56 protein-coding genes, 4 tRNA genes, 3 rRNA genes and 1 pseudogene (1 of these 64 running past the window's edge) are annotated in these 56,658 nt (G+C 59.9%); 59 read left to right on the top strand and 5 right to left on the bottom strand.

Translation table 11 applies throughout. The features are described from left to right. Positions 1-123 precede the first annotated feature (123 nt). The 53 genes from ACMFWR_RS18460 (at position 124) to dsbD (ending at position 46,409) form a co-directional block, all read left to right on the top strand. Positions 124-1,377 carry an SGNH/GDSL hydrolase family protein gene (locus ACMFWR_RS18460; protein ID WP_413193017.1) on the top strand — a complete coding sequence of 418 codons (1,254 nt, stop codon included), beginning with the start codon at positions 124-126 and terminating at the stop codon, positions 1,375-1,377. A gap of 601 nt (positions 1,378-1,978) precedes the next feature. Continuing rightward, positions 1,979-3,509: ribosomal RNA gene (locus ACMFWR_RS18455) — 16S ribosomal RNA — on the top strand. A gap of 265 nt (positions 3,510-3,774) precedes the next feature. Next, positions 3,775-6,653, top strand: a 23S ribosomal RNA gene (locus ACMFWR_RS18450). A 166-nt stretch (positions 6,654-6,819) separates the two neighbouring features. After that, positions 6,820-6,932: ribosomal RNA gene (gene rrf, locus ACMFWR_RS18445) — 5S ribosomal RNA — on the top strand. The 16S, 23S and 5S rRNA genes sit together here, the layout of an rRNA operon. A 581-nt stretch (positions 6,933-7,513) precedes the next feature. Then, positions 7,514-7,599: transfer RNA gene (locus ACMFWR_RS18440), tRNA-Tyr, on the top strand. Positions 7,600-7,636: 37 nt separating this feature from the next. Continuing rightward, positions 7,637-7,710, top strand: a tRNA-Gly gene (locus ACMFWR_RS18435). 20 nt (positions 7,711-7,730) lie between these two features. Further along, positions 7,731-7,805: transfer RNA gene (locus ACMFWR_RS18430), tRNA-Thr, on the top strand. Between the two features lie 62 nt (positions 7,806-7,867). Further along, positions 7,868-9,058: an elongation factor Tu gene (gene tuf, locus ACMFWR_RS18425; protein WP_413193004.1), complete on the top strand. Its 1,191-nt coding sequence runs from the start codon at positions 7,868-7,870 to the stop codon at positions 9,056-9,058. A 63-nt stretch (positions 9,059-9,121) separates the two neighbouring features. Next, positions 9,122-9,197, top strand: a tRNA-Trp gene (locus ACMFWR_RS18420). A gap of 42 nt (positions 9,198-9,239) precedes the next feature. Next, the gene (gene secE, locus ACMFWR_RS18415) at positions 9,240-9,620 is read left to right on the top strand and encodes a preprotein translocase subunit SecE (protein WP_413193016.1); all 381 of its coding nucleotides are present in this window, start codon (positions 9,240-9,242) and stop codon (positions 9,618-9,620) included. A gap of 1 nt (position 9,621) precedes the next feature. After that, positions 9,622-10,179: a transcription termination/antitermination protein NusG gene (nusG, locus tag ACMFWR_RS18410; protein ID WP_413193015.1), complete on the top strand. Its 558-nt coding sequence runs from the start codon at positions 9,622-9,624 to the stop codon at positions 10,177-10,179. Positions 10,180-10,352: 173 nt separating this feature from the next. Beyond that, positions 10,353-10,784 carry a 50S ribosomal protein L11 gene (gene rplK / locus ACMFWR_RS18405; RefSeq protein ID WP_413193014.1) on the top strand — a complete coding sequence of 144 codons (432 nt, stop codon included), beginning with the start codon at positions 10,353-10,355 and terminating at the stop codon, positions 10,782-10,784. Beyond that, positions 10,785-11,480: a 50S ribosomal protein L1 gene (gene rplA, locus ACMFWR_RS18400; RefSeq protein WP_413193013.1), complete on the top strand. Its 696-nt coding sequence runs from the start codon at positions 10,785-10,787 to the stop codon at positions 11,478-11,480. Positions 11,481-11,774: 294 nt separating this feature from the next. Then, positions 11,775-12,320, top strand: coding sequence for a 50S ribosomal protein L10 (gene rplJ, locus ACMFWR_RS18395; RefSeq protein ID WP_413193012.1), 546 nt, complete (start codon positions 11,775-11,777; stop codon positions 12,318-12,320). A 48-nt stretch (positions 12,321-12,368) separates the two neighbouring features. Then, positions 12,369-12,749: a 50S ribosomal protein L7/L12 gene (rplL, locus tag ACMFWR_RS18390; protein ID WP_413193011.1), complete on the top strand. Its 381-nt coding sequence runs from the start codon at positions 12,369-12,371 to the stop codon at positions 12,747-12,749. A 368-nt stretch (positions 12,750-13,117) separates the two neighbouring features. Continuing rightward, positions 13,118-17,224, top strand: coding sequence for a DNA-directed RNA polymerase subunit beta (gene rpoB / locus ACMFWR_RS18385; protein ID WP_413193010.1), 4,107 nt, complete (start codon positions 13,118-13,120; stop codon positions 17,222-17,224). Positions 17,225-17,243: 19 nt separating this feature from the next. Next, positions 17,244-21,482, top strand: a complete 4,239-nt coding sequence (rpoC, locus tag ACMFWR_RS18380) for a DNA-directed RNA polymerase subunit beta' (protein WP_413193009.1) — start codon at positions 17,244-17,246, stop codon at positions 21,480-21,482. 356 nt (positions 21,483-21,838) lie between these two features. Further along, the gene (recQ, locus tag ACMFWR_RS18375; RefSeq protein ID WP_413193008.1) at positions 21,839-23,686 is read left to right on the top strand and encodes a DNA helicase RecQ; all 1,848 of its coding nucleotides are present in this window, start codon (positions 21,839-21,841) and stop codon (positions 23,684-23,686) included. A gap of 388 nt (positions 23,687-24,074) precedes the next feature. Next, on the top strand, positions 24,075-24,455 hold the full coding sequence (gene rpsL, locus ACMFWR_RS18370) for a 30S ribosomal protein S12 (RefSeq protein ID WP_413193007.1): 381 nt from the start codon (positions 24,075-24,077) through the stop codon (positions 24,453-24,455). A gap of 207 nt (positions 24,456-24,662) precedes the next feature. Continuing rightward, a complete protein-coding gene (rpsG, locus tag ACMFWR_RS18365) occupies positions 24,663-25,133 on the top strand; it encodes a 30S ribosomal protein S7 (RefSeq protein WP_413193006.1) in 471 nt (156 codons plus the stop codon). Positions 25,134-25,244: 111 nt separating this feature from the next. Then, on the top strand, positions 25,245-27,347 hold the full coding sequence (fusA, locus tag ACMFWR_RS18360; RefSeq protein WP_413193005.1) for an elongation factor G: 2,103 nt from the start codon (positions 25,245-25,247) through the stop codon (positions 27,345-27,347). A 66-nt stretch (positions 27,348-27,413) separates the two neighbouring features. Beyond that, complete coding sequence (gene tuf / locus ACMFWR_RS18355) at positions 27,414-28,604, top strand: elongation factor Tu (RefSeq protein ID WP_413193004.1); 1,191 nt, start codon at positions 27,414-27,416, stop codon at positions 28,602-28,604. A 209-nt stretch (positions 28,605-28,813) separates the two neighbouring features. After that, positions 28,814-29,125 (top strand): 30S ribosomal protein S10, encoded by a 312-nt coding sequence (gene rpsJ / locus ACMFWR_RS18350; RefSeq protein WP_413193003.1) that lies wholly within the window; start codon positions 28,814-28,816, stop codon positions 29,123-29,125. Between the two features lie 188 nt (positions 29,126-29,313). Continuing rightward, the gene (gene rplC, locus ACMFWR_RS18345; protein ID WP_413193002.1) at positions 29,314-29,970 is read left to right on the top strand and encodes a 50S ribosomal protein L3; all 657 of its coding nucleotides are present in this window, start codon (positions 29,314-29,316) and stop codon (positions 29,968-29,970) included. 2 nt (positions 29,971-29,972) lie between these two features. Further along, complete coding sequence (gene rplD / locus ACMFWR_RS18340) at positions 29,973-30,593, top strand: 50S ribosomal protein L4 (protein WP_413193001.1); 621 nt, start codon at positions 29,973-29,975, stop codon at positions 30,591-30,593. Beyond that, positions 30,590-30,904, top strand: coding sequence for a 50S ribosomal protein L23 (rplW, locus tag ACMFWR_RS18335; protein ID WP_413193000.1), 315 nt, complete (start codon positions 30,590-30,592; stop codon positions 30,902-30,904). The genes rplD and rplW overlap by 4 nt, the downstream gene beginning before the upstream one ends. 2 nt (positions 30,905-30,906) lie before the next feature. Then, a complete protein-coding gene (gene rplB / locus ACMFWR_RS18330) occupies positions 30,907-31,734 on the top strand; it encodes a 50S ribosomal protein L2 (protein WP_413192999.1) in 828 nt (275 codons plus the stop codon). A 10-nt stretch (positions 31,735-31,744) separates the two neighbouring features. Next, positions 31,745-32,020: a 30S ribosomal protein S19 gene (gene rpsS / locus ACMFWR_RS18325; RefSeq protein ID WP_121090715.1), complete on the top strand. Its 276-nt coding sequence runs from the start codon at positions 31,745-31,747 to the stop codon at positions 32,018-32,020. 11 nt (positions 32,021-32,031) lie between these two features. Further along, positions 32,032-32,361, top strand: coding sequence for a 50S ribosomal protein L22 (gene rplV / locus ACMFWR_RS18320; RefSeq protein WP_413192998.1), 330 nt, complete (start codon positions 32,032-32,034; stop codon positions 32,359-32,361). Positions 32,362-32,372: 11 nt separating this feature from the next. Then, positions 32,373-33,170: a 30S ribosomal protein S3 gene (gene rpsC, locus ACMFWR_RS18315; RefSeq protein ID WP_413192997.1), complete on the top strand. Its 798-nt coding sequence runs from the start codon at positions 32,373-32,375 to the stop codon at positions 33,168-33,170. 2 nt (positions 33,171-33,172) lie between these two features. Continuing rightward, positions 33,173-33,589: a 50S ribosomal protein L16 gene (rplP, locus tag ACMFWR_RS18310; RefSeq protein WP_413192996.1), complete on the top strand. Its 417-nt coding sequence runs from the start codon at positions 33,173-33,175 to the stop codon at positions 33,587-33,589. Between the two features lie 13 nt (positions 33,590-33,602). Further along, positions 33,603-33,797, top strand: a complete 195-nt coding sequence (rpmC, locus tag ACMFWR_RS18305) for a 50S ribosomal protein L29 (RefSeq protein WP_413192995.1) — start codon at positions 33,603-33,605, stop codon at positions 33,795-33,797. Continuing rightward, positions 33,794-34,066: a 30S ribosomal protein S17 gene (gene rpsQ / locus ACMFWR_RS18300; RefSeq protein WP_413192994.1), complete on the top strand. Its 273-nt coding sequence runs from the start codon at positions 33,794-33,796 to the stop codon at positions 34,064-34,066. The genes rpmC and rpsQ overlap by 4 nt, the downstream gene beginning before the upstream one ends. A 319-nt stretch (positions 34,067-34,385) precedes the next feature. Continuing rightward, positions 34,386-34,754, top strand: a complete 369-nt coding sequence (gene rplN / locus ACMFWR_RS18295; RefSeq protein ID WP_413192993.1) for a 50S ribosomal protein L14 — start codon at positions 34,386-34,388, stop codon at positions 34,752-34,754. Between the two features lie 9 nt (positions 34,755-34,763). Continuing rightward, positions 34,764-35,069, top strand: a complete 306-nt coding sequence (gene rplX / locus ACMFWR_RS18290) for a 50S ribosomal protein L24 (RefSeq protein ID WP_413192992.1) — start codon at positions 34,764-34,766, stop codon at positions 35,067-35,069. A 16-nt stretch (positions 35,070-35,085) separates the two neighbouring features. Beyond that, entirely contained in the window at positions 35,086-35,625 is a 540-nt protein-coding gene (gene rplE, locus ACMFWR_RS18285) for a 50S ribosomal protein L5 (protein ID WP_413192991.1), read from the top strand. Between the two features lie 7 nt (positions 35,626-35,632). Further along, positions 35,633-35,938 carry a 30S ribosomal protein S14 gene (rpsN, locus tag ACMFWR_RS18280; protein ID WP_413192990.1) on the top strand — a complete coding sequence of 102 codons (306 nt, stop codon included), beginning with the start codon at positions 35,633-35,635 and terminating at the stop codon, positions 35,936-35,938. A 14-nt stretch (positions 35,939-35,952) separates the two neighbouring features. Beyond that, the gene (gene rpsH, locus ACMFWR_RS18275) at positions 35,953-36,348 is read left to right on the top strand and encodes a 30S ribosomal protein S8 (protein WP_413192989.1); all 396 of its coding nucleotides are present in this window, start codon (positions 35,953-35,955) and stop codon (positions 36,346-36,348) included. Positions 36,349-36,368: 20 nt separating this feature from the next. Continuing rightward, a complete protein-coding gene (gene rplF, locus ACMFWR_RS18270) occupies positions 36,369-36,902 on the top strand; it encodes a 50S ribosomal protein L6 (RefSeq protein ID WP_413192988.1) in 534 nt (177 codons plus the stop codon). 11 nt (positions 36,903-36,913) lie between these two features. Next, the gene (gene rplR, locus ACMFWR_RS18265; RefSeq protein WP_413192987.1) at positions 36,914-37,279 is read left to right on the top strand and encodes a 50S ribosomal protein L18; all 366 of its coding nucleotides are present in this window, start codon (positions 36,914-36,916) and stop codon (positions 37,277-37,279) included. Between the two features lie 10 nt (positions 37,280-37,289). Further along, positions 37,290-37,808: a 30S ribosomal protein S5 gene (gene rpsE, locus ACMFWR_RS18260; protein WP_175106494.1), complete on the top strand. Its 519-nt coding sequence runs from the start codon at positions 37,290-37,292 to the stop codon at positions 37,806-37,808. 12 nt (positions 37,809-37,820) lie between these two features. After that, a complete protein-coding gene (rpmD, locus tag ACMFWR_RS18255) occupies positions 37,821-38,003 on the top strand; it encodes a 50S ribosomal protein L30 (protein WP_413192986.1) in 183 nt (60 codons plus the stop codon). Between the two features lie 17 nt (positions 38,004-38,020). Beyond that, positions 38,021-38,455: a 50S ribosomal protein L15 gene (rplO, locus tag ACMFWR_RS18250; RefSeq protein WP_413192985.1), complete on the top strand. Its 435-nt coding sequence runs from the start codon at positions 38,021-38,023 to the stop codon at positions 38,453-38,455. Between the two features lie 47 nt (positions 38,456-38,502). Then, entirely contained in the window at positions 38,503-39,843 is a 1,341-nt protein-coding gene (gene secY / locus ACMFWR_RS18245) for a preprotein translocase subunit SecY (protein ID WP_413192984.1), read from the top strand. 26 nt (positions 39,844-39,869) lie between these two features. Beyond that, positions 39,870-40,088, top strand: coding sequence for a translation initiation factor IF-1 (gene infA / locus ACMFWR_RS18240; RefSeq protein WP_003264140.1), 219 nt, complete (start codon positions 39,870-39,872; stop codon positions 40,086-40,088). A 20-nt stretch (positions 40,089-40,108) separates the two neighbouring features. Then, complete coding sequence (gene rpmJ, locus ACMFWR_RS18235; RefSeq protein ID WP_004199844.1) at positions 40,109-40,225, top strand: 50S ribosomal protein L36; 117 nt, start codon at positions 40,109-40,111, stop codon at positions 40,223-40,225. 39 nt (positions 40,226-40,264) lie between these two features. After that, positions 40,265-40,630 (top strand): 30S ribosomal protein S13, encoded by a 366-nt coding sequence (gene rpsM, locus ACMFWR_RS18230; protein WP_413192983.1) that lies wholly within the window; start codon positions 40,265-40,267, stop codon positions 40,628-40,630. Positions 40,631-40,655: 25 nt separating this feature from the next. Further along, entirely contained in the window at positions 40,656-41,060 is a 405-nt protein-coding gene (gene rpsK / locus ACMFWR_RS18225; RefSeq protein ID WP_121090741.1) for a 30S ribosomal protein S11, read from the top strand. A 278-nt stretch (positions 41,061-41,338) separates the two neighbouring features. Beyond that, positions 41,339-41,962: a 30S ribosomal protein S4 gene (rpsD, locus tag ACMFWR_RS18220; RefSeq protein WP_413192982.1), complete on the top strand. Its 624-nt coding sequence runs from the start codon at positions 41,339-41,341 to the stop codon at positions 41,960-41,962. 197 nt (positions 41,963-42,159) lie between these two features. Beyond that, complete coding sequence (locus ACMFWR_RS18215; RefSeq protein ID WP_413192981.1) at positions 42,160-43,137, top strand: DNA-directed RNA polymerase subunit alpha; 978 nt, start codon at positions 42,160-42,162, stop codon at positions 43,135-43,137. A 132-nt stretch (positions 43,138-43,269) separates the two neighbouring features. Continuing rightward, the gene (gene rplQ, locus ACMFWR_RS18210) at positions 43,270-43,665 is read left to right on the top strand and encodes a 50S ribosomal protein L17 (protein ID WP_413192980.1); all 396 of its coding nucleotides are present in this window, start codon (positions 43,270-43,272) and stop codon (positions 43,663-43,665) included. Between the two features lie 352 nt (positions 43,666-44,017). Continuing rightward, complete coding sequence (gene cutA / locus ACMFWR_RS18205) at positions 44,018-44,350, top strand: divalent-cation tolerance protein CutA (RefSeq protein ID WP_413192979.1); 333 nt, start codon at positions 44,018-44,020, stop codon at positions 44,348-44,350. Next, positions 44,343-46,409, top strand: coding sequence for a protein-disulfide reductase DsbD (dsbD, locus tag ACMFWR_RS18200; RefSeq protein ID WP_413192978.1), 2,067 nt, complete (start codon positions 44,343-44,345; stop codon positions 46,407-46,409). Before cutA ends, dsbD begins: the two co-directional genes overlap by 8 nt. Positions 46,410-47,301: 892 nt before the next feature. Here dsbD and yihA read toward each other — a convergent pair. Further along, positions 47,302-47,985, bottom strand: coding sequence for a ribosome biogenesis GTP-binding protein YihA/YsxC (gene yihA, locus ACMFWR_RS18195; protein WP_413192977.1), 684 nt, complete (start codon positions 47,983-47,985; stop codon positions 47,302-47,304). A gap of 169 nt (positions 47,986-48,154) precedes the next feature. Between yihA and ACMFWR_RS18190 the strand changes: the two genes are divergently transcribed. The 5 genes from ACMFWR_RS18190 (at position 48,155) to msrQ (ending at position 54,435) form a co-directional block, all read left to right on the top strand. Then, entirely contained in the window at positions 48,155-48,820 is a 666-nt protein-coding gene (locus ACMFWR_RS18190) for a c-type cytochrome (RefSeq protein WP_413192976.1), read from the top strand. A 227-nt stretch (positions 48,821-49,047) separates the two neighbouring features. Continuing rightward, positions 49,048-51,210, top strand: coding sequence for a cytochrome c biogenesis protein ResB (locus ACMFWR_RS18185; RefSeq protein WP_413192975.1), 2,163 nt, complete (start codon positions 49,048-49,050; stop codon positions 51,208-51,210). 5 nt (positions 51,211-51,215) lie between these two features. Continuing rightward, the gene (gene ccsB, locus ACMFWR_RS18180; protein ID WP_413192974.1) at positions 51,216-52,460 is read left to right on the top strand and encodes a c-type cytochrome biogenesis protein CcsB; all 1,245 of its coding nucleotides are present in this window, start codon (positions 51,216-51,218) and stop codon (positions 52,458-52,460) included. Positions 52,461-52,685: 225 nt separating this feature from the next. Beyond that, on the top strand, positions 52,686-53,663 hold the full coding sequence (gene msrP, locus ACMFWR_RS18175; protein ID WP_413192973.1) for a protein-methionine-sulfoxide reductase catalytic subunit MsrP: 978 nt from the start codon (positions 52,686-52,688) through the stop codon (positions 53,661-53,663). Positions 53,664-53,700: 37 nt separating this feature from the next. Next, positions 53,701-54,435 carry a protein-methionine-sulfoxide reductase heme-binding subunit MsrQ gene (msrQ, locus tag ACMFWR_RS18170; RefSeq protein WP_413192972.1) on the top strand — a complete coding sequence of 245 codons (735 nt, stop codon included), beginning with the start codon at positions 53,701-53,703 and terminating at the stop codon, positions 54,433-54,435. 60 nt (positions 54,436-54,495) lie between these two features. Here msrQ and lysA read toward each other — a convergent pair whose 3' ends face one another. The 3 genes and pseudogenes from lysA to ACMFWR_RS18155 all read right to left on the bottom strand — a co-directional run. Beyond that, entirely contained in the window at positions 54,496-55,755 is a 1,260-nt protein-coding gene (gene lysA, locus ACMFWR_RS18165) for a diaminopimelate decarboxylase (RefSeq protein WP_413192971.1), read from the bottom strand. Positions 55,756-55,764: 9 nt separating this feature from the next. Further along, on the bottom strand, positions 55,765-55,962 hold the full coding sequence (locus ACMFWR_RS18160) for a hypothetical protein (protein WP_413194969.1): 198 nt from the start codon (positions 55,960-55,962) through the stop codon (positions 55,765-55,767). 24 nt (positions 55,963-55,986) lie between these two features. Beyond that, positions 55,987-56,055: pseudogene (locus ACMFWR_RS18155) on the bottom strand (hypothetical protein); the annotation flags it as partial. A 36-nt stretch (positions 56,056-56,091) separates the two neighbouring features. Between ACMFWR_RS18155 and cyaY the strand changes: the two are divergent. Beyond that, complete coding sequence (gene cyaY, locus ACMFWR_RS18150; protein ID WP_413192970.1) at positions 56,092-56,412, top strand: iron donor protein CyaY; 321 nt, start codon at positions 56,092-56,094, stop codon at positions 56,410-56,412. Between the two features lie 32 nt (positions 56,413-56,444). Here cyaY and ACMFWR_RS18145 read toward each other — a convergent pair whose 3' ends face one another. Next, a protein-coding gene (locus tag ACMFWR_RS18145; protein ID WP_413192969.1) for a penicillin-binding protein 1A crosses the window boundary here: on the bottom strand, positions 56,445-56,658 show its 3' end. 2,747 nt of this gene lie beyond the right edge of the window; the window shows 214 of its 2,961 coding nt (coding positions 2,748-2,961); its start codon lies beyond the right edge, outside the window; it ends in the stop codon at positions 56,445-56,447.

The following is a 56,658-nucleotide window of genomic DNA, read 5'->3' as shown; positions in this document are numbered from 1 at the left end:
GGCGAAACTGCAGTCGAAGGAAAGCTTCTTCTGGCGCTACGCCTCTGGCTCTTGTCACCCATTCCCCTCTTCACTCCCAGTTCACATACAACGATGGTCAAGGTTGTCGCGCGAAAAGTTTTGATGGCAGGTTTCATTGCTCTGCTGCCGCTTCTGGCCTCCGCGAACGCTGCGGCGGCTGAGCCCGGGCCGCTTCCCGCCGGGTGGGTGGCGGCGTGGAGTGCGGCCGCGCAAGCCGTGCCGCCTGCGCAGGATGCGCCCTCGTTCAATCGCGCGCCGGATACTGCCGGACGTACCGTTCGACAGGTGATCTATCCGACGTTGTCGGGTGCGTCAGCGCGGATCAGGCTTTCGAATGTCTTCGGAAATGCGCCCGTCACCCTTCGAAGTCTCACGCTCGGCCTGGCGGGACGTGAAAGCGAAGTCGTTCCCGGAACGCTCAAGCCGCTGACCTTTGGCGGCAAAACGGAGGTGACGATCCCCGCCGGTTCAGCAGTCTGGAGCGACGCCGTGGCTGTCCCGGTTCAGGCGGGCCGTCCCTTGGCCCTGAGTTTTGTTGCGCCGACGAACGCGATCGCGACCACGTGGCACAAGCTCGCGAGCCAGGTCAGCTATGTGTCCGGGCCTGGCGACTTTTCGTCTGATACCCAAGGCGCTGCGTTCCGCGGGCATATCACCTCGTACGTCTGGCTTGACGGCCTGGCAGTCGATGCACCGGGCGCTTCCGCTGTAGTGGCCATCGGCGACTCAATCACCGATGGCATGCGATCCACGTTGAACGCCAATCGCCGATGGCCCGACCGCTTTGCTGCGCTCGTGTCGTCGTCGCCGGCGGGCGCGCGGACTGCGGTCGTGAATGTCGGGATCAGTGGGAACCGCCTGCTCAACGACTCGCCCTGCTACGGCAAAGCGCTCAAGACCCGCTTTTCGGCCGACGCGCTCGACCAACCCGGCGTGCGGGACGTGATCATGCTGATTGGCGTCAATGACATCAATTTCGGGTGGATGCCGCCGCACAGCGGTCTCGATTGCGACGTGCCGCATGTGCGCGTGCAAGCCGCTGACCTGATCGCGGGCTATCAGCAAATGATCACGTCGGCCCATCAGCGTCATCTGCGCATTTTCGGCGCGACGGTCACGCCGGCGAGCTTGCCGGCTGATCGCGAGGCGATCCGCACGGAAGTGAATACGTGGATCCGCACCAGTCATGCGTTCGACGGGGTGATCGACTTCGATGCGGCCCTGCGCGATCCCGGCACGCCGACGCGCTTGCTGCCGAGATATGACAGCGGGGACCACGTCCACCCGAGCGACGCCGGTTATCAGCGCATGGCCGAAGCGGCGTTCGAGGTCTGGTCGGCGCCGCGCGCCCGGTGACGGGCGAGACTCGCTGGCCGTTTTTTGCAATTCGACAGGTCGTCGATTCGGTAGATTATTCAGCTGATTAATGACGTCGAAGCGAGGTCAAAACGGCGTCAAAAAATATATTGCGTCATTTGCTTGTCATTCTCGAATGAAGGGAATAAGATTCGCCTCCTCGTTGCACAACGCAGGTTTCGCAGAGCAGGACGCGGAGTTGGGCAGTGCGACGGGAAGCGTTATCTGGCAAGGGTTTCAAGCCGATAACGTAGTCAACGAAGTGAAGCGAAAGCAAAAAAACTTGTTGACGAAACGAAGTGAGGTGTACATAATCTCGCTTCTCTGCTGCAAACGCAGCGACGCAGAAAACGCAGTGAAGTGAGCGGATTTTGCGAACGATCTTTAAAAATCTACAGCCGATAAGTGTGGGCGCTTGATAAGCGATGCACCGTCGGATCAGCGGGTGAGTTTTAGGACTCATGATGTCTGATTGACGGCATAGCAAAGGTATTTATCAAGTCTCACACTCTGTAAAAGGTAAGTTTTGATTCATCGAAACTTGTCAGCACATTGAGTGAGCGACCGGTTCTTAATTGAACCGAAAACAGTAACAGGTATTGAACTGAAGAGTTTGATCCTGGCTCAGATTGAACGCTGGCGGCATGCCTTACACATGCAAGTCGAACGGCAGCACGGGGGCAACCCTGGTGGCGAGTGGCGAACGGGTGAGTAATACATCGGAACGTGTCCTGTAGTGGGGGATAGCCCGGCGAAAGCCGGATTAATACCGCATACGATCTACGGATGAAAGCGGGGGATCTTCGGACCTCGCGCTATAGGGGCGGCCGATGGCGGATTAGCTAGTTGGTGGGGTAAAGGCCTACCAAGGCGACGATCCGTAGCTGGTCTGAGAGGACGATCAGCCACACTGGGACTGAGACACGGCCCAGACTCCTACGGGAGGCAGCAGTGGGGAATTTTGGACAATGGGCGAAAGCCTGATCCAGCAATGCCGCGTGTGTGAAGAAGGCCTTCGGGTTGTAAAGCACTTTTGTCCGGAAAGAAAACGTTCTAGCTAATATCTGGGGCGGATGACGGTACCGGAAGAATAAGCACCGGCTAACTACGTGCCAGCAGCCGCGGTAATACGTAGGGTGCGAGCGTTAATCGGAATTACTGGGCGTAAAGCGTGCGCAGGCGGTTTGTTAAGACGGATGTGAAATCCCCGGGCTCAACCTGGGAACTGCATTCGTGACTGGCAAGCTAGAGTATGGCAGAGGGGGGTGGAATTCCACGTGTAGCAGTGAAATGCGTAGAGATGTGGAGGAACACCGATGGCGAAGGCAGCCCCCTGGGCCAATACTGACGCTCATGCACGAAAGCGTGGGGAGCAAACAGGATTAGATACCCTGGTAGTCCACGCCCTAAACGATGTCAACTAGTTGTTGGGGATTCATTTCCTTAGTAACGTAGCTAACGCGTGAAGTTGACCGCCTGGGGAGTACGGTCGCAAGATTAAAACTCAAAGGAATTGACGGGGACCCGCACAAGCGGTGGATGATGTGGATTAATTCGATGCAACGCGAAAAACCTTACCTACCCTTGACATGTACGGAACCCTGCTGAGAGGTGGGGGTGCTCGAAAGAGAGCCGTAACACAGGTGCTGCATGGCTGTCGTCAGCTCGTGTCGTGAGATGTTGGGTTAAGTCCCGCAACGAGCGCAACCCTTGTCCTTAGTTGCTACGCAAGAGCACTCTAGGGAGACTGCCGGTGACAAACCGGAGGAAGGTGGGGATGACGTCAAGTCCTCATGGCCCTTATGGGTAGGGCTTCACACGTCATACAATGGTCGGAACAGAGGGTTGCCAACCCGCGAGGGGGAGCTAATCCCAGAAAACCGATCGTAGTCCGGATTGCACTCTGCAACTCGAGTGCATGAAGCTGGAATCGCTAGTAATCGCGGATCAGCATGCCGCGGTGAATACGTTCCCGGGTCTTGTACACACCGCCCGTCACACCATGGGAGTGGGTTTTACCAGAAGTGGCTAGTCTAACCGCAAGGAGGACGGTCACCACGGTAGGATTCATGACTGGGGTGAAGTCGTAACAAGGTAGCCGTATCGGAAGGTGCGGCTGGATCACCTCCTTTCCAGAGCTCGCATCAACTGTTGAGCGCTCACACTTATTGGCTGTTTAACACGGAACCGGAATATCGGAGCCGTGATTGCTCTTTAACAATCTAGAAGAAGAATTTGTCTATTGGAAACGCACTTGAGATGGTGTGTGGAAGGTAGATGGGTTGTGATTGTATCAAATGTATTTAAGTGATCTTAAAGTCACTTGGAATACGGCAAACGCGAAAACTCAATTCTTATAACGTGGTCTGCTGTTCATGGCAGACATACGCGTTATAGGGTCAAGCGAACAAGTGCATGTGGTGGATGCCTTGGCGATCACAGGCGATGAAGGACGCGGTAGCCTGCGAAAAGTTGTGGGGAGCTGGCAAACGAGCTTTGATCCACAAATGTCCGAATGGGGAAACCCGGCCCTCTTGGGTCATCCATGACTGAATACATAGGTCATGTGAAGCGAACGCGGTGAACTGAAACATCTAAGTAGCCGCAGGAAAAGAAATCAACCGAGATTCCCAAAGTAGTGGCGAGCGAAATGGGATCAGCCTGTACTCTTTATTTGTATTGTTAGCCAAACGCTCTGGAAAGTGCGGCCATAGTGGGTGATAGCCCCGTAGGCGAAAACAGTATGAAAGAACTAGGTGTACGACAAGTAGGGCGGGACACGTGAAATCCTGTCTGAAGATGGGGGGACCATCCTCCAAGGCTAAATACTCGTGATCGACCGATAGTGAACCAGTACCGTGAGGGAAAGGCGAAAAGAACCCCGGGAGGGGAGTGAAATAGATCCTGAAACCGCATGCATACAAACAGTCGGAGCCTGGAAACGGGTGACGGCGTACCTTTTGTATAATGGGTCAGCGACTTACGTTCTGTAGCGAGCTTAACCGAGTAGGGAAGGCGTAGCGAAAGCGAGTCCGAATAGGGCGCATAGTTGCAGGGCGTAGACCCGAAACCGGATGATCTATCCATGGCCAGGATGAAGGTGCGGTAACACGTACTGGAGGTCCGAACCCACTAATGTTGAAAAATTAGGGGATGAGCTGTGGATAGGGGTGAAAGGCTAAACAAATCCGGAAATAGCTGGTTCTCTCCGAAAACTATTTAGGTAGTGCCTCGTGTATCACCTTCGGGGGTAGAGCACTGTCATGGTTGAAGGGTCCATTGCGGATTACTTCGCCATAGCAAACTCCGAATACCGAAGAGTGCAATCACGGGAGACAGACGTCGGGTGCTAACGTCCGACGTCAAGAGGGAAACAACCCAGACCGCCAGCTAAGGTCCCCAAGATTGGCTAAGTGGGAAACGAAGTGGGAAGGCTAAAACAGTCAGGAGGTTGGCTTAGAAGCAGCCACCCTTTAAAGAAAGCGTAATAGCTCACTGATCGAGTCGTCCTGCGCGGAAGATGTAACGGGGCTAAGCCAGTCACCGAAGCTGCGGATGCGTGCTTGCACGCATGGTAGGAGAGCGTTCCGTAAGCCTGCGAAGGTGCCTTGTAAAGGGTGCTGGAGGTATCGGAAGTGCGAATGCTGACATGAGTAGCGATAAAGGGGGTGAAAGGCCCCCTCGCCGTAAGCCCAAGGTTTCCTACGCAACGTTCATCGGCGTAGGGTGAGTCGGCCCCTAAGGCGAGGCAGAAATGCGTAGCTGATGGGAAGCAGGTTAATATTCCTGCACCGTCGTTAGATGCGATGGGGGGACGGATCGCGGAAGGTTGTCCGGGTGTTGGAAGTCCCGGTCGCTGCATTGGAGAAGGCACTTAGGCAAATCCGGGTGCGCAATTCAAGGGTGTGGCGCGAGCTTCTTCGGAAGCGAAGCAATTGGAAGTGGTTCCAAGAAAAGCCTCTAAGCTTCAGTCTAACGAGACCGTACCGCAAACCGACACAGGTGGGCGAGATGAGTATTCTAAGGCGCTTGAGAGAACTCGGGAGAAGGAACTCGGCAAATTGGTACCGTAACTTCGGGATAAGGTACGCCCTTGTAGCTTGATAGGCTTGCGCCTAAAGGGTGAAAGGGTTGCAATAAACTGGTGGCTGCGACTGTTTAATAAAAACACAGCACTCTGCAAACACGAAAGTGGACGTATAGGGTGTGACGCCTGCCCGGTGCCGGAAGATTAAATGATGGGGTGCAAGCTCTTGATTGAAGTCCCGGTAAACGGCGGCCGTAACTATAACGGTCCTAAGGTAGCGAAATTCCTTGTCGGGTAAGTTCCGACCTGCACGAATGGCGTAACGATGGCCACACTGTCTCCTCCCGAGACTCAGCGAAGTTGAAGTGTTTGTGATGATGCAATCTACCCGCGGCTAGACGGAAAGACCCCATGAACCTTTACTGTAGCTTTGCATTGGACTGTGAACCGATCTGTGTAGGATAGGTGGGAGGCTATGAAACCGGAACGCTAGTTTCGGTGGAGCCGACCTTGAAATACCACCCTGGTTTGTTTGCGGTTCTAACCTTGGCCCGTGATCCGGGTCGGGGACAGTGCATGGTAGGCAGTTTGACTGGGGCGGTCTCCTCCCAAAGCGTAACGGAGGAGTACGAAGGTACGCTAGGTACGGTCGGAAATCGTGCTGATAGTGCAATGGCATAAGCGTGCTTAACTGCGAGACTGACAAGTCGAGCAGGTGCGAAAGCAGGTCATAGTGATCCGGTGGTTCTGTATGGAAGGGCCATCGCTCAACGGATAAAAGGTACTCTGGGGATAACAGGCTGATACCGCCCAAGAGTTCATATCGACGGCGGTGTTTGGCACCTCGATGTCGGCTCATCTCATCCTGGGGCTGTAGCCGGTCCCAAGGGTATGGCTGTTCGCCATTTAAAGAGGTACGTGAGCTGGGTTTAAAACGTCGTGAGACAGTTTGGTCCCTATCTGCCGTGGGCGTTGGATATTTGAAGGGGGCTGCTCCTAGTACGAGAGGACCGGAGTGGACGAACCTCTGGTGTACCGGTTGTCACGCCAGTGGCATCGCCGGGTAGCTATGTTCGGAAGAGATAACCGCTGAAAGCATCTAAGCGGGAAACTCGCCTTAAGATGAGATATCCCTGGAGCTTCGAGCTCCTTGAAGGGTCGTTCAAGACCAGGACGTTGATAGGTCAGGTGTGGAAGCGCAGTAATGCGTTAAGCTAACTGATACTAATTGCCCGTAAGGCTTGATCCTATAACACGTGTGTTTGCCCTCCACGTGTGTGAGTATGAGTCGTCAAGACTCTCGCAAAGCCCGCGCATACGAGCTCCGCTCGAAGCGCGATGCGATACGCTCACAACCCAACAAATTCTTCTTCCCGGATTGGCTTGGTAGCGAAGCTACCAGGCAACAAGTCATGCCTGATGACCACAGCGAGTTGGTACCACCCCTTCCCATCCCGAACAGGACCGTGAAACGACTCCACGCCGATGATAGTGCGGGTTCCCGTGTGAAAGTAGGTAATCGTCAGGCTGTTTAACACCAGAAAGCCCTGCTCTATCGAGCAGGGCTTTTTGCTTTGCGGCGCCAGATTGGCATTCGGTCCGAGCGCGCTTCGGCCGCATTCGCGCCGCAATCCGACGCGTTCGCGCGCGTCTTCCGAGACGGTTGCGCTCCGCGCAACCTCGTCTGTGTCACCGCCCCGCACATTTGCTGCCCCCGTCGAACGTCTCGCACGTCCGTCTCTCTTGCTCCGCCCATGCCGTTACCCCGCGTCGTCGCATGCACGGGCTGCAGCGCTCAACCTCCGCGTCGCTTCCGCCACCGACGAGTCAGTGGCCTGGCGATCGGCAGCGCGCCGTCGCAACGACGCGCGAAAGCATAATCCGTGCGATCGCATGCTCCGTGTTCCCTGAAATTCTAACCTTTCGCTCTCGCGGCAGGCGCATCCCAGTCGCGAGCGCGCGAATTTTGCGCGCCGGCGGGCGCCGCATGCAGCTCAATGTCGGGCAACACCTATAAGTGAGGGACCTGTTTTTGATTGGGCATTGAAGTTGCATCAGTCGGTTGTTGACACGACTAAGTGACTAGCCCATAATCCACAGTTCTCTGAAGGAGGGGTGCCCGAGTGGCTAAAGGGGGCAGACTGTAAATCTGTTGGCTTACGCCTACGTTGGTTCGAATCCAACCTCCTCCACCAGAACAACTAAGCGGCGAAGTCAGAGTAGATACCCGAAGCGGGCGTAGCTCAATGGTAGAGCAGAAGCCTTCCAAGCTTATGACGAGGGTTCGATTCCCTTCGCCCGCTCCAGAATTGCTGTAGAGACACTCGCCCATGTGGCTCAGTGGTAGAGCACTCCCTTGGTAAGGGAGAGGTCGGCAGTTCGATCCTGCCCATGGGCACCACGAGCTTCGTTTTTGTGTTTGCGCGCGGCGCAACCGGTGAATATTCCTGTTAGGAGTCAAGTATGGCTAAAGGTAAATTCGAGCGGACCAAGCCGCACGTGAACGTGGGTACGATTGGTCACGTTGACCACGGCAAGACGACGCTGACGGCAGCGATCACGACGGTTCTGTCGCGCAAGTTCGGTGGCGAAGCCAAGGCCTACGACCAGATCGACGCGGCGCCGGAAGAAAAGGCACGTGGTATCACGATCAACACGGCACACGTCGAGTACGAAACGGAATCGCGCCACTACGCGCACGTTGACTGCCCGGGCCACGCTGACTATGTGAAGAACATGATCACGGGTGCAGCGCAGATGGACGGCGCAATCCTGGTGTGCTCGGCTGCAGACGGCCCGATGCCGCAAACGCGTGAGCACATCCTGCTGGCGCGTCAGGTTGGCGTTCCGTACATCATCGTGTTCCTGAACAAGTGCGACATGGTGGACGACGCTGAGCTGCTCGAGCTCGTCGAAATGGAAGTGCGCGAACTTCTGTCGAAGTACGACTTCCCGGGCGACGACGTGCCTATCGTGAAGGGTTCGGCCAAGCTGGCGCTGGAAGGCGACAAGGGCGAACTGGGCGAAACGGCGATCTTCGCACTGGCTGACGCACTGGACTCGTACATCCCGACGCCGGAACGCGCTGTTGACGGCACGTTCCTGATGCCGATCGAAGACGTGTTCTCGATCTCGGGTCGCGGTACGGTGGTGACGGGCCGTGTTGAACGCGGCATCGTGAAGGTCGGCGAAGAACTCGAAATCGTCGGTATCAAGGACACGGCGAAGACGACGTGCACGGGCGTGGAAATGTTCCGCAAGCTGCTCGACCAAGGTCAGGCAGGCGACAACGTCGGTATTCTGCTGCGCGGCACGAAGCGTGAAGACGTCGAGCGTGGCCAGGTTCTGGCCAAGCCGGGTTCGATCCAGCCGCACACGCACTTCACGGCTGAAGTGTACGTGCTGAGCAAGGACGAAGGCGGCCGCCACACGCCGTTCTTCAACAACTACCGTCCGCAGTTCTACTTCCGTACGACGGACGTGACGGGCTCGATCGAACTGCCGGAAGGCAAGGAAATGGTGATGCCGGGCGACAACGTGTCGATCACGGTGAAGCTGATTCACGCCATCGCCATGGAAGAAGGTCTGCGCTTCGCAATCCGCGAAGGCGGCCGTACGGTCGGCGCCGGTGTGGTTGCCAAGATCATCGCCTAAGCCAGTTAGGCGACTGATCGACAGTCTAAGGGGTCGGTGAAACCCGACCCCAGTTTGGTTTTCAGGGGTATAGCTCAACTGGCAGAGCGTCGGTCTCCAAAACCGAAGGTTGGGGGTTCGATTCCCTCTGCCCCTGCCAAATAACTTCGAGCCGCCTAGAGCGGCTCGTCAGCTTGGTGTTATGGCGAATCCTTCCGTCGACAATGTGAGTTCCACCAGCGACAAGCTCATGCTTGGCGTTGCTGTACTGCTCGTGATCGCTGGCATTGCCGGCTTTTACGCGCTGGGTCAGCAAGACTGGTATGTGCGCGGTGCTGCGCTGTTCGCGGGCCTGATCGCGGCCGTGGTCGTTGCCTATTTTTCGGCAGCGGGCAAGGCGTTTGTCGCGTTTGCGAAGGATTCGTACCGCGAAGTGACGAAGGTCGTCTGGCCGACGCGAAAGGAAGCCGGACAGACCACGCTCGTGGTGTTTGGTTTCGTTCTCGTGATGGCTCTCTGCATCTGGGGAAGCGACAAGACGATCGAATGGGTCGTGTTCTCGCTGATCCTCGGTTGGAAATAATATGACCGACTTCGCGAAGCCGCAGGAAGGAAAGCGCTGGTACGTCGTGCACGCCTATTCCGGTATGGAAAAGAGCGTGCAACGTGCATTGCAGGAGCGTATCGATCGCGCCGATATGCAAGACAAGTTTGGCCGGATTCTTGTTCCGACCGAAGAAGTGGTTGAAATCAAAGGCGGTCACAAGTCGGTGACCGAGCGTCGTTTCTTCCCGGGCTATGTGCTCGTGGAAATGGAAATGACGGACGAAACGTGGCACCTGGTGAAGAACACCGCGAAGGTGACGGGTTTCGTCGGCGGCGCACGCAATCGGCCGAGCCCGATTTCGGAGCGCGAGGTCGAGAAGATCATGTCGCAGATGCAGGAAGGGGTCGAGAAGCCGCGGCCGAAGACCCTTTTCGAAGTCGGCGAACTCGTTCGGGTCAAGGACGGCCCCTTTACCGACTTCAACGGCAGCGTCGAAGAAGTCAACTACGAGAAGTCCCGGGTTCGCGTGTCGGTCACGATTTTCGGCCGCGCCACTCCGGTGGAACTCGAGTTCGGTCAAGTCGAAAAGATCTGAATTCACGCCGCTTCGCAGTGTTGCGAGGCGGCGTTCGCGCTTACGGTCTGCGCAAACCGTAGAGGAGCGTCAGTAGTTGTTGATGCCGTTCAAGGACAAGTCCGGGAACGACTGAAGGCAGCGAAAGCGCGCTAACCACTCATCGAACGCTCTGCGTTCATTCGAGGTTCAATATGGCAAAGAAGATTATCGGCTTTATCAAGCTGCAAATCCCGGCTGGTAAGGCGAATCCGTCGCCGCCGGTCGGTCCGGCACTGGGTCAGCGTGGCCTGAACATCATGGAGTTCTGCAAGGCGTTCAACGCGCAAACGCAGAGCCTGGAACCGGGTCTCCCGATTCCTGTCGTGATCACGGCATTCGCGGACAAGAGCTTCACGTTCGTCCTGAAGACGCCGCCGGCAACCGTGCTGATCAAGAAGGCTGCAGCCGTGGCCAAGGGCTCGTCGAAGCCCCATACCGACAAGGTCGGCAAGATCACGCGCGCTCAAGCAGAAGAAATCGCAAAGACCAAGATGCCTGACCTTACCGCCGCGGATCTCGACGCCGCAGTGCGTACGATCGCTGGCAGCGCCCGTTCGATGGGCATCACCGTGGAGGGCGTGTAAATGGCTAAGATTTCCAAGCGTGCACAGGCTTTTGCGGCGAAGGTCGACGCAAACAAGCTTTACGCAATTGATGAAGCGCTCGCACTCGTGAAGGAATGCGCAACGGCGAAGTTCGACGAGTCGATCGACGTTGCAGTCCAGCTCGGTATCGATGCGAAGAAGTCGGACCAGGTCGTTCGTGGTTCGGTCGTGCTGCCCGCAGGTACGGGTAAGACGGTTCGCGTCGCCGTGTTCGCACAAGGCGACAAGGCTGAGCAAGCCAAGGCAGCTGGCGCAGACGTCGTCGGCATGGAAGACCTGGCTGAGCAAGTCAAGGCCGGCAACCTGAATTTCGACGTCGTGATCGCTTCGCCGGACACGATGCGTATCGTCGGTACGCTGGGTCAGATCCTCGGCCCGCGCGGCCTGATGCCGAACCCGAAGGTCGGCACGGTCACGCCCGACGTCGCGACGGCAGTGAAGAACGCAAAGGCAGGTCAGGTTCAGTACCGCGTCGACAAGGCCGGGATCATCCACGCAACGATCGGCCGTGCTTCGTTCGAGCCGACCGCGCTGCGCACGAACCTTGCTGCGCTGATCGATGCGCTGCAAAAGTCGAAGCCGGCGACGAGCAAGGGTGTCTACCTGCGCAAGATCGCTGTGTCGAGCACGATGGGTATCGGCGTTCGCGTCGAACAAGCATCGCTGAACGCGTAAGACAAGCATTGCGGACCGTCGGAGCGACAACGCCGGCGGTCTGAAAAGTACTTTGGGCGGGTGTGTGAGGCTGTTGGAAACACATCCGGTTGTCAAAGACCGTTGGTGGGCAAGGAGTAGGTAGCCGAGCCCTTAATGCAATCCAACGCAGATGGCGAACCCGAAAAAGTTTTGCAGCATTTGTACCGGATACGGCAGTAAGTGGACGGTGGAAATACTCCTGACAACTCGGACGCCGTTGTAAAACGCGATGCGTAATCAAGAAAGTCACGCATCGAACTGGAGAGTTTAACCGTGCCACTCAATCGAGAAGATAAGCAGGCCGTCGTTGCTGAGGTCCAGGCTGAAGTTGCCAAGGCCCAAAGCATCGTGCTGGCCGAATATCGTGGAATCGCGGTTGGCGATCTGACCAAGCTGCGCGCGAAAGCGCGGGAGCAGAAGGTGTACCTCCGTGTTCTGAAGAACACGCTTGCACGTCGTGCAGTTGAAGGTACCGCGTTCGCTCCGCTGGCTGACCACATGACCGGCCCGCTGATTTACAGCGTGTCGGAAGACGCCATTGCTGCTGCCAAGGTCATCAACGACTTTGCAAAGGGCAATGACAAGCTGGTCATCCGTGCCGGTTCGTACGAAGGTCAGGTGATGGACAAGGCAGGCGTGCAAGCGCTGGCTTCGGTCCCGAGCCGCGAAGAACTGCTGGCCAAGCTGCTTGGCGTCATGCAAGCGCCCGTTTCGGGCTTTGCGCGTGCGCTGGCTGCACTCGCTGCGAAGCGTGCTGAAGGCGCTCCTGCCGACGCACCCGCTGCCGAAGCTGCCGCTGAAGCACCCGCTGCTGAATAAGCTGGCTTAGCCAATTCGTATCCGATTTCAAATTAGGAGTATTTTCAAATGGCAATCGCAAAAGAAGACATCCTCGAAGCCGTAGGCTCGATGTCGGTTCTGGAACTCAACGAACTCGTTAAGGCGTTCGAAGAGAAGTTTGGCGTCTCGGCAGCTGCTCTGGCAGTTGGCGGTGGCGGTGCTGCTGGTGGCGGCGCAGCTGCAGCAGCTGAAGAACAAACCGAATTCAACGTCATCCTGACGGAAATCGGCGCAAACAAGGTTGGCGTGATTAAGGCTGTTCGCGAACTGACGGGTCTCGGCCTGAAGGAAGCGAAGGACCTCGTCGACGGCGCACCGAAGCCCGTTAAGGAAGCAGTGCCCAAGGCTGCTGCTGAAGAAGCGAAGAAGAAGCTGGAAGAAGCTGGCGCCAAGGCCGAGATCAAGTAAATCTCGCGTTTTAGCGCGAAGGCTGATGGTTTTGACCATCAGCCTTTTTGTGCTTTGTGGGCGGCCGTTTTTTGCGGGGCATTTTGACCGCATGAAGCGGCTGTCGCCAAAGTTCAAAGAGGTCAAAGAAGAGCGTTACGTTGCGACGTAGCACTGCTCTTTGTCTTCTGAAGCGACTGCAGAAGGCTAGTTTGGTCGGGTATGGGTGCTGTTTCGGTCCATGCCGTCAGCCAGCGGTTGGTAGCGGCCAACCACCAAGCTTCTTGGTCCGTTCCTCGATGATGCGGGAGCGAGGCTACAGGGTCTCAGTCGGTGAACACTCGGGTCTCGCCCAAGAGGGCGTCGATCTGCCGTGATCCGGAGCTCGTATGCAATATTCCTTCACCGAAAAGAAGCGTCTTCGCAAGAGTTTTGCGAAGCGCCCGATCGTTCACCAAGTACCGTTTCTGCTGGCTACCCAGCTCGAATCATTCAGCACGTTCCTGCAGCAGGATACCAACCCCACCGGACGCAAATCCGAGGGTCTGCAGGCAGCTTTCAGCTCTGTTTTCCCGATCGTTTCGCACAATGGCTTCGCGCGGCTCGAGTTCGTCAGCTATATGCTGTCGCCTCCCGCGTTTGACGTCAAGGAGTGCCAACAACGTGGCCTGACTTTCTGTTCGGCGCTGCGCGCGAAAGTGCGCCTGGTGCTGCTCGACAAGGAATCGCCGAGCAAGCCCGTCGTCAAGGAAGTGAAGGAACAAGAAGTGTACATGGGCGAAATTCCGCTCATGACCTCGACGGGTTCGTTCGTCATCAACGGCACGGAGCGCGTGATCGTCTCGCAGCTCCACCGTTCGCCGGGCGTGTTCTTCGAACACGACAAGGGCAAGACGCACAGCTCGGGCAAGCTGCTGTTCTCGGCACGGATCATTCCGTACCGTGGTTCGTGGCTCGACTTCGAATTCGATCCGAAGGACATTCTGTACTTCCGCGTCGACCGTCGCCGCAAGATGCCGGTGACGATCCTGCTGAAGGCCATCGGCCTGACGCCGGAACAGATCCTTGCGAACTTCTTCGTGTTCGACAATTTCACGCTGATGGATGAAGGCGCACAGGTTGAATTCGTGCCCGAGCGTCTGCGTGGCGAAGTCGCGCGCTTCGATATCAACGATCGTGACGGTAATCTGATCGTCGCGAAGGACAAGCGCATCAACGCGAAGCATATTCGCGACCTCGAAAACGCCAAGACGAAGTTCATCTCGGTGCCTGAGGACTATCTGATTGGCCGTGTGCTCGCGAAGAACGTGATCGATCCGGAAACCGGTGAAGTCATCGCCAACGCGAACGAAGAAATCGGCGAGTCGCTGCTCGAGAAGCTTCGCGACGCGAAGGTCAAGGGTATCCAGACGCTGTACACGAACGACCTGGATCAAGGTCCGTACATCTCGCAAACGCTGCGTATCGACGAAACGACGGACCGTACGGCCGCGCGTATCGCGATCTACCGCATGATGCGTCCGGGCGAGCCGCCGACCGAAGAAGCGGTCGAGGCCCTGTTCAACCGTCTGTTCTACAGCGAAGAAGCGTACGACCTGTCGAAGGTGGGTCGTATGAAGTTCAACCGCCGCGTTGGCCGTGACGAAATCGTCGGCCCGATGACGCTGCAGGATGACGACATTCTCGCTGCGATCAAGATCCTCGTTGAACTGCGCAACGGCAAGGGCGAAGTCGACGACATCGATCACCTTGGCAATCGTCGCGTGCGTTGCGTGGGCGAACTCGCGGAAAACCAGTTCCGCGCCGGTCTCGTTCGCGTCGAGCGTGCAGTGAAGGAACGCCTCGGCCAGGCCGAAAGCGAAAACCTGATGCCGCACGACCTGATCAACTCGAAGCCGATTTCGTCGGCCATTCGCGAGTTCTTCGGTTCGTCGCAGCTGTCGCAGTTCATGGACCAGACCAACCCGCTGTCGGAAATCACCCACAAGCGCCGCGTGTCGGCTCTTGGCCCGGGTGGTCTGACGCGTGAGCGCGCTGGCTTTGAAGTCCGCGACGTGCACCCGACTCACTATGGTCGCGTCTGCCCGATTGAAACGCCGGAAGGCCCGAACATCGGCCTGATCAACTCGCTCGCGCTGTACGCGCACCTGAACGAATACGGCTTCCTCGAAACGCCGTACCGCAAGGTCGTCGACAGCAAGGTGACCGATCAGATCGACTACCTGTCGGCGATTGAAGAAGGCCGTTACGTGATCGCCCAGGCGAACGCGGCGGTCGGCGCTGACGGTACGCTCGAAGACGAACTCGTGTCGGCTCGCGAAGCCGGCGACACGCTGATGGTCACGCCGGACCGCATCCAGTACATGGACGTGGCCCCGTCGCAGATCGTCTCGGTTGCAGCCTCGCTGATCCCGTTCCTCGAGCACGACGATGCGAACCGTGCACTGATGGGCTCGAACATGCAGCGTCAGGCCGTGCCTTGCCTGCGTCCGGAAAAGCCGGTCGTCGGTACGGGTATCGAGCGTACGGTGGCAGTCGACTCGGGTACGACGGTGCAAGCGACGCGTGGCGGTCAGGTCGACTATGTCGACGCAGGCCGTATCGTGATTCGCGTGAACGATGACGAAGCCGTCGCAGGTGAAGTCGGTGTCGACATCTACAACCTGATCAAGTACACGCGTTCGAACCAGAACACGAACATCAACCAGCGCCCGATCGTGAAGGTCGGCGACAAGGTCGCTCGCGGCGACGTGGTGGCCGACGGTGCGTCGACCGACCTCGGCGAACTCGCGCTCGGCCAGAACATGATGGTCGCGTTCATGCCGTGGAACGGCTACAACTTCGAAGATTCGATCCTGATCTCGGAAAAGGTCGTCGCTGACGATCGCTACACCTCGATCCACATCGAAGAACTGAACGTTGTCGCTCGCGACACGAAGCTCGGACCGGAAGAAATCACGCGCGATATCTCGAACCTCGCCGAAGTTCAGCTCGGCCGTCTCGATGAATCGGGCATCGTCTACATCGGCGCTGAAGTCGAAGCGGGCGACGTGCTCGTCGGCAAGGTCACGCCGAAGGGCGAAACCCAGCTGACGCCGGAAGAGAAGCTGCTGCGCGCGATCTTCGGTGAAAAGGCTTCGGACGTGAAGGACACGTCGCTGCGCGTGCCGTCGGGCATGAGCGGTACGGTCATCGACGTTCAGGTCTTCACGCGTGAAGGCATCCAGCGCGACAAGCGTGCGCAACAGATCATCGACGATGAACTCAAGCGCTATCGCCTCGACCTCAACGACCAGCTGCGTATCGTTGAAGGCGACGCATTCCAGCGTCTCGAGCGCATGCTGCTCGACAAGGTCGTCAACGGTGGCCCGAAGAAGCTCGCGAAGGGTGCGAAGCTGACGAAGGAATACCTGGCCGACCTCGAGCACTACCACTGGTTCGACATCCGCCTCGCGGACGACGAATCGGCGGCTCAGCTCGAAGCGATCAAGGAATCGATCGAACAGAAGCGTCACCAGTTCGACCTGGCCTTCGAAGAAAAGCGTAAGAAGCTCACGCAAGGCGACGAACTGCCGCCGGGCGTGCTCAAGATGGTCAAGGTGTACCTTGCGGTCAAGCGTCGTCTGCAGCCTGGCGACAAGATGGCAGGTCGCCACGGTAACAAGGGTGTGGTCTCGAAGATCGTCCCGATCGAAGACATGCCGTACATGGCTGACGGCCGTCCGGCCGACGTCGTGCTGAATCCGCTCGGCGTGCCGTCGCGGATGAACGTGGGTCAGGTGCTTGAAGTTCACCTCGGCTGGGCCGCGAAGGGTCTGGGCTGGCGCATCGGCGAGATGCTCCAGAAGCATGTGAAGGCCGAAGAAATGCGTGCCTTCCTGACGAAGATCTACAACGACTCGGGTCGTGCGGAAGCACTCGACACGTTCTCGGATGACGAAATCCTGGAACTGGCGGAAAACCTGAAGGAAGGCGTGCCGTTCGCGACGCCGGTGTTCGACGGTGCGACCGAAGAAGAAATGTCGCGCGCGCTGGACATCGCGTTCCCGGACGACGTGGCCAAGCACCTCGGCATGACGCCTTCGAAGAACCAGCTGCAACTGTTTGACGGTCGCACGGGTGAAGCATTCGAGCGTTCGGTCACGGTTGGCTTCATGCACTACCTGAAACTGCATCACCTTGTTGACGACAAGATGCATGCGCGTTCGACGGGTCCGTACTCGCTCGTGACGCAGCAGCCTCTCGGCGGTAAGGCGCAGTTCGGCGGCCAGCGTTTCGGTGAAATGGAAGTGTGGGCGCTCGAGGCCTACGGCGCGTCGTACGTGCTGCAGGAAATGTTGACGGTCAAGTCGGATGACGTGACGGGCCGGACCAAGGTTTATGAAAACCTGGTCAAGGGCGATCACGTGATCGACGCCGGCATGCCGGAATCCTTCAACGTGCTCGTGAAGGAAATCCGCTCGCTCGGTATCGACATCGATCTCGACCGCAACTAATCGGACTACGGAGAAAGCAATGAAAGCTCTGCTCGATCTATTCAAGCAAGTCCAACAAGAAGAAGTTTTTGACGCGATCAAGATTGGCCTCGCGTCGCCGGACAAGATCCGCTCGTGGTCGTTCGGTGAAGTGAAGAAGCCGGAAACGATCAACTACCGCACGTTCAAGCCGGAGCGGGATGGTCTGTTCTGCGCGAAGATCTTCGGACCGATCAAGGACTACGAGTGCCTGTGCGGCAAGTACAAGCGCCTCAAGCACCGTGGCGTGATCTGCGAGAAGTGCGGCGTTGAAGTGACGTTGGCCAAGGTGCGCCGTGAGCGCATGGGCCATATCGAACTCGCGTCGCCCGTCGCGCACATCTGGTTCCTGAAGTCGCTGCCGTCGCGTCTGGGCATGGTGCTCGACATGACGCTGCGCGATATCGAACGCGTGCTGTATTTCGAAGCTTATGTGGTCATCGAACCGGGCATGACGCCGCTCAAGCGCGCGCAGATCATGACCGAAGAGGATTACTACAATAAGGTCGAGGAATACGGCGACGAGTTCCGTGCCGAAATGGGCGCGGAAGGCGTGCGCGAACTCCTGCGTTCGATCGATATCGACGCGCAGGCAGAAACGCTGCGTCAGGAACTCAAGACGACCGGTTCGGAAGCGAAGATCAAGAAGTACGCGAAGCGCCTGAAGGTGCTCGAGGCTTTCCAGCGTTCGGGCATCAAGCCTGACTGGATGGTGCTCGAAGTGCTGCCGGTGCTGCCGCCGGAACTGCGTCCGCTCGTGCCGCTCGACGGCGGCCGTTTTGCGACTTCGGACCTGAACGACCTCTATCGTCGCGTGATCAACCGGAACAACCGGTTGAAGCGTCTGCTCGAGCTCAAGGCTCCTGAAATCATCGTGCGCAACGAAAAGCGCATGCTGCAGGAAGCCGTCGACTCGCTGCTCGACAATGGCCGTCGCGGCAAGGCGATGACGGGCGCGAATAAGCGTCCGCTGAAGTCGCTCGCCGACATGATCAAGGGTAAGGGCGGTCGTTTCCGTCAGAACCTGCTGGGCAAGCGCGTCGACTACTCGGGCCGTTCGGTCATCGTGGTGGGCCCGACGCTCAAGCTGCATCAGTGCGGTCTGCCGAAGCTGATGGCGCTCGAGCTGTTCAAGCCGTTCATTTTCCACAAGCTCGAAGTCATGGGCGTCGCGACGACGATCAAGGCTGCGAAGAAGGAAGTGGAAAACCAGACGGCGGTCGTGTGGGACATTCTCGAAGAAGTCATTCGCGAACATCCGGTCATGCTGAACCGCGCGCCGACGCTCCACCGTCTGGGTATCCAGGCGTTCGAGCCGGTGCTGATCGAAGGTAAGGCAATCCAGCTGCACCCGCTCGTTTGCGCGGCGTTCAACGCCGACTTCGACGGTGACCAGATGGCTGTGCACGTGCCGCTGTCGCTCGAAGCGCAGCTCGAAGCACGTACGCTGATGCTTGCGTCGAACAACGTCCTGTTCCCGGCCAACGGCGATCCGTCGATCGTGCCGTCGCAGGATATCGTGCTGGGTCTGTACTACGCGACGCGCGAACGCACGAACGGTAAGGGCGAAGGCCTGACGTTCACGGGCGTGTCGGAAGTCATCCTGGCGCTCGAGAACAAGCAGGTCGAACTGACCTCGCGCGTGAACGTGCGGATCACGGAACAAGTCGCGAACCCGGACACGTCGGAAGGCGCACCGAAGTTCGTGCCGAAGATCTCGCTGTTCGCGACGACCGTTGGCCGCGCGATCCTGTCGGAAATCCTTCCGCCGGGACTGCCGTTCACGGTGCTGAACAAGCCGCTGAAGAAGAAGGAAATTTCGCGCCTGATCAACACGGCTTTCCGCCGTTGCGGCCTGCGCGAAACGGTGATCTTCGCTGACCAGCTCATGCAGTCGGGCTTCCGTCTCGCTACGCGCGCCGGTATCTCGATCTGCGTCGACGACATGCTCGTTCCGCCTGCAAAGGAAACGATCGTCAACGACGCATCGCAGAAGGTGAAGGAATACGAACGTCAGTACATGTCGGGTCTGGTGACCTCGCAAGAGCGCTACAACAACGTGGTTGACATCTGGTCGGCAACGTCGGAAGCGGTCGGCAAGGCGATGATGGAGCAGCTCTCGTCGGAACCGGTCGTTGACCGTGACGGCAATGACACGCGCCAGGAATCGTTCAACTCGATCTACATGATGGCGGACTCGGGCGCGCGCGGTTCGGCAGTCCAGATTCGTCAGCTCGCAGGGATGCGGGGCCTGATGGCCAAGCCGGACGGCTCGATCATCGAGACGCCGATTACGGCGAACTTCCGCGAAGGCCTGAACGTGTTGCAGTACTTCATCTCGACCCACGGTGCACGTAAGGGTCTGGCTGATACGGCACTGAAGACGGCAAACTCGGGTTACCTGACGCGTCGTCTGGTCGACGTGACGCAGGATCTGGTCGTTGTCGAAGACGATTGCGGCACGCAGAACGGCGTGGCGATGAAGGCGCTCGTCGAAGGCGGTGAAGTCGTTGAAGCACTGCGCGACCGTATTCTCGGCCGTGTGACGCTGACCGACGTCGTCAACCCCGAGACGCAGGAAACGCTGTACGAAAGCGGCACGTTGCTCGATGAAGATGCGGTCGAAGAAATCGAACGCCTCGGCATCGACGAAGTCCGCGTTCGCACGCCGCTGACCTGCGGCACGCGTTACGGCCTGTGCGCAGCCTGCTACGGCCGTGACCTCGGCCGCGGTTCGCGCGTGAACGTCGGTGAGGCGGTCGGTGTGATCGCTGCACAGTCGATCGGTGAGCCGGGCACGCAGCTGACGATGCGTACGTTCCACATCGGTGGTGCGGCATCGCGTAACGCTGTGGCATCGAGCGTGGAAGCCAAGTCGAACGGTACCGTGCGTTTCACGGCGACGATGCGTTACGTCACGAATGCGAAGGGCGAGCAGATCGTCATTTCACGTTCGGGCGAAGCCATCATTGCCGACGACCATGGCCGTGAGCGCGAACGTCACAAGGTGCCGTACGGCGCCACGCTGTTGCAGCTCGACGGTGCGCAGATCAAGGCTGGCGCGCAACTGGCGACGTGGGATCCGCTGACCCGTCCGATCATTACGGAATGGGGCGGCACGATCAAGTTCGAGAACGTCGAAGAAGGCGTGACGGTTGCGAAGCAGATCGACGAAGTCACGGGTCTGTCGACGCTGGTCTCGATCGATCCGAAGCGCCGCGGCACGCAAGGCAAGACCGTGCGTCCGCAGGTGAAGCTGATCGATGCTTCGGGTGAAGAAATCAAGATCCCGAACACCGAGCACCCGGTGGCGATCGGCTTCCAGGTCGGCGCTCTGATCACCGTCAAGGATGGTCAGCAAGTGCAGGCTGGTGAAGTGCTCGCACGGATCCCGACTGAAGCGCAGAAGACGCGTGACATTACCGGTGGTCTGCCGCGTGTGGCCGAACTGTTCGAAGCACGTTCGCCGAAGGACGCCGGCATTCTCGCGGAAGTCACGGGTACGACGTCGTTCGGTAAGGACACGAAGGGCAAGCAGCGTCTGGTCATTACCGACCTCGACGGCAACCAGCACGAGTTCCTGATCTCGAAGGACAAGCAGGTTCTGGTGCACGATGGTCAGGTCGTCAACAAGGGCGAAATGATCGTTGACGGTCCGGCGGATCCGCACGACATCCTGCGTCTGCAGGGTATCGAGGCACTGTCGCGCTACATCGTGGACGAAGTGCAGGACGTCTATCGTTTGCAAGGTGTGAAGATCAACGACAAGCACATCGAGGTGATCGTTCGCCAGATGCTGCGTCGTGTGGCGATCACCGACAACGGCGATACGCGCTTCATCCCGGGCGAACAAGTCGAACGTTCGGACATGCTTGACGAAAACGATCGCATGATCGCGGAAGACAAGCGTCCGGCAGCGTACGACAACGTGCTGCTCGGTATCACGAAGGCGTCGCTGTCGACGGATTCGTTCATCTCCGCAGCGTCGTTCCAGGAAACGACGCGGGTGCTGACCGAAGCCGCGATCATGGGCAAGCGCGACGATCTGCGTGGTCTGAAGGAAAACGTGATCGTCGGCCGTCTGATTCCTGCCGGTACGGGTCTCGCGTTCCACAAGGCACGCAAGGTCAAGGAAGGTCTCGATCGCGAACGTCACGATCAGATCGCGGCAGAAGAAGCGGCAACGTTCGACTTCGCCAGCCCCGATACGACGACCGAGCCGACGCCGTCGGCTGAGTAAGTCTCGGCAAGGCGGACCGCATGCGGTCCGCCGCGCAGCAAGACTGAACCATCCCGGCCAGCGAGATTCGCTGCCGGGATTTTTTTTGCCTTCGACATGGACATGGCCAGTCGCTATGCGGTGCCCGTGCCCATGTCGAAGGCGCCGTCCCGCCGTGGTATCGCCGCCTACGCCTGCCGAGGCAGCGGCGTTGTCTGCCACGCATATCGGGCCCGCATCAGCACCGCCGGGCCCGTCGATAGGGACGCATCGATTGTCCGTATTGGCCGTTTTTTATCCGTCCGGTCTATCCGCTTCGCACGCGTGCGCTGCTAGACTCGGGGCTCTTCTGTACCTCTGCCGGTTGCTCGATTCATATGTCCCGCTGTCTCGCGATTCTCAATGAAGTGTTCGGCTATCCGGCGTTCCGCGGTTTGCAGGCGGAAGTCGTCGAACACGTCGCAGACGGGGGCGACTGTCTCGTACTGATGCCGACCGGTGGCGGTAAATCGCTGTGCTATCAGATTCCGGCGCTCGAGCGTAAGCAGCGCGGACTCGGTGCGGCGATCGTCGTGTCGCCGCTGATCGCGTTGATGCAGGACCAGGTCGCGGCGCTGCAGGAAGCCGGCGTGAGCGCCGCGTTCCTGAATTCCACGCTAAGCGGGCAGCAGGCGTACCAGACCGAGCGTGCCTTTGAAAAGGGCGAGATCGATCTGCTCTACGTTGCACCCGAGCGGCTGATGACATCGCGCTTCCTCGAGTTGCTAGACCGCTCGCGTATCGGGCTGTTTGCGATCGACGAAGCGCACTGCGTGTCGCAGTGGGGGCATGACTTCCGGCCCGAATATATCCAGCTGTCCGTACTGCACGAGCGCTATCCGAATGTGCCGCGCATTGCGCTGACGGCGACGGCCGACGAGGCCACGCGTAACGAGATCATCGAGCGCCTGTCGCTCGACGAAGCCCGGGTGTTCCTTGCGAGCTTCGATCGGCCGAACATCCGGTATCGCATTGTCGAAAAGGACAACGCGCGCACGCAGCTGCTCGACTTCATCCGCAGCGAGCACCAGAGCGACGGCGCGAACGACGCGGGCATCATCTATTGCCTGTCGCGCCGCAAGGTCGAGGAAACGGCCGACTGGCTCAATACCCAGGGCATCCGCGCGATGGCGTATCACGCCGGCATGGATGCCGAGATCCGGCAGACACGCCAGGAGCAGTTCAAGCGTGAAGAAGGCGTCGTGATGGTCGCGACCATCGCATTCGGCATGGGCATCGACAAGCCGGATGTCCGCTTTGTGGCGCACCTCGATTTGCCCAAGAGCGTCGAAGGCTACTACCAGGAGACCGGACGTGCCGGTCGCGACGGCGCGCCGGCGAACGCATGGATGGCGTATGGCCTGGGCGACGTCGTTCAGCAGCGCAAGATGATCGACGAGTCGGATGCCGACGAGGCGCACAAGCGCCTGAGCACGTCGAAGCTCGATGCGCTGCTCGGGCTGTGCGAAACCGCGGGGTGCCGGCGCGTGCGGCTGCTCGCGTATTTCGGCGAGACGTCGCAGCCATGCGGCAATTGCGACACCTGCCTGAACCCGCCGGACACCTGGAACGGCACGCGCGAGGCGCAGATGGCGCTGTCGTGCGTCTACCGCTCGACGCGGGCGAGCGGCTTCAGTTTCGGCGCTGGTCATCTGATCGATATCCTGCGCGGCAACAAGACCGAGCGCGTGACGCAGTACGGCCACGACCAGCTGTCGACGTATGGCGTCGGTTCGGCGCTCGGCGAGCCGGAGTGGCGAGCGGTGTTCCGGCAACTCGTCGCGTACGGCCTGCTGGCGGTCGACCACATGGGCCATGGCGCGCTCGTGCTGACCGGTGCGAGTCGCGCAGTACTCAAAGGTGAGGAAGAGGTCACGCTACGGCGCTACGTCAAGCCCACCCGCGGCCGAACGGTCGGGGCGAAGGGCGGTGAGCGTGCCGACCCGACGACGGGCATGTCCGCACATCAGCGCGCGCGCTGGGACCGCCTGCGCACCTGGCGTTCGGAAACCGCCAAGGAAGACGGCGTGCCGGCCTACCTGATCTTCCACGACGCGACGCTCGCCGAACTCGCGCGCAATGCGCCGGCGACGATTGGCGAGTTGCGCGGCATCCCGGGTATCGGCGCGCGCAAGCTCGAACGCTTCGGCGAGGCGATCCTCGACGTCGTCTCGGCGATGGACTGAATTCGTCGCAGTCTGAAACGGCAAAGACTGGAAAATCGGAGCGGGTACTCACTACGCGTCCGTTTCCCGATACGACGGCCTCGGCGAAACGGGGTCGTCCCTCCGCTGAACGACAGCCGACGATGCTTCGCGCGCGAATTTCCTTGAATATTCACGGGTTTTCCCGGCGCGCAGGTTGACCAACGCTTGATTTCCGGACTAAGATGCGAGGTTCCGGATTTTGGGTCGGATGCCGCGCGTATGGTTGGAAGCATCGACCGGCGTACGCGACACTCGCGATTCGCTCCCGCACCCTTGCGGGCGACCTTTCCGGACACGGCTCGCTTGCCCGGGCCGTCCAGATCCTCGGGGTCTGAAAACCCAACTTTATTTATTGCAGGAATCAACAATGCCAACGATCAATCAGTTGGTCCGCAAGCCGCGCACCTCTGGCCACGCCAAGAGCAAGAGCCCGGCACTGCAGGACTGCCCCCAACGTCGCGGTGTGTGCACCCGTGTGTACACCACGACGCCGAAGAAGCCGAACTCGGCACTCCGTAAGGTCGCCAAGGTTCGCCTGACCAACGGCTTCGAAGTCATCTCGTACATCGGCGGTGAAGGCCACAACCTGCAGGAACACTCGGTTGTGCTGATCCGCGGCGGCCGGGTGAAGGACTTGCCGGGTGTGCGTTATCACATGGTGCGTGGCTCGCTGGATACCCAGGGCGTCAAGGACCGTAAGCAAGCTCGCTCGAAGTACGGTGCGAAGCGCGCGAAGAGCGGCAAGTAATCAGCCGTTCGAGCTGCACAGGTTTTTGCAGCAGAAGTTTTCAGCAGTCAGGTTTTGTGCAGTCGCGTTTGATACGCCCTGCGCTCACATTGCGGCGGATCGGTGCAAAGCACGGGTGCCGTCGAGTAAGTGGTCATCCAGTCCGGTTGCGGACGTGTCGATGACCGCGGAGCCAAAGGCTCCAACTGAACAGGTAAAGGAAAGAAGATGCCACGTCGTCGTGAAGTCCCCAAGCGGGAAGTGTTGCCGGATCCGAAGTTCGGCAACGTGGATGTTGCGAAGTTCATGAACGTGCTGATGCTGTCGGGCAAGAAGTCGGTTGCCGAGCGCATCGTGTACGGCGCGTTTGAACAAATCCAGGGCAAGGCCGGCAAGGACCCCCTCGAAGTGTTCAACATCGCGCTGAACAACATCAAGCCGGTGGTCGAAGTGAAGAGCCGTCGGGTTGGTGGTGCAAACTATCAGGTTCCGGTCGAAGTGCGTCCGTCGCGTCGTATGGCATTGGCGATGCGTTGGCTGCGCGAGTCCGCGAAGAAGCGTAGCGAGAAGTCGATGGCACTGCGTCTGGCCGGCGAGCTGCTCGAAGCGTCGGAAGGTCGTGGCGGCGCCATGAAGAAGCGTGACGAAGTGCACCGTATGGCCGAAGCAAACAAGGCCTTCTCGCACTTCCGGTTCTAAACGGCGCGTTTTTTTCGCCGGAACTCCGGGCGGGTGCGCGTTTTACGCGCCTCGCCCGTTTGTGTTAGGGCACTCCAGGATCGCCTGGGTGCGAACGAATAGAGGATCAAAGTGGCTCGCAAGACTCCTATCGAGCGCTACCGTAATATCGGGATTAGCGCTCACATCGACGCCGGCAAAACGACGACGACTGAACGTATCCTGTTTTACACCGGTGTGAACCACAAGATCGGCGAGGTGCATGATGGCGCCGCGACGATGGACTGGATGGAGCAGGAACAAGAGCGCGGCATCACGATTACGTCGGCAGCGACGACCGCGTTCTGGAAGGGTATGGCGGGCAACTATCCCGAACACCGTATCAACATCATCGATACGCCGGGACACGTTGACTTCACGATCGAAGTTGAGCGCTCGATGCGTGTGCTCGACGGCGCGTGCATGGTCTACTGCGCGGTGGGTGGTGTGCAGCCGCAGTCGGAAACCGTGTGGCGTCAGGCCAACAAGTACGGCGTGCCGCGTCTGGCATTCGTCAACAAGATGGACCGTACGGGCGCGAACTTCTTCAAGGTTCACGACCAGATGCGTGCTCGTCTGAAGGCAAACCCGATTCCTATCCAGGTACCGATCGGCGCTGAAGAAAACTTCAAGGGCGTGATCGACCTCGTGAAGATGAAGGCGATCCTGTGGGACGACGCAAGCCAGGGCACGAAGTTCACGTACGAAGACATCCCGGCGGAACTCGCCGACGTCGCTTCGGAATGGCGTGAAAAGATGGTCGAAGCGGCTGCTGAGTCGTCGGAAGAGCTGATGGACAAGTACCTCGGCGGCGAAGAGCTGACGGAGTCGGACATCAAGGTCGCGCTGCGCAACCGTACGATCGCGGGCGAAATCGTCCCGATGCTCTGCGGCACGGCGTTCAAGAACAAGGGCGTGCAGGCGATGCTCGACGCGGTGATCGACTACATGCCGTCGCCGGTTGACATTCCCCCGGTCAAGGGCGAGAACGACGACGGCGAAGCGGACACCCGCAAGGCGTCGGACGAAGAAAAGTTCTCGGGCCTCGCGTTCAAGATCATGACGGACCCGTTCGTCGGTCAGCTCACGTTCTTCCGCGTCTATTCGGGCGTGGTGAACTCGGGCGATACGATTTACAACCCGGTCAAGAGCAAGAAGGAACGTCTGGGTCGTATTCTGCAGATGCACGCGAACCAGCGCGAAGAAATCAAGGAAGTGCGCGCAGGCGACATCGCGGCAGCTGTGGGTCTGAAGGACGTGACGACCGGCGATACGCTGTGCGATCCGGACAACATCATCGTTCTCGAACGCATGATTTTCCCGGAGCCGGTGATTTCGCAGGCTGTCGAGCCGAAGACCAAGGCTGACCAGGAAAAGATGGGTATCGCCCTGAACCGTCTGGCTCAGGAAGATCCGTCGTTCCGCGTCGCAAGCGATGAAGAATCGGGTCAGACGATCATCTCGGGGATGGGCGAGCTCCACCTCGAAATCATCGTTGACCGGATGAAGCGTGAATTCAACGTCGAAGCATCGGTCGGCAAGCCGCAAGTGGCCTACCGCGAAACGATCAAGTCGAAGGCAGAAGACGTCGAAGGCAAGTTCGTCAAGCAGTCGGGCGGTCGCGGTCAGTACGGTCACGTGGTTGTGACGGTCGAGCCGTCGGAGCAAGGCAAGGGCTACGAATTCGTCGACGCGATCAAGGGCGGTGTCGTTCCGCGTGAATACATTCCTGCGGTCGACAAGGGCATTCAGGAAACGCTCAAGTCGGGTATCTTGGCTGGCTTCCCGGTTGTGGACGTCAAGGTCACGCTGACGTTCGGTTCGTACCACGATGTGGACTCGAACGAAAACGCGTTCCGTATGGCCGGTTCGATGGCGTTCAAGGAAGGTATGCGCCGTGCAACGCCGGTGCTGCTCGAGCCGATGATGGCGGTTGAAGTTGAAACGCCGGAAGACTTCATGGGCAACGTGATGGGCGACTTGTCGAGCCGTCGCGGTATCGTCCAGGGCATGGACGACATGGTCGGTGGTGGCAAGATCGTGCGCGCTGAAGTTCCGCTCGCAGAAATGTTCGGCTACTCGACGTCGCTGCGTTCGCTGACCCAAGGTCGTGCGACGTACACGATGGAATTCAAGCATTACTCGGAAGCACCGCGTAATGTCGCCGAAGCCGTCATGAGCGCGAAGTCGAAGTAAGTTAAAAACGTGTCAAGGCGCGGCAGCGTTGCCGCGCCCAACTCATTTTTTTGAAAGAAGAGAATCATGGCTAAAGGTAAATTCGAGCGGACCAAGCCGCACGTGAACGTGGGTACGATTGGTCACGTTGACCACGGCAAGACGACGCTGACGGCAGCGATCACGACGGTTCTGTCGCGCAAGTTCGGTGGCGAAGCCAAGGCCTACGACCAGATCGACGCGGCGCCGGAAGAAAAGGCACGTGGTATCACGATCAACACGGCACACGTCGAGTACGAAACGGAATCGCGCCACTACGCGCACGTTGACTGCCCGGGCCACGCTGACTATGTGAAGAACATGATCACGGGTGCAGCGCAGATGGACGGCGCAATCCTGGTGTGCTCGGCTGCAGACGGCCCGATGCCGCAAACGCGTGAGCACATCCTGCTGGCGCGTCAGGTTGGCGTTCCGTACATCATCGTGTTCCTGAACAAGTGCGACATGGTGGACGACGCTGAGCTGCTCGAGCTCGTCGAAATGGAAGTGCGCGAACTTCTGTCGAAGTACGACTTCCCGGGCGACGACGTGCCTATCGTGAAGGGTTCGGCCAAGCTGGCGCTGGAAGGCGACAAGGGCGAACTGGGCGAAACGGCGATCTTCGCACTGGCTGACGCACTGGACTCGTACATCCCGACGCCGGAACGCGCTGTTGACGGCACGTTCCTGATGCCGATCGAAGACGTGTTCTCGATCTCGGGTCGCGGTACGGTGGTGACGGGCCGTGTTGAACGCGGCATCGTGAAGGTCGGCGAAGAACTCGAAATCGTCGGTATCAAGGACACGGCGAAGACGACGTGCACGGGCGTGGAAATGTTCCGCAAGCTGCTCGACCAAGGTCAGGCAGGCGACAACGTCGGTATTCTGCTGCGCGGCACGAAGCGTGAAGACGTCGAGCGTGGCCAGGTTCTGGCCAAGCCGGGTTCGATCCAGCCGCACACGCACTTCACGGCTGAAGTGTACGTGCTGAGCAAGGACGAAGGCGGCCGCCACACGCCGTTCTTCAACAACTACCGTCCGCAGTTCTACTTCCGTACGACGGACGTGACGGGCTCGATCGAACTGCCGGAAGGCAAGGAAATGGTGATGCCGGGCGACAACGTGTCGATCACGGTGAAGCTGATTCACGCCATCGCCATGGAAGAAGGTCTGCGCTTCGCAATCCGCGAAGGCGGCCGTACGGTCGGCGCTGGTGTGGTTGCCAAGATCATCGCCTAAGCCAGTAGCAAAAAAGTAAACGCGACACAGGCGGGGAAACGCGAGTACAATCCGCGTTTCCCCGCAATTTTTTTCGCGGGACTTGAAGCACCGGTTGTTCGAGCGACATCAAGCAGTTAGCTAGACACAAGGGCGATCTCGGTCGCCCTATGCTCTTTTATCCATCCGGCGACGCGTAACGCAGTCGCCTTGCTCTTTAAGGAAGCATCATGCCGAATCAAAAGATCCGCATTCGCCTCAAGGCATTCGACTACCGTCTGATCGATCAATCGGCGACGGAAATCGTTGAAACCGCGAAGCGTACCGGCGCGATCGTGCGTGGCCCGGTTCCCCTGCCGACCCGCTTCAAGCGCTTCGACATCCTGCGTTCGCCGCACGTCAACAAGACGTCGCGTGACCAGTTCGAAATCCGTACCCACCTGCGCCTGATGGACATCGTCGACCCGACCGACAAGACGGTTGATGCGTTGATGAAGCTCGATCTGCCCGCAGGCGTCGACGTCGAAATCAAGCTGCAGTAAGTTGCATCGCGACGCCGCGAATCTTTCGTGGCGTCGTAAGTCTTTGATTGCTTGCGGAAAAGAAATGGCCTAGCTATAATGCAAGGCTTTTCGTCCTTCCGTGGCGAAAAAAGCATGAAAAGGCCGCGCTTCGGCGAGGCATTTTGGACTTTAGCCCCGACCAATCGTAGTCGGGAATGGAGAAAACGATGAGCCTTGGACTCCTAGGTCGCAAGGTTGGCATGACCCGTATCTTCACGGCTGACGGTGATTCGATCCCCGTTACCGTGCTGGACGTGTCGGGCAACCGCGTCACTCAGATCAAGACTGTTGAAACGGACGGCTACACGGCTGTCCAGCTTGCATTCGGCAAGCGCCGCGCATCGCGCGTGACGAAGCCGGCCGCCGGGCATCTCGCCAAGGCCGGTACCGAAGCAGGCGAAATCCTCAAGGAATTCCGCGTTGAAGCCACGAAGGCTGCTGAGCTCTCGCTCGGCGCTGCCGTCGGCGTCGATCTGTTCTCGGAAGGCCAGAAGGTCGACGTGCATGGCACCTCGATCGGTAAGGGCTACGCCGGTACGATCAAGCGTTATAACTTTGCCTCGGGTCGTGCATCGCACGGTAACTCGCGCTCGCACAATGTGCCGGGCTCGATCGGTATGGCGCAGGATCCGGGTCGCGTGTTCCCGGGTAAGCGCATGACGGGTCACCTCGGTGACGTTACGACGACCGTTCAAAACCTCGTCATCGCTCGCATCGACGCAGAACGCGGCCTCTTGTTCGTCAAGGGCGCGGTTCCGGGTGCGAAGGACGGCAAGGTTTCCGTGACGCCGGCTGTCAAGGCCCGTCCGACGAAAGGAGCGTAAGAATGGAACTCAAGCTCCTGAATGAACAGGGTCAGGAAGGCGCAGCTGTTAACGCATCGGACGTCGTGTTCGGTCGTGACTACAACGAAGCGCTGATCCACCAGATCGTCGTGGCGTATCAAGCCAACGCACGTAGCGGTAACCGTGCGCAGAAGGACCGCGAGCAAGTCAAGCACACGACCAAGAAGCCGTGGCGCCAGAAGGGCACCGGCCGCGCGCGTGCGGGTATGAGCTCGAGCCCGTTGTGGCGTGGCGGTGGTCGCATCTTCCCGAATTCGCCGGAAGAAAACTTCTCGCACAAGGTCAACAAGAAGATGTTCCGCGCAGGGGTCTGCTCGATCCTGTCGCAACTGGCTCGCGAAGGCCGTCTGTCGGTGGTCGAGGACATCAAGCTCGAAGCGCCGAAGACCAAGCTGCTCGCGGAAAAATTCAAGGCGATGGGCCTCGAGTCCGTGCTGGTGATTACCGACACGGTTGACGAGAACCTGTACCTGGCTTCGCGCAATCTGCCGCACGTGGCGATTGTCGAGCCGCGTTTCGCCGACCCGCTGTCGCTGATCTACTTCAAGAAGATTCTGGTCACGAAGGCTGCGGTTGCTCAGATCGAGGAGTTGCTGTCATGACCGAACTTCGCAAAAACGATCACCGCCTGCTGCAAGTGCTGCGCGCACCGGTGATTTCGGAAAAGGCGACGATGGTCGCCGACAAGAACGAACAGGTCGTGTTCGAAATCGCAGCTGACGCAACGAAGCTCGAAGTGAAGGCCGCAGTCGAACTGATGTTCAAGGTCGAAGTCGAGTCCGTGCAGGTCCTGAACGTCAAGGGCAAGGCAAAGCGTTTTGGCCGTTTCAACGGCAAGCGCCGCGATGTGCGCAAGGCGTACGTCAGCCTCAAGCCGGGCCAGGAAATCAACTTTGAAGCGGAGGCCAAGTAAACATGGCACTCGTTAAAGTCAAACCGACGTCGCCTGGCCGCCGTTCGATGATCAAGGTGGTCCACAAGGACCTCCACAAGGGTGCGCCGCATGCAGCCTTGCTCGACAGCCAGAAGCAGAAGTCGGGCCGTAACAACAACGGTCACATCACGACCCGTCATAAGGGTGGTGGTCACAAGCATCACTACCGTATGGTCGATTTCCGTCGCAACAAGGACGGCATCCCGGCCAAGGTCGAGACGATCGAATACGATCCGAACCGTAGCGCGAACATTGCACTGCTCTGCTACGCAGACGGCGAACGTCGCTACATCATCGCCCCGAAGGGTCTGACGGTCGGCCAAACGCTGCTGTCGGGTTCCGAGGCGCCGATCCGCGCTGGTAACGCGCTGCCGATCCGGAACATTCCGGTTGGTACGACGATCCACTGCGTGGAAATGCTGCCGGGCAAGGGCGCACAAATGGTGCGTTCGGCTGGTACGTCGGCGATGTTGCTGGCTCGTGAAGGCACGTACGCGCAGGTTCGTCTGCGTTCGGGCGAAATCCGCCGCGTGCATATCGAATGCCGTGCAACGATCGGTGAAGTTGGCAATGAAGAGCATAGCCTGCGCCAGATCGGCAAGGCCGGTGCGAACCGCTGGCGCGGTATTCGCCCGACCGTCCGTGGCGTCGTGATGAACCCGGTCGACCACCCGCACGGTGGTGGTGAAGGCAAGACCGCGGCTGGTCGCGATCCGGTGAGCCCGTGGGGCACGCCGACGAAGGGCTATCGCACCCGTCGCAACAAGCGCACGACGACGATGATCGTCCAGCGCCGTCATAAGCGCTAAGGAGTAGGCAATGGCACGTTCTGTTAAAAAAGGTCCGTTCTGCGACGCCCATTTGCTGAAAAAGGTTGAGGCGGCTGCATCGACGCGTGACAAGAAGCCAATCAAGACCTGGTCGCGTCGCTCGACGATTCTGCCGGACTTCATTGGTCTGACGATCGCTGTTCACAACGGTCGCCAGCACGTTCCGGTCTATGTATCGGAAAACATGGTCGGCCATAAGCTTGGCGAGTTCGCACTGACCCGTACGTTCAAGGGTCACGCGGCCGACAAGAAGGCCAAGAAATAAGGGGCAATGAGATGGAAGTGAAAGCAATTCATCGCGGTGCTCGCATCTCGGCGCAGAAGACGCGCCTCGTGGCCGACCAGATCCGTGGACTGCCCGTCGAAAAGGCGCTGAACGTTCTGACGTTCTCGCCGAAGAAGGCGGCAGGCATCGTGAAGAAGGTCGTGCTGTCGGCGATTGCGAATGCCGAGCACAACGAAGGTGCGGACATCGACGAACTCAAGATCAAGACGATCTACGTCGACAAGGCAGCTTCGCTCAAGCGTTTCACCGCGCGCGCTAAGGGCCGTGGTAACCGCATCGAGAAGCAATCCTGTCACATCACTGTGACGGTTGGGAATTAAGGGGTCATACGATGGGACAGAAAATTCATCCGACTGGCTTCCGTCTGGCCGTCAGCCGCAACTGGGCGTCGCGTTGGTACGCGAACAACTCCCAGTTCGCGGGCATGCTGCAGGAAGACATCAACGTTCGTGACTTCTTGAAGAAGAAGCTCAAGAACGCGTCGGTCGGTCGCGTCGTTATCGAGCGTCCGGCAAAGAACGCACGCATCACGATTTTCAGCTCGCGTCCGGGCGTCGTGATCGGCAAGAAGGGCGAGGACATCGAACTGCTCAAGGCGGAGCTGCAACGCCGCATGGGTGTGCCGGTCCACGTGAACATCGAAGAAATCCGCAAGCCGGAAACCGATGCGCAACTGATCGCCGATTCGATCACGCAACAGCTCGAGCGCCGGATCATGTTCCGTCGCGCGATGAAGCGTGCGATGCAGAACGCCATGCGTCTGGGTGCCCAAGGCATCAAGATCATGAGCGCCGGTCGTCTGAACGGTATCGAAATCGCTCGTACGGAGTGGTATCGCGAAGGTCGCGTGCCCCTTCACACGCTGCGCGCTGACATCGACTACGCAACTTCGGAAGCGAAGACGACGTACGGCATCATCGGCGTCAAGGTGTGGGTCTACAAGGGCGATCACCTCGGCCGCAATGAAGCACCGGTCGTCGAAGAAGCCGCAGAAGAAAAGCGTCCGCGCCGCAACGCACGTCCGGGTGGCGATCGCCGTCCGCGCCGTGATGGCGAAGGTGGCGGTCCGGGTCAACGCCGTGGTGGTCCGCGCCGCGGCGCTGGCACCGACGCGAAGTCTGGAGAATAAGCATGCTGCAACCGAAACGCAGAAAGTATCGTAAAGAGCAGAAGGGTCGTAACACCGGTGTGGCCACGCGCGGTAACGCCGTGTCGTTCGGTGAATACGGTCTGAAGTCGCTCGGCCGTGGTCGTCTGACCGCGCGTCAAATCGAAGCAGCGCGTCGTGCGATGACCCGTCACATCAAGCGTGGCGGCCGCATCTGGATTCGCGTGTTCCCGGACAAGCCGATTTCGACGAAGCCGGCCGAAGTGCGGATGGGTAACGGTAAGGGCAATCCTGAGTACTACGTTGCTGAAATCCAGCCGGGCAAAATGCTGTATGAAATGGACGGTGTTACCGAAGAACTGGCGCGTGAAGCGTTCCGTCTGGCTGCAGCCAAGCTGCCGTTGAAGACGACGTTCATCGTTCGCCAACTCGGCACCTGATGGAGAGATAGCCATGAAAGCATCTGAACTTCGCGCCAAGGACCAGGCAGCCCTCAATCAGGAGCTGTCGGATCTGCTGAAGGCGCAATTCGGTCTGCGCATGCAGCTGGCCACCCAACAACTCGGCAACACCAGCCAGTTGAAGAAGGTGCGCCGCGACATCGCGCGCGTCAAGACCGTGTTGACCGAGAAGGCGAGCCAAAAATGAACGAAAGCGTAACCACCTCGCTCAAGCGCACGCTGGTCGGTAAGGTCGTCAGCAACAAGATGGACAAGACCGTCACCGTGCTCGTCGAGCATCGCGTGAAGCACCCGATCTACGGCAAGTACGTCGTGCGTTCGAAGAAGTACCACGCACACGACGACGCGAACACGTACAACGAGGGCGACCTCGTTGAAATCCAGGAAACTCGTCCGATTTCGAAGACGAAGGCCTGGACGGTGTCGCGCCTCGTTGAAGCCGCTCGCGTGATCTAAGCGGTCAAGCAAAAGCAAGCAGTTCTGCGGTACAGAATCAGCGGTGCAAAGCCGCTGATTTTAAAAAAGAAGTTGCACGGCCGAGATCTTCTGTTATGATCTCGGTCTTCCCTCATTGATGTACGAGGGAGCCCCGTCGCGGGCGATGTGGTGGGGCAGCGCGATGCGGAGTCATTCGCATCACGAATTCACCTGATTGCGATGGCGGTTTCGTCTGCCGTCGCTGCTGTTTCAACCCAAGCAGCCTCACGGCTGACGGGACCAAGACTGACCGGCCAAGCCATGGTGGTTTGCCGGATTAAGTTGGGAAAGACAAACCATGATCCAGACCGAAACTCGGCTTGAAGTAGCCGACAACACGGGTGCGAAGGAAGTCCTTTGCATCAAGGTGCTCGGCGGCTCGAAGCGTCGTTACGCCAGCATTGGCGACATCATCAAGGTGTCGGTCAAAGAGGCAGCGCCGCGTGGGCGCGTGAAGAAGGGCGAAATCTATAACGCCGTCGTCGTTCGTACGGCGAAGGGCGTGCGTCGCCAGGATGGCTCGCTGATCAAGTTCGACGGCAATGCCGCCGTTCTGTTGAACGCGAAGCTCGAGCCGATCGGTACGCGTATTTTCGGGCCGGTCACGCGTGAACTGCGTAGCGAACGTTTCATGAAGATCGTTTCGCTCGCGCCGGAAGTGCTGTAAGGAGTCGCGATGAATAAGATTCGCAAGGGTGATGAAGTCATCGTGAACGCCGGCAAGGACAAGGGCAAGCGCGGCAACGTGCTCGTCGTCGACGGCGATCGCGTGACTGTCGAGGGCCTGAACCTCGTCAAGAAGCACGTCAAGCCGAACCCGATGAAGGGTACGACCGGTGGCGTGGAAAGCAAGTCGATGCCGCTGCATATCTCGAACGTGTCGCTCGTCGATGCGAACGGCAAGCCGTCGCGCGTTGGCATCAAGGTCGAGGAAGGCAAGAAGGTGCGCTTCCTGAAGACGACTGGCGCGAACCTCGCCTAACGCTGCGGAGTGACAAATGGCACGTTTGCATGAGATTTACAAAGAAACGATCGTTCCTGAGCTGACGAAGAAGTTCGGCTACAAGTCGGTCATGGAAGTCCCGCGCATCACCAAGATCACCCTGAATATGGGCCTTGGCGAAGCGGTGGCTGACAAGAAGGTTATCGAGCTGGCAGTGGGCGATCTGACGAAGATCGCGGGCCAGAAGCCGGTGATCACGAAGGCACGCAAGGCAATTGCTGGCTTCAAGATCCGCCAAGGCTACCCGATCGGCGCAATGGTCACGCTTCGTGGCCAGACGATGTACGAATTCCTGGACCGCTTCGTGACCGTGGCTCTGCCGCGTGTGCGCGATTTCCGCGGTGTGTCGGGTCGTGCATTCGACGGTCGTGGCAACTACAACATCGGTGTGAAAGAGCAGATCATTTTCCCCGAAATTGATTACGACAAGATCGACGCGCTGCGTGGGCTGAACATCAGCATCACGACGACTGCGAAGACTGACGAAGAAGCAAAGGCACTGCTCGCCAGCTTCAAGTTCCCGTTCAGAAACTGAGGTTAACGTGGCTAAACTGGCTCTGATCGAACGTGAAAAGAAACGCGCCCGTTTGGTGCAGAAATATTCTGCCAAGCGCGCTGCCCTCAAGGCAATTATCGACGACACCAGCAAGTCGGACGAAGAGCGTTACGAAGCTCGGCTGCAGATTCAACAGCTGCCGCGTAATGCAAACCCGACTCGCAAGCGCAATCGTTGCGCACTGACTGGCCGTCCCCGCGGTACGTTCCGCAAGTTCGGCCTGGCGCGTAACAAGATTCGCGAAATCGCGTTCCGCGGCGAGATCCCCGGCCTGACCAAGGCAAGCTGGTAATAGGAGATACGTAAATGAGCATGAGTGATCCTATCGCCGACATGCTGACTCGCATCCGCAACGCGCAGATGGTTGAGAAAGTCAGCGTCGCGATGCCGTCATCGAAGGTTAAGGTCGCGATCGCACAAGTCCTGAAGGACGAGGGCTACATCGACGATTTCGCCGTTAAGGCGGAAGGCGCGAAGTCCGAACTGCAAATCGCATTGAAGTATTACGCCGGCCGTCCGGTTATCGAGCGTCTCGAGCGTGTTTCGCGCCCGGGTCTGCGCGTGTACAAGGGCCGTAACGACATTCCGCAGGTCATGAATGGCCTCGGCGTCGCAATCGTGTCGACCCCGAAGGGTGTCATGACCGATCGCAAGGCGCGCGCTACGGGTGTCGGCGGCGAAGTCATCTGCTACGTCGCTTAACGGCCTAAGGAGAAGAAGCTATGTCTCGAGTAGGTAAAAGCCCGATCGCGCTGCCGAAGGGCGCGGAAGTGACGCTGACGGATAGCCAGATCGCCGTCAAAGGCCCCCTGGGCACGATCACGCAATCGCAAAGCGCACTCGTGAAGATCGTCAACGACAACGGCACGCTGAAGCTTGAGCCGGTTGACGAAAGCCGCGAAGCGAATGCGATGTCCGGCACGATGCGCGCGCTCGTCGCGAACATGGTCAAGGGCGTCACGACTGGTTTTGAGCGCAAGCTCACGCTGGTCGGCGTTGGTTATCGCGCACAAGTTCAAGGCAACAACCTGAACCTGTCGCTCGGTTTTTCACACCCGGTCATCCATGCGTTGCCCGAAGGTGTGAAGGCCGAAATGCCTTCGCAGACGGAAATTATTATCAAAGGGATCGACAAGCAGAAGGTTGGCCAAACGGCCGCCGAAGTGCGCGGCTATCGTCCTCCTGAGCCCTACAAGGGCAAGGGTGTGCGTTACGCCGACGAGGTTGTGATCCTCAAGGAAACCAAGAAGAAGTAAGGGTGCCGATCATGGATAAGAAGCAATCTCGTGCGCGCCGTGCACTGCAGACCCGGATCAAAATCGCCGAGCTGCAGGTGCACCGTCTGTCGGTGCATCGGACCAACACGCATATCTACGCTCAAGTGTTCTCGGAAGACGGCACGAAGGTCATCGCCAGCGCTTCGACGCTTGAAGCCGAAGTGCGTGCCCAGCTCGCCGACAAGACTGGCAAGGGCGGCAACGCAGCCGCAGCCTCGCTGATCGGTAAGCGTATCGCTGAAAAGGCGAAGGCAGCCGGTGTCGAGTCCGTCGCTTTCGATCGCTCGGGTTTCCGTTATCACGGCCGCGTGAAGGCTCTCGCCGACGCAGCGCGTGAAGCCGGACTCAAGTTCTAAAGGATTCGTCATGGCAAAGATGCAAGCGAAAGTTCAGGCTGACGAACGCGACGACGGCCTGCGCGAAAAGATGATCGCGGTCAACCGCGTGACCAAGGTGGTGAAGGGCGGCCGGATTCTCGGTTTCGCCGCACTGACGGTGGTCGGCGACGGTGATGGCCGTATCGGCATGGGCAAGGGCAAGGCGAAGGAAGTGCCTGTTGCCGTGCAAAAGGCAATGGAACAAGCCCGCCGCAACATGTTCAAGGTGCCCCTGAAGAACGGCACGTTGCAACATGAAGTGCATGGTAAGCACGGCGCTTCGGCAGTCCTGCTGGCTCCGGCCAAGGACGGTACCGGCGTGATCGCCGGTGGCCCGATGCGCGCTGTGTTCGACGTGATGGGCGTGCAAAACGTCGTCGCGAAGAGCCATGGCTCGACGAACCCGTACAACCTCGTTCGTGCAACGCTCGACGGTCTGCGCAAGCAATCGACCCCGGGCGACATCGCAGCGAAGCGCGGTAAGTCGGTCGAAGACATCCTGGGCTGATAGGTGATCGTTATGGATAAGAAAACCGTCAAAGTTCAGCTCGTCAAGAGCCTGATCGGTACGCGTGAATCGCACCGCGCCACGGTGACGGGCCTCGGCCTGCGTCGCTTGAACTCGGTCTCCGAGCTCGAGGACACGCCTGCGGTTCGCGGCATGATCAACAAGGTCTCGTACCTTGTGAAAGTGATCGGCTAAGCCGGCGAGGAAAGAACATGGAACTCAATAACCTGAAACCGGCTGCGGGCGCCAAGCATGCAAAGCGTCGCGTGGGCCGTGGTATCGGCTCGGGCCTCGGCAAGACGGCTGGCCGTGGTCACAAGGGTCAAAAGTCGCGTTCGGGCGGCTTCCACAAGGTGGGCTTCGAAGGCGGCCAAATGCCGCTGCAACGTCGCCTGCCGAAGCGGGGCTTCACGTCGCTGACGCATGAATTCATCGGTGAAGTTCGCCTGTCGGACCTCGAGAAGCTGCCCGTCGACGAGATCGATCTGATCGCGTTGAAGCAAGCAGGTGTTCTCGGCGTGCTCGTCACGAGCGCACGTGTGATCGCCTCGGGCGAACTCAAGCGCAAAGTGACGCTCAAGGGTCTGGTTGCGACGAAGGGTGCGCGTGCTGCGATTGAAGCAGCGGGCGGCTCGATCGCCGAGTAAGACGGCAACGTTGAACGACGCTTCTGGCAATAGCTCGGAGAAAGCATTTGGCTAACAGCCCGACTCTCGCGAAGACCGGCAAGTCCGCAGCCAAATACGGTGACTTGCGCCGGCGCCTGATTTTTCTGGTGCTGGCGCTGGTCGTCTACCGTATCGGTGCGCATATTCCGGTGCCGGGGATTGATCCGGACCAATTGGCTAAGTTGTTCCAAAGCCAATCGGGCGGCATCCTCGGGATGTTCAACATGTTCTCGGGCGGTGCGCTGTCGCGCTTCACCGTGTTCGCGCTGGGCATCATGCCGTACATCTCGGCGTCGATCATCATGCAGTTGCTGGCGATTGTTTCGCCGCAGCTGGAAGCGCTGAAGAAGGAAGGCCAGGCCGGCCAGCGGAAGATTACGCAGTACACGCGTTACTTCACGGTGGGTCTTGCGACGTTCCAGGCGCTGGGTATCGCGATTGCGCTTGAAAACCAGCCGGGTCTGGTTGTCGAACCGGGTGTGCTGTTCCGGTTGACGGCTGTGGTGACGCTGGTGACGGGCACGATGTTCCTGATGTGGCTGGGTGAGCAGATCACCGAGCGCGGTTTGGGCAACGGTATCTCGATCATCATCTTCGGCGGTATCGCCGCAGGTTTGCCGAATGCCTTGGGTGGCTTGTTCGAGCTGGTGAAATCCGGCGCGATGGGTCCGGTGTCGGCGATCACGGTGATCGTGCTGATCGCAGGTGTGACGTACGCTGTGGTGTATGTCGAGCGTGGCCAACGCAAGATCCTGGTCAACTACGCGAAGCGTCAGGTTGGCAACAAGGTCTACGGTGGGCAGGCTTCGCATCTGCCGCTGAAGCTGAACATGTCGGGCGTGATTCCGCCGATCTTTGCATCGTCGATCATCCTGTTCCCGGCAACGATCGCGAATTGGTTCAGCTCGGGTCCGAATGGCCGGATGCATTGGCTGCACGACCTGGCGACGACGCTGGCTCCGGGTCAGCCTGTGTATGTGATTTTGTATTCGCTGGCGATCGTCTTCTTCTGCTTCTTCTACACCGCGCTGGTGTTCAACAGCAAAGAAACGGCCGACAACCTGAAGAAGAGTGGTGCGTTTGTTCCGGGTATCCGCCCGGGTGATCAGACGGCACGCTACATCGACAGGATCCTGACGCGACTGACGCTGGCGGGTGCGATTTATATCGTGTTCGTGTGCTTGCTGCCGGAGTTTCTGGTACTGCGCTGGAATGTGCCCTTCTACTTCGGTGGAACGTCGCTTCTGATCATCGTCGTGGTCACGATGGACTTCATGGCACAAGTGCAGTCGTACGTGATGTCGCAACAGTATGAGTCGCTGCTCCGGAAAGCCAATTTCAAGGGCGGCAACCTCCCGATGCGCTAAGCGCGGGAATTGAGCTTACGGAACATATGGCAAAAGACGATGTAATCCAGATGCAGGGGGAGGTTCTCGAAAACCTCCCGAATGCGACGTTCAGAGTAAAGCTGGAAAACGGCCATGTCGTGCTGGGGCACATTTCCGGAAAGATGCGGATGCACTACATCCGGATTCTGCCCGGTGACAAGGTCACGGTAGAGTTGACGCCCTACGATTTGTCGCGTGCGCGGATCGTCTTCCGGGCGAAGTGAGTTAGAAAAAGGGTAATATCATGAAAGTGATGGCATCGGTTAAGCGAATCTGCCGCAATTGCAAGATCATCAAGCGAAAGGGTGTTGTGCGCGTGATCTGCAGCTCGGATCCGCGTCACAAACAGCGCCAAGGCTGAGCGCCGCGCTTTTTTGCGCTTTTTGTTTGAGGAACAACAATGGCTCGTATCGCAGGGGTTAACATCCCGAACCATCAGCACACCGAGATTGGCCTGACGGCAATTTTTGGTGTCGGTCGCACGCGTTCGCGCGGCATTTGTGTCGCGGCAGGTGTGCCGTTCTCGAAGAAGGTCAAAGACCTCGACGACGGCGATCTGGAAAAGCTGCGTGAAGAAGTCGGCAAGTTCGTCGTCGAAGGCGACCTGCGCCGTGAAGTGACCATGAACATCAAGCGCCTGATGGATTTGGGCTGCTACCGTGGCGTGCGTCACCGTAAGGGTCTGCCGGTGCATGGCCAGCGTACGCGTACGAACGCACGTACCCGCAAGGGTCCGCGTCGTGCTGCGCAATCGCTGAAGAAGTAAGCACGGATAGTTACAGGAAAAGGTAATGGCTAAGGCTCAGAACAACTCTGCGGCGCAACGCGTTCGCAAGAAAGTGAAGAAGAGCGTTGCTGAAGGCGTCGTGCACGTCCACGCATCGTTCAACAACACGATCATCACGATCACGGATCGTCAAGGCAATGCGCTCGCATGGGCGACGTCTGGCGGCCAGGGCTTCAAGGGCTCGCGTAAGTCGACCCCGTTCGCTGCACAGGTTGCTGCTGAGTCGGCTGGCCGTGTTGCGCTCGAGTACGGCGTGAAGAACCTCGAAGTTCGCATCAAGGGCCCGGGCCCGGGCCGCGAATCGGCGGTTCGTGCACTGCATGGTCTTGGCATCAAGATCACCGCGATCTCGGACGTGACGCCGGTGCCGCACAACGGCTGCCGTCCGCCGAAGCGTCGTCGTATCTAAAGACACGCATCGCGACCGTTTCGTCGCCGAGCAATGCGAGGCGGCTGGACGGTAACCATCTCTCGCAGGGCCAGGGTCTTGACCCTCGCCCTGCGAAGCAGTTGGAGCGCCGGGTTCGCCCGGTGAGTGGTAAAGGGGCAATGCACCCATCGACCCTGGCAGAATCTGCTGCCCGGCAGATCGGTGTGTGAGCCTGATTGTCATAAGCCCACTGTTCATCCGACACAGGGTGGACTAGCGCAGGCGACATGCTTGCGCGAACGATAAAGGAAATTAACGTGGCACGTTATACCGGCCCTAAGGCCAAGCTGGCCCGCCGTGAAGGCACAGATCTGTTCCTGAAGAGCGCACGCCGCTCGCTCGCTGACAAGTGCAAGCTCGATAGCAAGCCTGGTCAGCATGGTCGCACCTCGGGTGCCCGTACGTCGGACTACGGCACGCAGCTGCGCGAGAAGCAAAAGGTCAAGCGTATTTATGGCGTGCTCGAGCGCCAGTTCCGCCGTTACTTCGCTGAAGCTGCCGGCCGTAAGGGCAACACGGGCGAAACGCTGCTGCAACTGCTCGAATCGCGTCTGGACAACGTCGTTTACCGCATGGGCTTCGGCTCGACGCGCGCTGAAGCGCGCCAACTGGTGAGCCACGCAGCGATCGTCGTCAACGGCGTCGTTGCCAACGTTCCGTCGATGCAGATCAAGCCGGGTACCGTCATCGCGATTCGCGAAAAGGCACGCAAGCAAGTGCGTATCGCTGAAGCGCTGTCGCTGGCCGAGCAAGTCGGTCTGCCGAGCTGGGTCGCTGTCGACTCGAAGAAGCTCGAAGGCACGTTCAAGTCGGTGCCGGAGCGTTCGGACATCGCCGGCGATATCAACGAAAGCCTGATCGTCGAATTGTATTCGCGTTAATCGAATCGACCGCCGAGGCCCCTCATCGCGAGGATCCGTCTGTTCCCATCGGTATGCAGCAAGGCCACACCGCGGTGTGGCCTTTGTTGCGGCATGCCGGTTCATCGCGCGAGCGAATCCCTCGGCAGTTCCATTCAGGTTGTCATCCCGTCAGCCTTATCGGTGTAACGAGCCGAGGGTATTGAAAAGGAAAACCTATGCAAACCAGTCTGTTGAAGCCCAAGATCATCGCCGTCGAAGCGCTGGGCGACAACCACGCTAAAGTCGTGATGGAGCCGTTTGAACGCGGCTACGGTCACACGCTTGGCAACGCGCTGCGCCGCGTCCTGCTGTCGTCAATGATCGGCTACGCGCCGACCGAAGTGACGATCGCCGGCGTCGTGCACGAGTATTCGACGATTGATGGTGTGCAGGAAGACGTCGTCAACCTGCTGCTGAACCTAAAGGGCGTCGTGTTCAAGCTGCATAACCGTGACGAAGTCACTGTTACGCTGCGCAAGGATGGTGAAGGCGTCGTCACCGCGGGCGAAATCGAAGTCCCGCATGATTGCGAAATCATCAACCCGAATCACGTGATCGCTCACCTGTCGAAGGGTGGCAAGCTCGACGTGCAGATCAAGGTCGAAAAGGGCCGTGGTTATGTGCCGGGCAATGTGCGCCGTTTCGGCGAAGACTCGGTCAAGGTCATCGGCCGTATCGTTCTCGACGCATCGTTCTCGCCGGTTCGCCGCGTGAGCTACGCTGTCGAATCGGCTCGCGTCGAACAACGTACCGACCTCGACAAGCTCGTGATGAACATCGAGACGAACGGTGTGATCTCGCCCGAAGAAGCGATCCGCCAGTCGGCACGCATTCTCGTTGACCAGCTCAACGTGTTTGCTGCGCTCGAAGGCACGGAAACGGCAGCCGAGGCTCCGTCGCGTGCGCCGCAGATCGATCCGATCCTGCTGCGTCCGGTTGACGATCTCGAACTGACGGTCCGTTCGGCGAACTGCCTGAAGGCCGAAAACATCTATTACATCGGTGACCTGATCCAGCGCACCGAGAACGAGCTGCTGAAGACCCCGAATCTGGGTCGCAAGTCGCTCAACGAGATCAAGGAAGTCCTCGCTTCGCGTGGTCTGACGCTCGGCATGAAGCTCGAGAACTGGCCGCCCGCAGGTCTCGACAAGTAATAGAGTAGAATTGCAGGTTCCCGCAGAAACCGGCGCAAGCCGGCTTCTGCTTTTTTGGAAGCACCACCGGCCCGTGCATCACGTCGATGCAATAGAAGAGCTGGCGCGAAAACTTGAGTTAAAGGAATCAACATGCGTCACCGTCATGGTTTGCGTAAGCTGAATCGGACCAGCAGCCACCGTCTGGCAATGCTCCGTAATATGTCGAACTCGCTGATCGAGCACGAAGTCATCAAGACGACGCTGCCGAAGGCGAAGGAACTCCGCAAGGTTGTCGAGCCCCTCATCACGCTGGGCAAGAAGCCGTCGCTGGCAAATCGTCGTCTGGCGTTCAACCGCCTGCGCGATCGTGACTCGGTCACGAAGCTGTTCGACGTGCTGGGCCCGCGCTTCGAAAAGCGCCCCGGCGGCTACCTGCGTATCCTGAAGTTCGGTTTCCGCCAAGGCGACAATGCGCCGATGGCACTGGTCGAACTGCTCGACCGTCCGGAACCGGTGGAAGCCGAAGAAATCGTTGACGCGGAATAAGCGTCGATGAGAGAGCGGGTCACGGCCCGCTCGCCAGAAGAAAGCCAGGCATTGCAGCCTGGCTTTTTTTTTTGCGCGCCTCGTGTATGCCGTAGCAAGCCCTCGAAGGTGAAGATGGCGTCTCCTCGGTGTGGCCGGGACCGCACATCCGGCGCGACCCATCGCCGCCCGCGGCGGTGCCTGTACCAGAAGATGGGTTTGCGGGGTCCTTGCAACGCGCCGAACGCCCTAGCGGTGCGTGCACTTGAGACGATCGGTGTACAAGGTGATACGTTTGGGCGCCGACGCTGGGTCGGCCGCGGTGGTACGATCCGTTCCGTCAGACGCCCGGGCGTGGGTGGTGGAGGTCAGCATGATGCAAGCCGTTACGGTCGTGGTCACGACCTTGCCGGACGCGGAAACCGCCGATGCGATCACGCGCGAAGCGCTCGAAACTCGCGTCGCCGCGTGCGTGCAACAGGCCGTTCCGGTGCGCTCGAGTTACCGCTGGGAAGGCAGTCTTGAGACCACCGACGAATACACGTTGACGTTCAAGACGAGCCCGGCGCGCGCGCAGGCCCTGGTCGATCTGATTGCTGCGCGACATCCGTACGCCGTGCCTGAAATCGTAAGCTGGACGGTCGATGCGTCGCTGTCGTATGCGCAATGGGTCCAAACCGAAACATCCGTTCCAATTCATGTTTAAACAGATTTTTGCGCGGACGCTCGCGCTACTGACGTTGGCCGTGGGCTTCTCGTGGCTGGGCTTCGCAGGCGTTGCGCATGCGGATGATTTCCTCGACCCGGGCGTCGCGTTCAAATTCAAGAGCACCGAACAGCCGGGTGAGGTGCAAGTCCACTTCACCATCGCGAACGGCTATTACCTCTATCGCGAGAAGTTCGCGTTCGAAGCGCAGGGAACGGGCGCCAAACTCGGCAATCCGTCCTTTCCGCCGGCGAAGAGCCACTTCGACCCGACGCTCCAGAAGAACGTCGATACGTACCGCGACGACCTGGTGATCGATGTGCCTGTCGCGAGCGCGAGTGGCCCGTTCGATCTCGACGTCACGTACCAGGGGTGTGCCGACCAGGGCATCTGCTATCCGCCGATGCATCACACCGTGCATGTCAGCGGCGACGCGCTGAAGGTCGCCGCTGCGACTGGCGGCACGACGGCAAACCCGAGGGCGACCACGACGAGCGGTTCCGAAGACGCCGCTGCACAATCCTCGCCCGTGCCCGCCGCGGCCAACGCCAACGCCAACGCCAACGCCAACGCCAACGCCAACGCCAACGCCAACGCCAACGCCAACGCCAACGCCAACGCCAACGCGGCGCCGGCCGATGCCTCGACGCACTGGCAGGACGCCCTGCAGACGCAAGGCACGGCCGAGCATCTGCTGGCCGGCCGAAGCTGGCCGATCGCACTGGGTGCGTTTTTCCTGATCGGTATCGGCCTCAGTTTGCTGCCTTGCACGTGGCCGATGCTGCCGATCCTTGCGTCGATCATCGTCGGGCAAGGTGAGAGCGTGACGCGTTCGCGCGGATTGGCGCTGTCGATCATCTACGTGATTGGGTCCGCATGTGTCTACGCCGTGCTCGGCGTCGTCGCCGGGCTTGCAGGCGCATCCCTGACGGTCTGGCTGCAGAACCCGTGGGTTCTCGGCGCCTTCGGCTTGCTGCTCGTCGCCTTCGCATTGTCGATGTTCGGGTTTTACGAACTGCAAATGCCCGCCGCCTGGCAGAGTCGCGTCGACGGCGCGGCACGCAAGGCAAGCGGCGGACAGATGGCCGGCGTCTTCGTGATGGGCGCGCTGTCCGCACTGGTCGTCGGCGCCTGCATGACCGCGCCGCTATTCGCCGTGCTCGCGTATATCGCCCAAACAGGCAATGCGGCCTTCGGCGGGGCGGCGCTGTTCTGCATGGCGCTCGGCATCGGCATGCCGTTGCTGGTGGTCGGCGCAGGGGCAGGCGCGCTGCTGCCGCGTGCGGGCATGTGGATGGAGGCGGTCAAGCGCGCATTCGGCGTATTGCTGCTTGGCGTCGCGCTGTATATCGTCTATCCGGTCCTGGCACCGTGGGTCACGATGATCGCCATCGCGCTGTGGGCGTTGATCGCGGCGGCGCTGCTCGGGACATTCGAATCGACACCGCGTGAGTCGGGGGCTGTCGTCGGCCGTATCGGCAAGGGCCTGGGCGTCGCGCTCACGGTGCTCGCGGTGATCCAACTCGCGGGTGTCGCAGGCGGGTCCCGCGACCCGCTCGCGCCGCTGGCCGTCTACGCCGGTGCAGGTTCGACTGCGGGGCGTGTCGCGGGAGACGCAGCCACTGGCCAAGCCTCGCAAGCCGGTGGCCCGGCGCTCGCATTCGCGACGGTCGGCTCGACATCCGCGCTGGACCACGCAGTCGGCACGGCGCAACGCAGCTCCATGCTCGATTTCTACGCCGACTGGTGCGTGAGCTGCCGCGAAATGGAGAAGTTCACCTTCAGTGATCCTCGCGTCCACGCACGGCTCGAGCAGCTCCAGTTATTGCGCGCGGATGTCACCGCAAACAATGCGGACGATCAGGCGCTGCTCAAGCGCTTTGCCCTTTTCGGCCCACCCGGGATTATTTTCTTCGATAAGAACGGGAATGAAATCAAGTCGCTGCGGGTCGTCGGATTCCAGTCGCCGGAAGTATTTTTGCGCAGTCTCGATGCCGCTTTTGGACCGTCGCCGCGTGCCGCGATCGGCGCGATGCCGACCCACGCCTCGGCCGGCTGACTCTCGTGCAATGCGTGTCCCCTCGGCTTTTGGTGCGAGTGAGGACACACTGAGCCGTCTTTGGATTTGATCCAATTCAGACCGGTAATCGATGTAAATACATCAAATAAATTCCCGGTACGAGAATATTGTCGGTATTCATCGTTATATTCGACCGTTCGGTAAAGACGTGAAAATCATTTCAGGTTTCATTGGCCCAAATGCCAATGACATCGGATTTGCTGGCCAGACCCGATACGCAATTTCGGGGTGACACGATAGTCCAGAACGAACGCACAAGAATTAGACGATCGGCCAAATTGACCAACCGATCAGGAATTGTCATCGTAATGCAGCGTAACGTTGCACGCACCGGATTCCAAGGCAGTTTGGCCGTCCGATTTGCAATGCTACAAGTCTTTCGAAACGGGTCAAACGCGCGCCGTGACTGGCCTTGGGATGCGTTTTGTCAAAAGACACAATAATTCTGGGTAAATTCTGGGGTATGGGACACAGAACTTTTGTGAATCCTTGGTATATCATACCGACCGGGAATCATGCTTCGGCGTGATACCCCCCGCTTCTCCTCCCTGAGCGGGTGCCTGTCGTTTTACGATTAGGCTGTTAACCCGCCGTGACATCACGGCGGGTTTTTTTATGTCCGTTCTGCGCCGCGAATGTAGTGGAAATGGCAAATGAATACGCTACTTAAAACGCTCGTCTAAATGCCCAATTATTGGGGCGCGCCGCGACGCGGATATTCGCCATGGAGGGGGACGAAGGGTAGCAACGGACAGCCGACTGTAAAACATCGCACGCGATGCGAAAGGGTAGAGCGCCCCACGGTCGAAGTGGCCCACGGCCCCAAGGACCTGGGCGCCTCGAGCTCGAGGCCCATGGCCAACCGCCGGAGTTACTTGCTCGACTGCTTGCCGCTCGTATCCTCGTCCGGCTGCGCGTTATCAGCCGGAGCGATCCAGTGCTCGATGACATCGTGCGCCTGCTCGAGCCCGACGCGCTTGAGCGACGAGAACAACTGCACCGTCAGCAACCGTTCCTGCCCCTCGACCGGCTGCTCGTACTGATCGAGCACCTTCTGCGTGGCGCGCAGGGCTTGAACGCTTTCCTGCCGCGTGAGCTTGTCGGATTTGGTCAGAAGCACGTGAATGGGCTTGCGTGTCGGCGCAAACCAGTCGATGAGCTCCATATCGAGCTCCGTGCACGGGCGGCGCGAATCCATCATCAGGATCAGTCCGCGTAACTGGTGGCGCGCGTGCAGATAGTCGCTGAGCAAGTGCTGCCAGTGAAACTTCACATCGCCCGACACCTGCGCGTAGCCATAGCCCGGCAAGTCGACGAGGTATCCGACCGGCTCGGCCTCAGGCCCGACCGAGAAGTAATTAATGTGCTGCGTACGCCCGGGCGTCTTGCTGGCGAAGGCCAGTCGCTTCTGGTTGCACAGGATATTGATGGCGGTGGACTTGCCGGCGTTCGAGCGGCCGGCGAAGGCGACCTCGGGACGAACCGTCGCCGGAAGGTCGCGCAAATGGTTGACCGTGGTCAGAAATCGGGAGCGATGGAGGAGAAAAGAGCGCATGTAGGGCTGTCGGGGGCGGGTTTTCACCCACCCAGAATGGCGCGCTGGCGCGCCGGGGGGACTCGGTCGCTATTGTACAATGCAGATGTTTACTCAACGCCGGGGAGCCGCGAGCCCGGTCGCAGGCGATGTTGCAAAACCTCAATTCCTCAAAAGAACAAGGTGTGCGATGAACCGACTGTGCAAGACTGTACTGGTAACGCAGGTCGTCGTAGCAGGTGTGGTGGGGACAATAGTGGCAGGGACGGCTTTTGCGGCAGAGCCGGCCGCGACGGTGAAGGTCGATACGAACCGGGGGCAGCAAATCGCGACGACGGTCTGCGTCGCGTGCCATGCGGCGGACGGCAATAGCACGTCCGGCGCCTATCCGAAGCTGGCCGGGCAGCACGAGGCTTACCTCTACAAGCAGCTCAAGGATTTTGTCGCGCAACCGGGCGCCAAGTCGCCCGAGCGCAAGAATGCGATCATGCTCGGCATGGCTGGCGCGCTCAATGATCAGGACGCCCACAATGTGGCCGCGTTCTTCGCGAGTCAGACACCGAAGCCCGGCGCCGCCAAGAATCCGGCAGACGTCGCGCTGGGCGAAAAGATCTGGCGCGGTGGCATTGCCGACAAGGGCGTGCCCGCGTGCGCGAGCTGTCACGGTGCGACGGGTGCGGGCGTGCCGGTTCAGTATCCGCGCTTGTCGGGTCAATGGCAGGACTACACGGTCGCGCAGCTGACCGCGTTCCAGCAAGGGACGCGGGCCAACAGCGCACCCATGACCGCCATCGCCTTGCGACTGACCGACCAGGAGATCAAGGCGGTTGCTGACTATGCGGCCGGGTTGCATTAGCCGGGGTTGCATAAGCCGTCTGCATGAAATCGGCACAGGCATGCAGGACGTCGTCAAAAACAAGGCGTAGACTCCGGGCCTTGAATCGACGAGCCTGTTATGCTGCCCTGCAGCAGAGCGCCCCGGATCCAGGCCGGGGCGACCGATGAACATAAAGATAAAAGGGTGCAGCGCGCCGATCGGGACTACGGCGCGCCCACCCTTTTTGTTTGAGTGTTGGAGTAGTAATGAGTGTCACCACCTCCGGATACGAGATCCGGACGAGCCACCGCGTGTGGCGCAGCGCGATCGAGTTGTTGAGCTCGATGCGGTTTGCGATCAGCCTGCTGGTCGTGCTTGCCATTGCGAGCATCGTCGGCACGGTGCTGACGCAAGACGACCCGTACCCCAATTATGTGAACCAGTTCGGTCCGTTCTGGGCCGATATCTTCCGCGCGCTCGGGCTCTATACCGTCTACAGCGCGTGGTGGTTCATGCTCATCATGATCTTCCTCGTCGTGTCGATCTCGCTGTGCGTGATCCGCAACGGGCCGAAGATGATCGCCGACATGCGCAGCTGGAAGGACAAGGTCCGCGAAGGCAGCCTGCGTGCGTTTCACCATAAGGCCGAGTACACGACCGCCGCGCCGCGCGTCGAAGTCGCGGCGCATCTGGCCGCGCTCGCCTCGGAGCAGGGCTATCGTTTCAAGATCAAGGATGCTGACGGCGCGACGCTGATCACTGCCAAGCGCGGTGCGCTGACCAAACTCGGCTATATCTCGGCTCACCTTGCGATCGTCATCATCTGCATCGGCGGCCTGCTCGACAGCAATCTGCCGATTCGCTTCCAGATGTGGGCCGGCGGCAAGTCTCCGATCCGCGGCAACGGCGCGATCAGCACGATCGGCCCCGACCACCGTCTGTCGTCGTCGAACATCACCTTCCGCGGCAACGCGTGGGTGCCCGAAGGCGAAAACGTGTCGACCGCGATCCTGAATCAGCCCGATGGGTCGCTGATCCAGGATCTGCCGTTCTCGATCCAGCTGAACAAATTCGTCGTCGACTACTACTCGACGGGCATGCCCAAGCTCTTCGCGAGCGATATCGTGGTCATCGATCACAAGACGGGCGAGCGCGTGCCCGCGCGCGTCGAAGTGAACGAGCCGTTCACTTACGATGGCGTGTCGATCTACCAGTCGAGCTTCGAAGACGGCGGCTCCAGGCTCAAGGTCAGCGCGTGGCCGATGACCGGCGGCGCGACCCAGCCGATGCCGCTCGAAGGCGTGGTCGGCAGCAATACGGCGCTGCCCGGACCGGACGGCGACACGATCGAATTTACCGATTTTCGTGCGATCAACGTCGAGGACATCAGCAACGCGTCGGGCAAGACCGACGCGCGGGGTGTCGCGCACCAGTCGCTCGAGCAGGAACTCAATGCGCGCCTGGGTTCTGGCGCGAAGACGTCGAAGTCCGTCGATCTGCACAACGTCGGCCCGTCGATCCAGTACAAGATCCGCGGGCGCGACGGTCAGGCGCGTCAGTACAACAACTACATGGTGCCGCTGACGATCGACGGTGAGCGCGTGTTCCTCGCCGGCGTCCGCGCGACCGAGGCCGATCCGTTCCGCTACCTGCGCATTCCTGCAGATGAGGGCGGTTCGGTGAAGGAGTGGATGCTCCTGCGCTCGGCGCTGACCGATCCGGGCATGCGTGCGGCTGCGGCACAGGCGTTTGCCGCGCGTGCGGCCGACCCATCCAACCCGTCGTTGCGCGATCACCTCGAGGAAAGCGCGAATCGCGTGCTGAATCTGTTCGCGGGGGCGACGCCGGTCAACGGACCCGACGGCAAGCCGGTCGCGGGCGCCGAAGGCGGCTTTGCGGCGGTCGCCGCATTTATCGATCAGTCCGTGCCGCGCGCCGAGCAGCCGAAGGCGGCTGACTTGCTGCTGCGCATGCTCGAAGGCTCGGTATTCGATCTCTGGCGTATCGCGCGCCACAACGCCGGCGAACCCGCACCCGCCGCGGGTGACGACAGCAGCCGTTTCGTACGTTCGTCGATAAACGCGCTGTCGGATAGCTTTTTCTACGGCGCACCCGTCTTCCTGCAGCTCGATTCGTTCCAGCAGATCCAGGCGTCGGTGTTCCAGGTCTCGCGCGCCCCGGGCACGAAAATCGTGTATCTTGGCAGCCTGTTCCTGGTGGTTGGCGTTTTTGCGATGTTTTTCGTGCGCGAACGCCGGGTCTGGTTCTGGGTCAAGGAGACGCCTGCCGGAACCGGTGTGCTGATGGCGATGTCCACAGCACGTCGCACGCTCGATTTCGAGAAAGAATTCGCCGACCTGCGTCAGGTGGTCGGCGCCGAACTTGGCGCGTCCGACGAGTCTCCCGTCGAGCCGCCCCCCACCAAGTGAACGTTATGGAAGTCAGTCACTCCTCTTCGCCGCAACCCGCGCAGCGCGGCTCGATTTCGAGCCACGCCGGCCAGGCCGCTCGTGCAGCGCATGGTCAGGCCGCACCGACCCTCCTTCGTCAGCGCCCGGTCAAGAAATCGTTCATCGCCAGCCTGAGCATCGTCGACTGGGTGTTCGCGTTGCTGCTCGTCGCAGGGGCGGGTTTCGCGCTGCACCGCTACAGCGGGCACATGAACTATTACGACAAGCTCGTGCTTGTCTGCTCGGTGCCCACCTTCGCGGTTCTCGGCTGGCGCTGGAAGCCCGTGCGATTGCTGATGGTGCTGATCGCGGCGTTGTCGATCGGCGCGATCCAGCTGTATCAGGGTGATCTTGGCCGCGCCGATACGACGTTTTTCCTCAAGTACCTGCTCTCGAGCCAGTCCGCCATCCTGTGGATGAGCGCGCTGCTCGTGATCGCCACGGTCTTCTACTGGATCGGCATGCTCACGCGCTCGGAGTCGGGCGGAAGCATCGGCTCGCGCCTGACGTGGGCCGCTGTGCTGATGGGCTTTGTCGGCCTGATGGTCCGCTGGTACGAGTCCTATCTGATCGGCTCGGACGTCGGACATATTCCGATTTCGAACCTGTATGAAGTGTTCGTACTGTTCTGCCTGATCACGTCGCTGTTCTACCTCTACTACGAGCAACACTACGCGACGCGAGCGCTCGGCGCGTTCGTGCTGCTCGTGATCAGCGCGGCTGTCGGCTTCCTGATGTGGTATTCGGTGTCGCGTGACGCGCAGCAGATCCAGCCGCTCGTGCCGGCGCTGCAGAGCTGGTGGATGAAGATCCACGTGCCGGCCAACTTTATCGGCTACGGCAGCTTTGCATTGAGCGCGATGGTCTCGGTGGCCTACCTGCTCAAGGAGCGTGGCGTGCTTGCCGACCGGCTGCCGGCATTCGAAGTGCTCGACGACGTGATGTACAAGTCGATCGCGGTCGGTTTTGCGTTCTTCACGATCGCGACGATCCTCGGCGCACTGTGGGCGGCTCAGGCATGGGGCGGCTACTGGAGCTGGGACCCGAAGGAAACCTGGGCGCTGATCGTGTGGCTCAACTATGCGGCGTGGCTGCATATGCGGCTGATGAAGGGCCTTCGCGGCTCGGTCGCCGCTTGGTGGGCGCTCACGGGACTGCTGGTCACGACTTTCGCGTTCCTGGGCGTCAATATGTTCCTGTCGGGCTTGCATAGCTACGGCAAGCTGTAATCGAATCGCCAAGCGGGAGCCGTTCTCTCCGCCGTGAAACTTAAAGGCCGTCGCGTATATCGCTGACGGCCTTTTGTCTTTTTTATTAGTTTTTCTTCATGCACAAGGCACGAACCGCCGGTGTAAGGTCAGAGTCGAATTCCCGACAAACGGCCAGGTGCACCGAATCCGGCTTCGAGACACACGGTGCGCGCCGATGAACGAACGGACACTGGAAATCTGAACATGTTGATCAAGTCTTCCGCGCGCCTTGACGGTAGCGATATTCCGGCGAGCGAAATCACCCCGCGCGGCGTTTTCGAACGCCGCCGGCAGTTGTTGCTTGCCGCGGGAGCCAGCGCGGCAGGCCTCGCGTTCGGCCGGCGCGCATTCGCCGCGAACGAGCCGGCCGACAGCGCCAAACTGGCAGCGACGCCGAATCCGAAGTTCCAGGTGACCGACAAGCCGACGTCGCTCAAGGACATCACGAGCTACAACAACTTTTACGAGTTCGGCACCGACAAAGGCGATCCCGTGCAGAACGCGCATTCGCTGCAGACGCGGCCGTGGACCGTGTCGGTCGAAGGCGAGGTGCACAACCCGAAGACGTACGCCATCGACGACCTGCTCAAGCTCGCGCCGCTCGAGGAGCGGACCTACCGTCTGCGCTGCGTGGAAGGCTGGTCGATGGTGATTCCCTGGACCGGTTTTTCGCTCGCGGAAATCATCAAGCGCGCGCAACCGACCGGCAACGCGAAATATGTCCAGTTCATCTCGCTGGCCGATCCGAAGCAGATGCCCGGGCTGTCGTCGAACATCCTCGACTGGCCGTATAGCGAAGGCCTCCGGATGGACGAGGCGATGCACCCGCTGACGCTCCTCACGGTCGGCCTGTACGGCCAGGTGCTGCCGAAGCAGGACGGCGCACCGGTGCGCATCATCGTGCCCTGGAAATACGGCTTCAAGAGCGCCAAGTCGATCGTGAAGATCCGCTTTGTCGAAAAAGAGCCGCCGACCAGCTGGAACAAGTACGCGCCGAACGAATACGGGTTCTATTCGAACGTGAATCCGCAAGTCGACCATCCGCGCTGGAGTCAGGCGACTGAACGGCGCATCGGTGACGACGGATTCTTTTCGCCGAAGCGGCCCACCCTGATGTTCAACGGCTATGGCGATCAGGTTGCCTCGCTGTACCAGGGCATGGATCTCAAGAAGTTCTATTGATGTGGATGCGCGCGATACGACGCGGCGCGAGGAGAGGATGATGAACACACCCGGAAGCGCGGGCGTCACGCGGGCGGCGGGCACGGGCACCGCATCGGGTGCGCATGCCGGAACACCGTCGCCGGCGCGCCGCGCACCGGCGACGCCGCGGCGGATCGTCATCGCGAAAGTGCTCGTGTTTATCGCGGCGCTGTATCCGCTCGCGCGCCTGATCGTGTTCGGCGTGACCGGGCATCTCGGCGCGAATCCGATCGAATTCATCACGCGCTCGACGGGGCTCTGGACGCTCGTCTTCCTCTGCATCACGCTGGCCGTGACGCCGTTGCGCCGCCTGACGGGCCGCGCCGAGCTCGTGCGGTTTCGTCGCATGCTCGGCCTGTTCGCGTTCTTCTACGGCGTACTGCACTTCACGACGTACTTCTGGTTCGATCAGTGGTTCGACCTTCACGCGATCTACAAGGACATCTTCAAGCGTCCGTTCATCACGGTCGGATTCGCCGCGTTCGTGTTGCTGATTCCGCTTGCCGCGACTTCGTTTCAGGCGGCCGTGCGCAAGCTCGGACGTCGCTGGCAGACGTTGCATCGCGCGATCTACGCGATTGCCGTCCTCGCGATCCTGCATTTCTGGTGGATGAAGGCGGGCAAGCACGACCTCGAGCTTCCCGAGATTTACGGGTCGATCATTGCGGCGCTGCTTGCATTCCGGATTGTCTGGGCGATCCGGGCGCGCTTCACTCAGCAGAAGGTGAAGGGCCCGGTGCGACGCGCGTAGTTCGGCAGAAGGTGAAGGGCCCGGCGGGACACGCGTGGTCGCGCGTCGCGGGTCATGGGGTCAGGCCGGCAGGATCTTCTCGTTGGCGAGCAGTTGGTCGAGCGTCTCGCGCTCGCGTGCGATATGCACCGTGCTGCCGTCGACGATCACCTCCGCGGCGCGCGGACGGGTGTTGTAGTTCGAGCTCATCGTGAAACCGTACGCGCCGGCGGAACGGATCGCGAGCAGATCGCCGGGCTCGACGGTCAGCGTGCGATCGCGCCCGAGCCAGTCGCCACTTTCGCAGATCGGGCCGACAACGTCATAGACGGTGGCTTGTCCCTGGCGCGGCTTGACCGGGTCAATTGCGTGATACGCCTCGTACATCGCCGGACGAGCCAGATCGTTCATCGCCGCGTCGACGATCGCGAAATTCTTCGCTTCACCGGGCTTCAGATATTCGATGCGCGTGAGCAGCACACCCGCGTTGCCCACCAGCGAGCGACCCGGTTCGAACAGCACTTCCCGATGACCGTGGCCACGCTCGGCGATGCGGTCGAGCACGGCCTTGACCAGGTCGCCAATCTCGGGCGGCGTTTCGTCGTCATAGCGGATGCCGAGGCCCCCGCCTACATCGACATGGTGAATCGTTGCACCGTCGGCCTCGATCTGGCTGACCAGGTCGAGCAGCTTGTCGAGTGCGTCGAGGTACGGGCTGATTTCGGTAATTTGCGAGCCGATATGGCAATCGATGCCGACGACGTCGAGGTGGCTCATCTGTGCCGCCGCGCGATACGTCGCGCGAGCGTCGTCGAACGCCACGCCAAACTTGTTCGACTTGAGTCCGGTCGAGATGTACGGGTGCGTCTTCGCATCGACATCCGGATTCACGCGCAGCGACACCGGTGCGCGCTTGCCGAGCGACGCGGCAACGGCATTGAGCCGGTCGAGTTCGGGGATCGATTCAACGTTGAAGCATTTGACCCCCGCTTCAAGCGCGAAGCGCATTTCATCGGCGGTCTTGCCGACGCCCGAGAACACGATGCGTTCACCGCGCGCGCCAGCCTTGAGCGCACGCAGCAGTTCGCCGGCGGACACGATATCGAAGCCTGCGCCGGCGCGTGCAAACACATTGAGTACGGCGAGGTTGCTATTGGCCTTCACCGCGACGTGGATCGTTGCGCGACGTCCTTCGCACGCTTTCGCATAGGCGCCATACGTCGCTTCAAGCGCGGCGCGCGAGTAGACATAGAGCGGTGTGCCGAACTGCTCGGCGAGCGTGGAGAGCGGCACGTTCTCGGCGTGCAGCGCGCCATCGACGTATTCGAAGGGGCGGACCATCGTGGGCAATTAGTTCGACTTGGGATTAGCGGGAGCGGGTGCGAGCTTGATCAGCGGCGGTTCCTGCGACGGCGTCGTGCTGCCTGCCGCGGACGATGCTGACGATGCGGCAGAAGCAGCGGAGGCTTCCGACGCCGTACTCGGGCTGACCGTCTCGTCGGCTGCGGAAGCGCCCCGTGCAGCCGGCAACGCCGGAACCTGCGGCATATACAGACTTCCGCGTTGGCCGCATGCAGTCAGCGACCCAGCGATGGCGGCGAAAGCGACTACAATCGCGCTCAACCGAAAGACGACGCGCATGTCGGAACCCGGATCAAATAATCGGCGGAGTTTAGCATGACGGATAGTGAATACCTGGAGCTCGCAGAGGCCACGCTCGACGCGGTCGAACAGGCTGTCGACGCGAGCGGCGCCGACATCGAATGCGAGCGCAGCGGCAACGTGCTGACGCTCGAGTTCGAGACCGGCACCAAGATCATCGTGAATCTCCAGGCGGCCATGCAGGAGATCTGGGTCGCGGCCAAGGCGGGTGGCTTCCACTATCGCTATCGCGACGGGAAATGGCTCGATACGCGGGACGAAAGCGAACTGTTCGCGACCCTGTCGACGTTGTCGAGCGGGCAGGCCGGCGAAAGCGTCGAGTTGGCGGCGCCTTGACCGACACGATCCGCGCGGCACGCGCCCAAATGTCAGTGCCGCCGGAACAGATCCATGATGCCCTGTTTCTCGTCGGGGCTGACTGATCCGGGCGGTGGAGGCGGCGGTGCAGCGGGGAACGCACCTGGCGGCGCGGCTTCGCCGGCTGTGATGCCTCCGCTGGCGCCGCTCGCCCCGCTGGCCATTTCGGCCAGCGTCGCTTCATCGACACCGATCGTCGCGACAAATCCGTTACCTGGCGTGAAC

The organism is Pararobbsia alpina (genome assembly GCF_965118125.1).
Taxonomy (GTDB): domain Bacteria; phylum Pseudomonadota; class Gammaproteobacteria; order Burkholderiales; family Burkholderiaceae; genus Pararobbsia; species Pararobbsia alpina_A.
The sequence above is the reverse complement of the archived record's forward strand: the minus strand, read 5'-3'. Positions and strand labels throughout refer to the sequence as shown.

Coding starts and splice junctions, on each gene's coding strand:
- ACMFWR_RS18460 (WP_413193017.1), top strand. CDS start 124: ATGGCAGGTTTCATTGCTCTGCTGCCGCTTCTGGCCTCCGCGAACGCT.
- tuf (WP_413193004.1), top strand. CDS start 7,868: ATGGCTAAAGGTAAATTCGAGCGGACCAAGCCGCACGTGAACGTGGGT.
- secE (WP_413193016.1), top strand. CDS start 9,240: ATGGCGAATCCTTCCGTCGACAATGTGAGTTCCACCAGCGACAAGCTC.
- nusG (WP_413193015.1), top strand. CDS start 9,622: ATGACCGACTTCGCGAAGCCGCAGGAAGGAAAGCGCTGGTACGTCGTG.
- rplK (WP_413193014.1), top strand. CDS start 10,353: ATGGCAAAGAAGATTATCGGCTTTATCAAGCTGCAAATCCCGGCTGGT.
- rplA (WP_413193013.1), top strand. CDS start 10,785: ATGGCTAAGATTTCCAAGCGTGCACAGGCTTTTGCGGCGAAGGTCGAC.
- rplL (WP_413193011.1), top strand. CDS start 12,369: ATGGCAATCGCAAAAGAAGACATCCTCGAAGCCGTAGGCTCGATGTCG.
- rpoB (WP_413193010.1), top strand. CDS start 13,118: ATGCAATATTCCTTCACCGAAAAGAAGCGTCTTCGCAAGAGTTTTGCG.
- rpoC (WP_413193009.1), top strand. CDS start 17,244: ATGAAAGCTCTGCTCGATCTATTCAAGCAAGTCCAACAAGAAGAAGTT.
- recQ (WP_413193008.1), top strand. CDS start 21,839: ATGTCCCGCTGTCTCGCGATTCTCAATGAAGTGTTCGGCTATCCGGCG.
- rpsL (WP_413193007.1), top strand. CDS start 24,075: ATGCCAACGATCAATCAGTTGGTCCGCAAGCCGCGCACCTCTGGCCAC.
- rpsG (WP_413193006.1), top strand. CDS start 24,663: ATGCCACGTCGTCGTGAAGTCCCCAAGCGGGAAGTGTTGCCGGATCCG.
- tuf (WP_413193004.1), top strand. CDS start 27,414: ATGGCTAAAGGTAAATTCGAGCGGACCAAGCCGCACGTGAACGTGGGT.
- rpsJ (WP_413193003.1), top strand. CDS start 28,814: ATGCCGAATCAAAAGATCCGCATTCGCCTCAAGGCATTCGACTACCGT.
- rplC (WP_413193002.1), top strand. CDS start 29,314: ATGAGCCTTGGACTCCTAGGTCGCAAGGTTGGCATGACCCGTATCTTC.
- rplD (WP_413193001.1), top strand. CDS start 29,973: ATGGAACTCAAGCTCCTGAATGAACAGGGTCAGGAAGGCGCAGCTGTT.
- rplW (WP_413193000.1), top strand. CDS start 30,590: ATGACCGAACTTCGCAAAAACGATCACCGCCTGCTGCAAGTGCTGCGC.
- rplB (WP_413192999.1), top strand. CDS start 30,907: ATGGCACTCGTTAAAGTCAAACCGACGTCGCCTGGCCGCCGTTCGATG.
- rpsS (WP_121090715.1), top strand. CDS start 31,745: ATGGCACGTTCTGTTAAAAAAGGTCCGTTCTGCGACGCCCATTTGCTG.
- rplV (WP_413192998.1), top strand. CDS start 32,032: ATGGAAGTGAAAGCAATTCATCGCGGTGCTCGCATCTCGGCGCAGAAG.
- rpsC (WP_413192997.1), top strand. CDS start 32,373: ATGGGACAGAAAATTCATCCGACTGGCTTCCGTCTGGCCGTCAGCCGC.
- rplP (WP_413192996.1), top strand. CDS start 33,173: ATGCTGCAACCGAAACGCAGAAAGTATCGTAAAGAGCAGAAGGGTCGT.
- rpmC (WP_413192995.1), top strand. CDS start 33,603: ATGAAAGCATCTGAACTTCGCGCCAAGGACCAGGCAGCCCTCAATCAG.
- rpsQ (WP_413192994.1), top strand. CDS start 33,794: ATGAACGAAAGCGTAACCACCTCGCTCAAGCGCACGCTGGTCGGTAAG.
- rplN (WP_413192993.1), top strand. CDS start 34,386: ATGATCCAGACCGAAACTCGGCTTGAAGTAGCCGACAACACGGGTGCG.
- rplX (WP_413192992.1), top strand. CDS start 34,764: ATGAATAAGATTCGCAAGGGTGATGAAGTCATCGTGAACGCCGGCAAG.
- rplE (WP_413192991.1), top strand. CDS start 35,086: ATGGCACGTTTGCATGAGATTTACAAAGAAACGATCGTTCCTGAGCTG.
- rpsH (WP_413192989.1), top strand. CDS start 35,953: ATGAGCATGAGTGATCCTATCGCCGACATGCTGACTCGCATCCGCAAC.
- rplF (WP_413192988.1), top strand. CDS start 36,369: ATGTCTCGAGTAGGTAAAAGCCCGATCGCGCTGCCGAAGGGCGCGGAA.
- rplR (WP_413192987.1), top strand. CDS start 36,914: ATGGATAAGAAGCAATCTCGTGCGCGCCGTGCACTGCAGACCCGGATC.
- rpsE (WP_175106494.1), top strand. CDS start 37,290: ATGGCAAAGATGCAAGCGAAAGTTCAGGCTGACGAACGCGACGACGGC.
- rpmD (WP_413192986.1), top strand. CDS start 37,821: ATGGATAAGAAAACCGTCAAAGTTCAGCTCGTCAAGAGCCTGATCGGT.
- rplO (WP_413192985.1), top strand. CDS start 38,021: ATGGAACTCAATAACCTGAAACCGGCTGCGGGCGCCAAGCATGCAAAG.
- infA (WP_003264140.1), top strand. CDS start 39,870: ATGGCAAAAGACGATGTAATCCAGATGCAGGGGGAGGTTCTCGAAAAC.
- rpmJ (WP_004199844.1), top strand. CDS start 40,109: ATGAAAGTGATGGCATCGGTTAAGCGAATCTGCCGCAATTGCAAGATC.
- rpsM (WP_413192983.1), top strand. CDS start 40,265: ATGGCTCGTATCGCAGGGGTTAACATCCCGAACCATCAGCACACCGAG.
- rpsK (WP_121090741.1), top strand. CDS start 40,656: ATGGCTAAGGCTCAGAACAACTCTGCGGCGCAACGCGTTCGCAAGAAA.
- ACMFWR_RS18215 (WP_413192981.1), top strand. CDS start 42,160: ATGCAAACCAGTCTGTTGAAGCCCAAGATCATCGCCGTCGAAGCGCTG.
- rplQ (WP_413192980.1), top strand. CDS start 43,270: ATGCGTCACCGTCATGGTTTGCGTAAGCTGAATCGGACCAGCAGCCAC.
- cutA (WP_413192979.1), top strand. CDS start 44,018: ATGATGCAAGCCGTTACGGTCGTGGTCACGACCTTGCCGGACGCGGAA.
- dsbD (WP_413192978.1), top strand. CDS start 44,343: ATGTTTAAACAGATTTTTGCGCGGACGCTCGCGCTACTGACGTTGGCC.
- yihA (WP_413192977.1), bottom strand. CDS start 47,985: ATGCGCTCTTTTCTCCTCCATCGCTCCCGATTTCTGACCACGGTCAAC.
- ACMFWR_RS18190 (WP_413192976.1), top strand. CDS start 48,155: ATGAACCGACTGTGCAAGACTGTACTGGTAACGCAGGTCGTCGTAGCA.
- ACMFWR_RS18185 (WP_413192975.1), top strand. CDS start 49,048: ATGAGTGTCACCACCTCCGGATACGAGATCCGGACGAGCCACCGCGTG.
- ccsB (WP_413192974.1), top strand. CDS start 51,216: ATGGAAGTCAGTCACTCCTCTTCGCCGCAACCCGCGCAGCGCGGCTCG.
- msrP (WP_413192973.1), top strand. CDS start 52,686: ATGTTGATCAAGTCTTCCGCGCGCCTTGACGGTAGCGATATTCCGGCG.
- msrQ (WP_413192972.1), top strand. CDS start 53,701: ATGATGAACACACCCGGAAGCGCGGGCGTCACGCGGGCGGCGGGCACG.
- lysA (WP_413192971.1), bottom strand. CDS start 55,755: ATGGTCCGCCCCTTCGAATACGTCGATGGCGCGCTGCACGCCGAGAAC.
- ACMFWR_RS18160 (WP_413194969.1), bottom strand. CDS start 55,962: ATGCCGCAGGTTCCGGCGTTGCCGGCTGCACGGGGCGCTTCCGCAGCC.
- cyaY (WP_413192970.1), top strand. CDS start 56,092: ATGACGGATAGTGAATACCTGGAGCTCGCAGAGGCCACGCTCGACGCG.